Annotated in this window: 44 protein-coding genes and 1 pseudogene (1 of these 45 running past the window's edge); 21 read left to right on the forward strand and 24 right to left on the reverse strand. The window is 67.2% G+C overall.

Going from position 1 to position 57,671, the window contains the following annotated elements; translation table 11 throughout:
* Positions 1-767: 767 nt before the first annotated feature.
* The 6 genes from F3I16_RS20360 to fdhF all read right to left on the reverse strand — a co-directional run bounded on the left by F3I16_RS20360 (position 768) and on the right by fdhF (position 8,870).
* Positions 768-3,449 (reverse strand): cation-transporting P-type ATPase, encoded by a 2,682-nt coding sequence (locus F3I16_RS20360; protein WP_218573349.1) that lies wholly within the window; start codon positions 3,447-3,449, stop codon positions 768-770.
* A gap of 104 nt (positions 3,450-3,553) precedes the next feature.
* Positions 3,554-4,084, reverse strand: coding sequence for a DUF6691 family protein (locus tag F3I16_RS20365; protein WP_160495354.1), 531 nt, complete (start codon positions 4,082-4,084; stop codon positions 3,554-3,556).
* A 2-nt stretch (positions 4,085-4,086) separates the two neighbouring features.
* Positions 4,087-4,623: a YeeE/YedE thiosulfate transporter family protein gene (locus F3I16_RS20370; protein WP_160495396.1), complete on the reverse strand. Its 537-nt coding sequence runs from the start codon at positions 4,621-4,623 to the stop codon at positions 4,087-4,089.
* A 305-nt stretch (positions 4,624-4,928) separates the two neighbouring features.
* A complete protein-coding gene (locus F3I16_RS20375; RefSeq protein ID WP_160495355.1) occupies positions 4,929-5,783 on the reverse strand; it encodes an FAD/NAD(P)-binding protein in 855 nt (284 codons plus the stop codon).
* Positions 5,780-6,799 carry a 4Fe-4S dicluster domain-containing protein gene (locus tag F3I16_RS20380; RefSeq protein WP_160495356.1) on the reverse strand — a complete coding sequence of 340 codons (1,020 nt, stop codon included), beginning with the start codon at positions 6,797-6,799 and terminating at the stop codon, positions 5,780-5,782. Before F3I16_RS20380 ends, F3I16_RS20375 begins: the two co-directional genes overlap by 4 nt.
* Entirely contained in the window at positions 6,786-8,870 is a 2,085-nt protein-coding gene (fdhF, locus tag F3I16_RS20385) for a formate dehydrogenase subunit alpha (protein WP_160495357.1), read from the reverse strand. The genes F3I16_RS20380 and fdhF overlap by 14 nt, the downstream gene beginning before the upstream one ends.
* A gap of 198 nt (positions 8,871-9,068) precedes the next feature.
* On the opposite strand from fdhF, the gene F3I16_RS20390 reads away from it, so the two are divergent.
* Positions 9,069-9,611: an Hsp20/alpha crystallin family protein gene (locus tag F3I16_RS20390; RefSeq protein ID WP_160495358.1), complete on the forward strand. Its 543-nt coding sequence runs from the start codon at positions 9,069-9,071 to the stop codon at positions 9,609-9,611.
* Between the two features lie 49 nt (positions 9,612-9,660).
* On the opposite strand, the gene F3I16_RS20395 is transcribed toward F3I16_RS20390, so the two are convergent.
* Positions 9,661-10,557 (reverse strand): universal stress protein, encoded by an 897-nt coding sequence (locus F3I16_RS20395; RefSeq protein WP_160495359.1) that lies wholly within the window; start codon positions 10,555-10,557, stop codon positions 9,661-9,663.
* A gap of 325 nt (positions 10,558-10,882) precedes the next feature.
* Between F3I16_RS20395 and F3I16_RS20400 the strand changes: the two genes are divergently transcribed.
* From F3I16_RS20400 to F3I16_RS20410, 3 genes are all read left to right on the forward strand, one after another.
* Positions 10,883-11,917, forward strand: coding sequence for a phosphotransferase (locus F3I16_RS20400; protein ID WP_160495397.1), 1,035 nt, complete (start codon positions 10,883-10,885; stop codon positions 11,915-11,917).
* Positions 11,918-12,200: 283 nt separating this feature from the next.
* Entirely contained in the window at positions 12,201-12,941 is a 741-nt protein-coding gene (gene fnr / locus F3I16_RS20405; protein ID WP_160495360.1) for a fumarate/nitrate reduction transcriptional regulator Fnr, read from the forward strand.
* A 63-nt stretch (positions 12,942-13,004) separates the two neighbouring features.
* The gene (locus F3I16_RS20410) at positions 13,005-13,571 is read left to right on the forward strand and encodes a phosphoribosyltransferase family protein (protein WP_160495361.1); all 567 of its coding nucleotides are present in this window, start codon (positions 13,005-13,007) and stop codon (positions 13,569-13,571) included.
* Positions 13,572-13,848: 277 nt separating this feature from the next.
* On the opposite strand, the gene F3I16_RS21120 is transcribed toward F3I16_RS20410, so the two are convergent.
* The 3 genes from F3I16_RS21120 to F3I16_RS20420 form a co-directional block, all read right to left on the reverse strand.
* Entirely contained in the window at positions 13,849-14,505 is a 657-nt protein-coding gene (locus tag F3I16_RS21120; RefSeq protein ID WP_218573351.1) for a dienelactone hydrolase family protein, read from the reverse strand.
* Positions 14,505-15,203: a phosphoribosyltransferase gene (locus F3I16_RS21125; RefSeq protein ID WP_218573352.1), complete on the reverse strand. Its 699-nt coding sequence runs from the start codon at positions 15,201-15,203 to the stop codon at positions 14,505-14,507. Before F3I16_RS21125 ends, F3I16_RS21120 begins: the two co-directional genes overlap by 1 nt.
* Before the next feature lie 123 nt (positions 15,204-15,326).
* On the reverse strand, positions 15,327-16,340 hold the full coding sequence (locus tag F3I16_RS20420; protein ID WP_160495362.1) for a zinc-dependent alcohol dehydrogenase family protein: 1,014 nt from the start codon (positions 16,338-16,340) through the stop codon (positions 15,327-15,329).
* 212 nt (positions 16,341-16,552) lie between these two features.
* On the opposite strand from F3I16_RS20420, the gene F3I16_RS20425 reads away from it, so the two are divergent.
* The 5 genes from F3I16_RS20425 to F3I16_RS20445 all read left to right on the forward strand — a co-directional run bounded on the left by F3I16_RS20425 (position 16,553) and on the right by F3I16_RS20445 (position 25,159).
* A complete protein-coding gene (locus F3I16_RS20425; protein ID WP_160495363.1) occupies positions 16,553-17,470 on the forward strand; it encodes a LysR family transcriptional regulator in 918 nt (305 codons plus the stop codon).
* A gap of 171 nt (positions 17,471-17,641) precedes the next feature.
* A complete protein-coding gene (gene mexE, locus F3I16_RS20430) occupies positions 17,642-18,883 on the forward strand; it encodes a multidrug efflux RND transporter periplasmic adaptor subunit MexE (RefSeq protein ID WP_160495364.1) in 1,242 nt (413 codons plus the stop codon).
* 13 nt (positions 18,884-18,896) lie between these two features.
* On the forward strand, positions 18,897-22,076 hold the full coding sequence (locus F3I16_RS20435) for an efflux RND transporter permease subunit (RefSeq protein WP_160495365.1): 3,180 nt from the start codon (positions 18,897-18,899) through the stop codon (positions 22,074-22,076).
* Positions 22,073-23,473: an efflux transporter outer membrane subunit gene (locus F3I16_RS20440; RefSeq protein WP_160495366.1), complete on the forward strand. Its 1,401-nt coding sequence runs from the start codon at positions 22,073-22,075 to the stop codon at positions 23,471-23,473. The genes F3I16_RS20435 and F3I16_RS20440 overlap by 4 nt, the downstream gene beginning before the upstream one ends.
* 396 nt (positions 23,474-23,869) lie before the next feature.
* Positions 23,870-25,159, forward strand: a complete 1,290-nt coding sequence (locus F3I16_RS20445; protein ID WP_160495367.1) for a glycosyltransferase family 4 protein — start codon at positions 23,870-23,872, stop codon at positions 25,157-25,159.
* A 3-nt stretch (positions 25,160-25,162) separates the two neighbouring features.
* On the opposite strand, the gene F3I16_RS20450 is transcribed toward F3I16_RS20445, so the two are convergent.
* The 4 genes from F3I16_RS20450 to F3I16_RS20465 all read right to left on the reverse strand — a co-directional run bounded on the left by F3I16_RS20450 (position 25,163) and on the right by F3I16_RS20465 (position 29,803).
* Complete coding sequence (locus F3I16_RS20450) at positions 25,163-25,624, reverse strand: copper chaperone PCu(A)C (RefSeq protein ID WP_160495368.1); 462 nt, start codon at positions 25,622-25,624, stop codon at positions 25,163-25,165.
* On the reverse strand, positions 25,615-27,147 hold the full coding sequence (locus tag F3I16_RS20455; protein WP_160495398.1) for a PepSY domain-containing protein: 1,533 nt from the start codon (positions 27,145-27,147) through the stop codon (positions 25,615-25,617). Before F3I16_RS20455 ends, F3I16_RS20450 begins: the two co-directional genes overlap by 10 nt.
* Before the next feature lie 19 nt (positions 27,148-27,166).
* On the reverse strand, positions 27,167-29,332 hold the full coding sequence (locus F3I16_RS20460; protein ID WP_160495369.1) for a TonB-dependent siderophore receptor: 2,166 nt from the start codon (positions 29,330-29,332) through the stop codon (positions 27,167-27,169).
* 81 nt (positions 29,333-29,413) lie between these two features.
* The gene (locus tag F3I16_RS20465; RefSeq protein ID WP_160495370.1) at positions 29,414-29,803 is read right to left on the reverse strand and encodes a DUF2946 domain-containing protein; all 390 of its coding nucleotides are present in this window, start codon (positions 29,801-29,803) and stop codon (positions 29,414-29,416) included.
* A 211-nt stretch (positions 29,804-30,014) separates the two neighbouring features.
* On the opposite strand from F3I16_RS20465, the gene F3I16_RS20470 reads away from it, so the two are divergent.
* Together F3I16_RS20470 and F3I16_RS21285 are read left to right on the forward strand one after the other, a co-directional pair.
* Positions 30,015-30,674 carry a glutathione S-transferase family protein gene (locus F3I16_RS20470; RefSeq protein WP_160495371.1) on the forward strand — a complete coding sequence of 220 codons (660 nt, stop codon included), beginning with the start codon at positions 30,015-30,017 and terminating at the stop codon, positions 30,672-30,674.
* Positions 30,675-30,728: 54 nt separating this feature from the next.
* Positions 30,729-30,827, forward strand: a pseudogene (locus F3I16_RS21285) (glutathione S-transferase family protein); the annotation flags it as partial.
* A 1-nt stretch (position 30,828) separates the two neighbouring features.
* Here the strand turns inward: F3I16_RS21285 and F3I16_RS20480 are convergent.
* The 7 genes from F3I16_RS20480 to F3I16_RS20510 all read right to left on the reverse strand — a co-directional run bounded on the left by F3I16_RS20480 (position 30,829) and on the right by F3I16_RS20510 (position 42,824).
* Positions 30,829-32,298 carry an efflux transporter outer membrane subunit gene (locus F3I16_RS20480; protein ID WP_160495372.1) on the reverse strand — a complete coding sequence of 490 codons (1,470 nt, stop codon included), beginning with the start codon at positions 32,296-32,298 and terminating at the stop codon, positions 30,829-30,831.
* On the reverse strand, positions 32,295-35,402 hold the full coding sequence (locus F3I16_RS20485; protein WP_160495373.1) for an efflux RND transporter permease subunit: 3,108 nt from the start codon (positions 35,400-35,402) through the stop codon (positions 32,295-32,297). Before F3I16_RS20485 ends, F3I16_RS20480 begins: the two co-directional genes overlap by 4 nt.
* Entirely contained in the window at positions 35,399-38,497 is a 3,099-nt protein-coding gene (locus F3I16_RS20490; protein ID WP_160495374.1) for an MdtB/MuxB family multidrug efflux RND transporter permease subunit, read from the reverse strand. The genes F3I16_RS20485 and F3I16_RS20490 overlap by 4 nt, the downstream gene beginning before the upstream one ends.
* Entirely contained in the window at positions 38,494-39,702 is a 1,209-nt protein-coding gene (locus F3I16_RS20495; RefSeq protein ID WP_160495375.1) for an MdtA/MuxA family multidrug efflux RND transporter periplasmic adaptor subunit, read from the reverse strand. Before F3I16_RS20495 ends, F3I16_RS20490 begins: the two co-directional genes overlap by 4 nt.
* Before the next feature lie 346 nt (positions 39,703-40,048).
* Entirely contained in the window at positions 40,049-40,549 is a 501-nt protein-coding gene (tpx, locus tag F3I16_RS20500) for a thiol peroxidase (protein ID WP_160495376.1), read from the reverse strand.
* A gap of 61 nt (positions 40,550-40,610) precedes the next feature.
* Positions 40,611-41,954: a sodium:alanine symporter family protein gene (locus F3I16_RS20505; protein WP_160495377.1), complete on the reverse strand. Its 1,344-nt coding sequence runs from the start codon at positions 41,952-41,954 to the stop codon at positions 40,611-40,613.
* 225 nt (positions 41,955-42,179) lie between these two features.
* Positions 42,180-42,824, reverse strand: coding sequence for a GNAT family N-acetyltransferase (locus tag F3I16_RS20510; RefSeq protein WP_160495378.1), 645 nt, complete (start codon positions 42,822-42,824; stop codon positions 42,180-42,182).
* A gap of 133 nt (positions 42,825-42,957) precedes the next feature.
* Here F3I16_RS20510 and xthA point away from each other — a divergent pair, with 133 nt between their 5' ends.
* From xthA to F3I16_RS20530, 4 genes are all read left to right on the forward strand, one after another.
* On the forward strand, positions 42,958-43,770 hold the full coding sequence (gene xthA / locus F3I16_RS20515) for an exodeoxyribonuclease III (RefSeq protein WP_160495379.1): 813 nt from the start codon (positions 42,958-42,960) through the stop codon (positions 43,768-43,770).
* 343 nt (positions 43,771-44,113) lie between these two features.
* Positions 44,114-45,490: a substrate-binding domain-containing protein gene (locus F3I16_RS20520; RefSeq protein WP_160495380.1), complete on the forward strand. Its 1,377-nt coding sequence runs from the start codon at positions 44,114-44,116 to the stop codon at positions 45,488-45,490.
* Positions 45,491-45,742: 252 nt separating this feature from the next.
* Complete coding sequence (locus tag F3I16_RS20525; protein WP_160495381.1) at positions 45,743-46,741, forward strand: TerC family protein; 999 nt, start codon at positions 45,743-45,745, stop codon at positions 46,739-46,741.
* Complete coding sequence (locus tag F3I16_RS20530) at positions 46,741-46,929, forward strand: hypothetical protein (protein WP_160495382.1); 189 nt, start codon at positions 46,741-46,743, stop codon at positions 46,927-46,929. Before F3I16_RS20525 ends, F3I16_RS20530 begins: the two co-directional genes overlap by 1 nt.
* A gap of 21 nt (positions 46,930-46,950) precedes the next feature.
* Here F3I16_RS20530 and F3I16_RS20535 read toward each other — a convergent pair whose 3' ends face one another.
* Positions 46,951-50,157 (reverse strand): DUF1631 family protein, encoded by a 3,207-nt coding sequence (locus F3I16_RS20535; RefSeq protein WP_306110105.1) that lies wholly within the window; start codon positions 50,155-50,157, stop codon positions 46,951-46,953.
* Positions 50,158-50,311: 154 nt separating this feature from the next.
* The gene (locus F3I16_RS20540; protein WP_160495384.1) at positions 50,312-51,541 is read right to left on the reverse strand and encodes an acyl-CoA dehydrogenase; all 1,230 of its coding nucleotides are present in this window, start codon (positions 51,539-51,541) and stop codon (positions 50,312-50,314) included.
* Between the two features lie 160 nt (positions 51,542-51,701).
* Between F3I16_RS20540 and F3I16_RS20545 the strand changes: the two genes are divergently transcribed.
* The gene (locus F3I16_RS20545) at positions 51,702-52,625 is read left to right on the forward strand and encodes a LysR family transcriptional regulator (protein WP_160495385.1); all 924 of its coding nucleotides are present in this window, start codon (positions 51,702-51,704) and stop codon (positions 52,623-52,625) included.
* 105 nt (positions 52,626-52,730) lie between these two features.
* Here F3I16_RS20545 and F3I16_RS20550 read toward each other — a convergent pair whose 3' ends face one another.
* Complete coding sequence (locus F3I16_RS20550) at positions 52,731-53,087, reverse strand: hypothetical protein (RefSeq protein WP_160495386.1); 357 nt, start codon at positions 53,085-53,087, stop codon at positions 52,731-52,733.
* A 160-nt stretch (positions 53,088-53,247) separates the two neighbouring features.
* Here F3I16_RS20550 and F3I16_RS20555 point away from each other — a divergent pair, with 160 nt between their 5' ends.
* The 5 genes from F3I16_RS20555 to F3I16_RS20575 form a co-directional block, all read left to right on the forward strand.
* Positions 53,248-53,646, forward strand: a complete 399-nt coding sequence (locus tag F3I16_RS20555; protein WP_160495387.1) for a MerR family DNA-binding transcriptional regulator — start codon at positions 53,248-53,250, stop codon at positions 53,644-53,646.
* A gap of 28 nt (positions 53,647-53,674) precedes the next feature.
* Positions 53,675-54,838 carry an isovaleryl-CoA dehydrogenase gene (locus tag F3I16_RS20560; RefSeq protein WP_160495388.1) on the forward strand — a complete coding sequence of 388 codons (1,164 nt, stop codon included), beginning with the start codon at positions 53,675-53,677 and terminating at the stop codon, positions 54,836-54,838.
* Between the two features lie 52 nt (positions 54,839-54,890).
* A complete protein-coding gene (locus F3I16_RS20565; RefSeq protein ID WP_160495389.1) occupies positions 54,891-56,498 on the forward strand; it encodes a carboxyl transferase domain-containing protein in 1,608 nt (535 codons plus the stop codon).
* Between the two features lie 91 nt (positions 56,499-56,589).
* Positions 56,590-57,390, forward strand: coding sequence for a gamma-carboxygeranoyl-CoA hydratase (locus F3I16_RS20570; RefSeq protein WP_160495390.1), 801 nt, complete (start codon positions 56,590-56,592; stop codon positions 57,388-57,390).
* On the forward strand, positions 57,387-57,671 hold the 5' portion of the coding sequence (locus F3I16_RS20575) for an acetyl/propionyl/methylcrotonyl-CoA carboxylase subunit alpha (RefSeq protein ID WP_160495391.1). 1,653 nt of this gene lie beyond the right edge of the window; 285 of the gene's 1,938 nt are visible here — the first part of the coding sequence; its start codon is at positions 57,387-57,389; its stop codon lies off the right edge, out of view. Before F3I16_RS20570 ends, F3I16_RS20575 begins: the two co-directional genes overlap by 4 nt.

The following is a 57,671-nucleotide window of genomic DNA, read 5'->3' on the forward strand; positions in this document are numbered from 1 at the left end:
GGTGCTCCAGAACCATGCGCACGGCACGTTCACGGACTTCAGGGGAGTAGGTAGTAGTCTTTCTCATGGCCTCATCTTCTCAAGAGTTGAGGCCTCCACGAAACCCGGGGCGATTCACGTAAGCTTCCGTTATTCCTGAGGCTGGCGAGAAAGCCACTCAGTGCGGATTCGAGCATGGACATATCTAGCTCAGAGAGTATTCGATCCAGAGCGCCTGATCCGAACTGCCGGTCAGTCGCCTGGTAGAACCTCTCTACGGCATAAAGATGATGCCCTCGGGTTGTGAGCCCCATGTTGGCCTTAAGGACATCGGCCCACACAGTCGCCCAAAACCTAGGGAGGCTCAGATCATCGACCAGAAGCCAACCCTTGGTCGATTTGGGAATAGATGGGTTACGAAGTTTTATGCATGCCATAGGGCAGCGATGCTAGAGACGAAGCACCAACGCTAGCAAGCCTGGAGCCATGAGCCAAAGGGTTTCGTTGAGCTATGGAGGGGCACAATTGCAACACTTCTGAAACGGCATTCGTTTAACATAATATACATTATGCGAACTGTGGTAGTCGTGGATTCGCCCACAGCCCAGGTTCTGCCCGGTATCAATCACCACGCTTCATCTGCGCTCGACGTCTGGCCTGCTGCCGATCTACCAGGCTTTCTGCCGATCATCACCCATTGCCGCGGGCTTGTGCATTCGCATGCGCCGCGGGTGCCAACACCAAACACCGATGCGCCCGCATCCGTGTTGCCCACTGATCGTCCGTGACTAACTGCCACGCAGCATCACACGCTTGCGCAGTCCTTCCAGCAGCACCATGGCCAGCGCGAACGGCAGCATGAACAGCCAGGCATCGAGGGCCAAGGGCGCCGTGCCGAATAGCCAGTTGCCGAGGCTGGTGTAATTGATCAAGGCGATCAGCAGTAGCTCGAAGGCCACTCCGGCCCAGATCAGGCGGTTGGCCGGCCCGGTGCCGAACAAGGCGCCGCGCTCGTTGCGGCACAGGAACACATTGACCACCTGCATCAACACGATGGCGCTGAGACAGGCCGTGGTCGCCTCGCGGTACAGCGGCGCATCCTGGGCCAGGGTTTCGCCGAACTGCCAGCCGCCGCCGAGCAGGATGTAGAAAAACGCCGCCAGGGCCGCCGCGGCCTCGATCGGCCCGAGAAACAGATAGGCCCGGGCCAGCAGATGGCGGTCCAGCAGGCGCTCGTGTCGGGTCGGCGGTGGCCGGCGCATCAGCTCGGCACTTGGCCGTTCGGCACCGAGGCCCAGGGCCGGCACGATATCGGTGCCCAGGTCCACGGCGAGGATCTGCACCACAGTCAGCGGCAAGGGAATGCGCAGCAGGACGAAGGCCAGGTAAGGCACGACCTCGGGGATGTTCGAGGTGAGGATATAGGTCATGAAGCGGCGGATGTTCTGGAACACCGCTCTGCCCTCCTCTACGGCGGCCACGATGCTGGCGAAGTTGTCGTCCAGCAGCACCATGTCCGAGGCTTCGCGCGCGGCATCGGTACCGGACAGGCCCATGGCGATGCCGATATCGCCCTGACGCAGGGCCGGCGCGTCATTGACCCCGTCGCCGGTGACCGCCACGGTCTCGCCTTGCTCCTGAAGCATCTTGACGATCAGCAGCTTCTGTTCGGGGCTGACCCGGGCGAAGATCAGCTCGTCGGCCTCCAGGGCCAGGCGCAGCTGGCTATGGGACATGGCGGCCAGGGCGCTGCCGCTCACCACGCTCGGCTGGCCCGTGCTCAGACCGATCTCCCGGGCCACGGCCACGGCGGTGCGCGGATGGTCGCCGGTGACCATGACCACGCGGATGCCGGCCTCCCGGCAGCGGGTCACCGCCGCCGGGACTTGCGCCCGCGGCGGGTCTTCGAGCCCGACCAGGCCGAGCAGAACCAGCTCGCGCTCCAGGCCGTCGCGCTGGTAGTCCGGCGCGACCGGCCGGTAGGCGAAGGCCAGCACCCGCAGCCCGCGGTCGCCCAGGCGCTGCTCGGCGGCGCGCAAGCGTTCCCGATAGTCGTCATCCAGCGGCCGGGCTTCGCCGCCGAGTTCCACCGCGCTGGCCAACGGCAGCAGCGCCTCCAGGGCGCCCTTGCTGTAGAGGATCAGCCCCGCTGCGCCTTGGTGCAGGGTGGACAGCATGCGCCGCTCGGCACTGAACGGCAGCTGGTCCACCCGCGGCAGCTCGTCCCCGGCCCCGGCCTCCTCCGCCATCTGCCGTAGGGCCTGTTCGAGTGGGTCGCCGAGCAGGGTCGGCCGGCCATCGACTTCCCCGGGCTGCAGCGTGTGGCACAACGCGGCAGCTGCGCGCAAGGACGGCGGCAGGTCAGCCCCGGCGGCCGGCAGCTCGACCTCGCCATCGGCCCAGATCGCCACCCGGGCGCGCATGCGGTTCTCGGTCAGGGTGCCGGTCTTGTCGGTGCAGATCACCGTGGCGGAGCCGAGGGTCTCGACACTGGGCAGGTTGCGGATCAGCACGTTCTTCGCAGCCATGCGCTGGGCGCCCAGGGCCAGGGCCAGGGTGACGGTCGGCAGCAGGCCCTCCGGCACGTTGGCCACGATGATGCCGATGCCGAACAGGAAGCTGTCGCGAAAGCCCAGGCCGATCCACTGGCCCAGGACGAAGAACAGCACACCCAGCAGTACGGCCAGCCCGGCGATCAGCCGGCTCAGGCGATTGATCTGCTTCTGCAGCGGGCTCTGCACCTCGCCGCCGCTGTGGGTCAGGTGGGCGATGCGGCCGAACTCGGTGCGCATGCCGGTGGCGAAGACCAGGGCCTGCGCCTCGCCGCTCATCAGCACGCAGCCGGCCAGGAGGATGTTGCGGCAATGCAGCAGGTCGTCGCCGCTGGCCGGCTGGCTGTCGCGATCCACCGGGTAGGACTCGCCCGTCAGCGACGCGGTATTGACCCGCACGTCGAAGGCCTTGATCAGGCGACAGTCGGCCGGCACCTCGTCGCCGGCCGACAGCAGGATGATGTCGCCGGGAACCAGCAACGTGCGCTTGAGCTTGCCCAGGCGGCCCTCACGCAGCACCCGCACGGAGTCCGGCAGGAGCTGCTCCAGCGCCTGGATCGAGCGCTCGGCGCGGTGCTCCTGGGCGAACGAGAACAGTGCATTGATCACGATCACGCTGACGATGGCCACGCCCAGCGCGCCCAGGCCCGAGTCCGGGTCGCTGGCCTGGGCGAAGAAGGCCAGCAAGGCCGCCAGCCACAGGACAATTGCCAGGAAGTGGGTGAAGCCGGCGAGCAGCTGACGCCACCACGGCGCCCGCGCCACCCGCAGGATCTGGTTGGCCTGGAACTCCTGCAGCCGGCGGGCCGCTTCGGCCTCGCTGAGGCCGGCAGCCCGGGAACGCAGGCTGGCCAGCGCCTGCTGCGCATCCAGGGCCTGGATCTTCACCCGCGTGGCTCCCGCTGCGGGTCGCGACACGCCCCGTTCGGCCAGCCGCGCGGCATTGCTATTCTGGCCTTCACCTGGCGCTGTCCTCCGAACTACCGAGCAATGCCTGGGCGCTCCAATCGAGGCCGGTCCGCCTACAGCCCTTTGCGTTCGAACCAGCGGAACAGCTGCAGAATGCCGACGGCAAACAGCAGGATCAGCAACCAAGTCGGGATGCCCAGGGTTTGCGCCCAGCCGATCTTGCCGAAGTCCTGCCAGGCCAGCACGCTGGTCAACAGCAGCGGATAGAGTTCGGCGTACAGCGCCGCACCCAGCAGCATGCCGAGGATGGCGAACAGCGCATGCCAGCGCCCCTCGCCCAGCGCACCGACCGCGGTGCCGGGGCAGTAGCCCATCAGTGCCCAGCCGCCGCCGAACAGTGTGCCGCCCAGCAGGATGGCGCCGAGGTTCATCGGCTTGTGGCTCAGGGCCACGCCGCCGAACTCCGCCAGCAGGTTGATACCCAGCATGCCCACCAGGATGGCCGAGAGCATGAACTTGAATATCGTCATGTCCTTGAGCAGCAGCGCGCCGAGTTGTTTCTCGAAGCGCAGTACCCGGCCCTTCTGCAGCAGCAGGCCAAACAGCACGCCGGTGGCCAGACCCAACCAGAGCTCAGTGTTCATGCTCACCTCCTGCCGTAGAGCAGCGCGGCGACCAGCACGCCGACGGCAAAGAACAACGCCAGGGCCACCAGGGAGCTGACCGACAGCTGCATCATGCCGCTCAGGCCATGGCCACTGGGGCAGCCATCGGCCAGGCGCGCGCCGAACATCGCCAGCACCCCGCCAAACAACGCGGCGGCGGCCCGCCGCCCGAGCGATGGGCCAAAGCGCTCCTTCCAGATCGGTGGCACGGCCTCAAGCTTGAAGCTCTTGTCGCTCAGGGAACCGAGCAGCGCGCCGAGGAATATTCCGCCGACCAGCATCATCTGCCAGTCGACGCGGACCTTCTCCTTGCTGAAATAGACGTTGGCCGCGACATGCTCGGGCGCAACCTGCTGCTCGACCAGCCCGGCGACTCGGACGAAGGTCGTCGAGGCGCCCAAGTAGCTGGTCTTGCCCAGCAGCTCGGTGGTGGCATACACGGAAAGGATGGCCAGCAACCCCAACAAGGCTCCAGCCAGATAGGGGCTCCAGCCACCATCCACAGTGCGCAATTTCATCGCAAGCACCTCCTGCACGCTGCAGCCGCGAGCTACAGCCTTGCCGATCTGCCGCGTCCGCAGGCCTGCCGGACTGAACCGCGGACAGGCTGACGCAGCACCACAGCGACCCTGCGTTCGACCGCTCACGCCGATCGTCGAGTGTTCAGCCTGCGCCCCGCCCAGGCCCACCGCTTTGATTTGCATCAAATAGGCCTGCGGGGCACGCCTCACGCACAGGTAGTCGTCCATGACATTCCTGGTCTGCCCTGGCGCTGGTATGCGGGCTCCGAGCGCCTGTATGGTCCAGGGCGCAGGCTCGTGGCTCAGCTGCAGGAGCGTGGCGGCAGTACGGCGCTGCCCTGCCCGCCCTGCCCGCCCTGCTGGGCCAGCAGGTGCAGGTAGCGGTCGTAGCGGTAGGTCGGGCCGTCGCGGCAGGCGTAGCTGGCGCCGACATAGCAGTGCCCGCACAGCCCGTCGGCGCAGTGCATGCGCCGCTCGACGGACAGCCAGATGCGGCTGGGCGCCACGCCACGCCGCACGCATTCCTCGGCGCTAGCCCGCATCAGCGCTTCCGGCCCGCAGCACAGCAGCGCATCGGGCGGCTGGGCGGGGAACAGCTCGTCGAGATGGGCACTAGGCACGCCCTGGCGCTGGCCGGGCGCCGCCGTGTCGAGAGTTTCGATGAAGGGCAAGGTCTGCCGCCAGCGCTGGCGCTCGCGGCCCAGCACCTGGGTCGCGGCATGCCGGGCACCGTAGATCACGCGCAGCCGCGCCGGCAGGCGGTGCTCGCTGGCCTCGTCGAGCAGCCCGGCCAGCGGTGCCAGGCCGCAACCACCGGCTACCACCAGCACCTGCTGGCGCTGCAAGAACAGCGGCCAGCCCTTGCCGAACGGGCCGCGATAGCCGAGCACGCTGCCGTTCGCCCGCTCGAACAGCGCCGCGGTCAGGGCGCCGCAGCGGCGGATCAGGGCGCTGAACTGGCCGGCCGCATTGGGCAGGCTGACGTAGGTGAACGGTGCCTCGCCGCAACCCGGCACGGCGAGCACGAAGAACTGCCCGGGCATGGCGGCCAGGTCGGCCGCGCTCGGCGCGTCGATGCGGAAGCTGAAGTGGCGCGAGTCCTCGCCGTCCTCGTAGCTATCCTCCAGCAGCAGCCGGCGCGGGGTCAGGTTGATCATGGCCCGGCCACCTTGCGCATCACCCCGTGCACGCCGATGCCGCCGGGGCAGACCTGGTCGCAGCGGCCGCAGCCGACGCAGCCGTAGTGCTCGAAGCGCTCCTTGAAGGCCTCGCCGAACTTATGGAACCAGAAGCGCTGCACCCGCTGCCCGGCGCTGGCGCTGGGGTTGTGGCCGCTGGCCTCCTGCTGGAAGCCCTGGTACAGGCAGGAGTCCCAGACCCGCTCGCGCAGCATCTGCGTCTGGTCCGGCTGGCGCTCCAGCGGGGCGAAGCAGGAGCAGGTCGGGCACACCGAGGTGCAGCCCGAGCAGCCCAGGCAGCGCAGGCCCAGTTCCTCCCAGGTCGTGGCGGTGATGCTGCCCTGGTTGAGCGCGGCGATGCCGGCAATGATCTCCGGCTGCTCACCCTGTTCGTGGCTCACGCACTGGCTGTTGGCCGCCCGCTCGGCCTGCCAGCCAGCCTCGGCCAGAGGCAGCCGGAGGCCGCTCACGGCCGCCTGGCCGGCCTCCGAGGCCACCAGCAGCAGCCAGGCGGCGGCCGGGTCCTGGCGCGGCACCAGGATCAGGTCGGCGGTCTGCGCCTGCACCAGCGGGCCGCTGCCGAGGATGCTGCAGAAGCCGCCCGCGCAGCTGTGCAGGCAGTCGAGGCCGACCAGCAGGGTGGCGCGGCGGCGCACCTGGTAGTGCGGGTCCTCGGCGAAGAAGCGGTCCTGATAGGCCACCGCCTGCAGGTCGCAGGCATGCAGGCCGAACAGCACCTGCGGCACCACCTCCGGCAGGGCCGAGTAGAACTGCCCGCCGTCGAAGCGGAACAGCAGCTCGCGCTCGGCGAAGAAGAAGCTCTTGGCGGAAAACGGTGGCGGCTCGGCCGGCGGCGCGAAGGCGCTCGGGTCGCCGCTGCTAACCACCTGCCAGTGCTGGCCACCCTGCCCGTCCGCCCGCACTTCGTAGAGCCGGTGGCTCAGCGCCAGGTGGGCGCGCAGGCGCTCGGGCTGGTCGAGGCTATAGGCGCGCATGGCTGTCGCCCTCCGGCAACCGTGGCTGGGTGCCCGCCGGCAGGGCCTCGACCGCCACCGCGCAGGCCTTCAGCTCGGGCATCTTGCTCTGCGGGTCCTGGGCGCCGTTGGTCAGCTGATTGCAGGGCGCTTCGCGAAAATGATACGGCATGGCCAGCAGCCCCCGAGGCACGTCATCGGTGAGCCTGACCCGGGTCTCCAGGCGCCCTCGCCGCGAGCGCACGCACACCGCCTGCTGGTCGCGCAGGCCCAGCGCGGCGCCGTCGTCCGGGTGCATGAACAGCAGCGCGGCCGGCGTCTCGCGTTCGAGCAGCGGCGACTTGCGCGTCATCGAGCCACCGCCGTAGTGGAAATGCAGGCGATGGGTGGTGAAGGCGAAGGGGTACTCGGCGTCCGGGCACTCGTCCGGCTCCACCTGGCTTACCGGCAGCAGGCGCCCGCGCCCGCGCGGGAAGCCGTCGGCGTGCAGCAGCGGCGAACCTTGCGGATGTTCGCCGTCGCAGGGCCATTGCAGGCCGTGCCCGTGCTCCAGCGCCGGGTAGCTCATGGCCGAGCAGATCGGCGTCAGTGCGGCCATCTCGGCGAACACCGCCTCGGCATCGCTCCAAGCCATGCCGGCATAGCCCATGCGCGTGGCCAGCTCGGCGAGGATCTGCCAGTCGCCGCGCGCCGCGCCCGGCGCCTCGATGGCCTGGCGGATGCGCTGCACGCGGCGTTCGCAGTTGGTAAAGGTGCCGTGCTTCTCGGCGAAGGACGCGGCCGGCAGCACCACGTCGGCCAGCTTGGCGGTCTCGGTCAGGGTCAGCTCGACCACCACGAGAAAGTCCAGGGCCGCCAGGGCGCGGGCCACGTGGTTCTGGTCCGGGTCGGTGAGCACCGGCTCCTCGCCCATGATCATCAGCGCGCGCAGCTCGCCGGCCAGCGCCGCTTGGGTCATGCCCAGCGAGGTCAGCCCCGGCTGGGCGGGCGGCGGCACGCCCCAGGCCGCGGCGAACTTGGCCTGCACCGCCGGGTCGGCGGCGGCCTGGTAGCCGGGGTAGACGTTGGGCAGGCAGCCCATGTCGCAGGCGCCCTGCACGTTGTTCTGCCCGCGCAGCGGGTTGATCCCGCTGCCGGGGAGGCCGACCTGGCCACAGGCCAGCGCCAGGTTGGACACCGCGATGACGTTGTTGGTCCCGCTCTGGAACTGGGTGATGCCCATGCCGTAGGCGGTGAAGGCGCTGCGCGCATGGCTGTAGAGGTAGGCCACCCGCTCCAGCTCGGCCACGCCGATGCCGGTCTGCGCGCTGCACTGGGCCAGGCTCAGCTCGGCCAGGTGCCGGCGCAACGGCTCGATGCCCTCGCAGCGCGCGGAGATGAACTCGCGATTCTCCCAGCCGTTGGCCAGGATGATCTGCAGCAGGCCGTTGAGCAGCGCGATATTGCTGCCCAGGCGCAGCTGCAGGTGGATGTCGGCCAGGCGCGCCAGGCGCGTGCGACGCGGGTCGACGACGATCAGCGTGGCGCCGCGGGCCTGGGCGCGCAGCATGCGCGCGCCGATCATCGCGTGGTTCTCGGTGACGTCGGCGCCGATCACCAGGATCAGCTCGGCCTGGTCGATGTCGGCGATGCTGTTGGTCATCGCCCCGGAGCCGAGGGTGCGCGCCAGGCCGGCTACCGACGGGCTGTGGCAGATGCGCGCGCAGTGGTCGATGTTGTGGCTGCCGAGCACGGCGCGGGCGAACTTCTGCGCGGCGTAGTTATCCTCGTTGCTGGCGCGGGCGCAGCTGATCACCCCCACCCCGCTCGGCCCCAGCTCTTCCAGCACCGCGCCAAATTCGTCGGCGACCCGCTCAAGCGCCTCGTCCCAGCTGGCCGGGCGGAACTGGCCGTGCTCCTTGATCAGTGGCTGGGTCAGGCGGTTGGCGGTGTCGATGGCGAAGCTGCTGGCCCAGCCCTTGGCGCACAGCTGGCCCTGGCTCACCGGGTGACCGGGCTGGGGCTCCACGCCGACCACGCGGCCGCCCTCCACGCGCAAACCGATGCCGCAGCCGACGCCACAGAAGGTGCATATGCTCGGAACGACGCGCATCGAACCACCCCGCCGCTGGATTTGCTTCAGGCTAGGCCCTGCTCCGCGCGCCCGGTTTGATCCGGATCAAAAACTCGGGACGCCGGCCCGATCGGTGGAACTGGTCGCTTTTTGATCAGGATCAAAACCAGGCTGGGGCTGCCGCGCAGAATGGAGTGCGTCCACTTGCGGACCAACTGTGATAAGGAGGGAGCGAACATGTCTAGCACCGAGAGAAAGCTGCCGATAAGCACCGATGAGCCTCGCGCCAAAGGCGTCACTCAGACGGAGCCTCGGCATTTTTTGGATAATCTGCGCCGGCAGATCGATAACCTGTTCGAGGATTTCGGCCATAGCCCCTTGCATCTGCCGTTCGGCCGCAGCGCCTTCGAAGTCGAGCCGTTCTGGCCGCGCGCCCTGCTCGGCCAAGGCATGCCCGCCGTGGATATCGCCGAGAAGGAGCGCAGCTTCGAGATCACCGCCGAACTGCCCGGCCTGGATGAAAAAAACATCGAACTCAAGCTGAGTAACGGCAACATGATCATCCGTGGCGAGAAGAAACAGGAGACTGAGGAGAAGACCAAGGACTATCACCTCTCCGAACGTCATTACGGCTCCTTCGAGCGCATTTTTAGCCTGCCCAAGGGCATCGACACCGACAAGATCGAGGCCAGTTTCGCCAAGGGCGTGCTGACCATCTCGATGCCGAAGAAACCCGAGGCCATCAAGCCGGAGAAAGTCATCCCGGTAAAAGCGGGTTGAACGGCTAATACACGCCCCGGCCGCTGGCGACCGGGGCATCCTTGGCACTTTAGACCTTGACCACCAGAATGCTGCACGGCGCGCGGTACAGCAGGTGTTCGGTGGTGCTGCCGACCAGCTTGTCCAGGCCCGTGTGGTGCAGGGTGCCCAGCACTATCACGTCGACCCCGTTGCGCGCCGCGTAATCGGCCAGCGCCCGGGTTGGCGTGCCGCGGATGAAATGCCGGCGCTCGGCCGGCACTCTGTACTGCTCGGCCAGGGCGAAGAAGGCCTTCTCCAGCGAGTGGCGCAACTGCTCGGCCAGGTCGGCCAGCACCAGGCCGCCGCCGCCGGCATCGGACAGGTAGACCGACGACACGTCGTAGGTGTGCACCAGGTGCAGTTCGGCATCGCACTGCAGGGCCAGGGCGTTGGCGGCCTGGATGATCCGCTCGTTGAGCCCGCTGATCGATGTTTCCGGGCGCGAGGGGTCGACCGCCGCCATGATCTTGCGTGGCAACGCCTGGCCGGCGGCGCCGACCAGGTGCACCGGCACCGGGCACTCGCGCAGCAGATGCCAGTCCAGTGGGGTGAAGAAGGCGCGCTTGAACGCCGACTCGTGGCGCACGTCCTTGATCAGCAGGTCCGGCTGCATTTCCGCCACGTGCTGGAGGATTTCCTCCAGCACCGCAGCGGTCCAGACCACTTCCGTGGTGGCCCTGATGCCCTGGCTGCGCAACGTGGCGGCCTGCTCGTCGAGGCGCTTGCGCTGTTCCTGCAGGTAAGTGTCGCGGACCTGGTCCTGCGTCGCCTGGTCCAGCCAGGGCGAGTTGCTGAACGGCTCGACGAAGGCGCAGATGTGCAGCGCCGCGCCACAGGCCTGGGCCAGGGCGGTGGCACGCTGCAGGGCGGCGGAATTCTGCTGCTCGGGATCGATGATCAGCAGCAGTTGTTGATACTGGCTCATGGCAAACCTCCGGGGCGTTGGGGGGGGCGGTGCCAGCAGGCGGACGTGGCGTTGCGCGGCCAGCACAGCAGCACCGGGCTGAATCACTGATACCCGTTCAGCCTCCCCCCGCACGGCGGCGCCCGCTTTGATTTGCATCAAGTGACGGCGCCAAGCCGTTGATCGGTATCCGCACCGCGCCGGGCGAGCCCGCGCATGCTGGGGAGGTCTAGCCGCGAAGGAGCCTGTGTCATGAGTCATCCGTACCGGCCCTGCCGGGGCACGGTTGATGCGCCCTAGCCAAGCGCCCGGGCAGGCCGGCGCCTTGCCCTCCCCCGGCAGCGCCATGCACGGCCAGGACGAGGTCATCGCCTTTCTCTCCCGCGCGCAGAGCTACGGCGCGCCCGGTGGCCGTGTCGAGTGCATCGCCACCCACGGCTCGCTGGTCTTCCTGCAGGGCGATCAGGCCTACAAGCTCAAGCGGGCCGTGGCCTATGCCGCCCTGGATTTCCGTAGCCTGGACAGCCGCCAGCAGGCCTGCCACGCCGAACTGCGGCTGAACCGCCGCACCGCGCCGCAGCTGTACCTAGAAGTACGCTCGATCAACCGGGCGGCGAGCGGCCAGCTGGCTTTCGACGGCCCCGGCCCCGCGCTGGACTGGGTGGTGGTGATGCGGCGCTTCCCGCAAAGCGCGCTGTTCGAGCGCATGGCGCTGGCCGGGCAGCTGGACGCCGCGCTGATGGACGAACTCGGCGTGGCCATCGCCCGCTTCCACGGCACCGCCGAAATCACCCCGGCCTTCGGCGGCGCCAGCGGCATCGCCCAGGCCATCGAGGACAACCACCAGGAACTGCGCCACTACCTGCAACTGCTCGACGCCCGCGCCGTGCAGGTGCTCTACGACAGCTCACGCAGCGCACTCGACGGCCTCGGCGCCGAACTCGAGCGGCGCCGCCACCAGGGCCGGGTCCGGCGTTGCCACGGCGATCTGCGCCTGGCCAATATCTGCCTGTTCGAAGGTCGCCCGACCCTGTTCGACGGCATCGAGTTCAGCGAGCCGATTGCCTGCATCGACGTGCTCTACGACCTGGCCTTCGTGCTGATGGACCTGCAGCACCACGGCTACCCGGAACTGGCCCTGCGCCTGCTCGGCAGCTACCGGGCACACGGCTGCGCGGGCGAGGATTGCCGCGTGCTGCCGCTGTTCCTCGCCGTACGCGCCGCCACCCGCAGTTACACCCTGGCCTGCAGCGCCACGCGCCAGGACGATCCGCTCGTAAGCCAGGACAAGGCCCGCCAGGCCCGCGCCCTGCTGCAGCAAGCCCAGGCCCACCTGGCCAAGGCGAGCCCACTGCTGCGTCTGCTCGGCTCGGGCGGTTAGCCCCAACTGCTCACCTCCAGTGGCCATTTACTGTACCGGGCCTACGCAGGGCAGACCCCGGTGCAGTGGTGCGCAGGGAAATCCGTGCACGCTCGGCCGCAAGGACTGCACTTACGCCAGCCCTGCCCGGCCGCCCCGTACGCGCCAGCCGCGGGCCCAAGCTCGCCGGGCCCGGGGTCTTTCCGACCAAGGGCGAAGGAGCGTACGGCAAACCGCTACCTGCCCGGAGGAAAGCGACTAGCCTTACCGGGGTCAGGTTCTAGCGCCGTGGAGGTGGAAACCCTTGCCAGCCGACAAGCGTCCTGCGGCGACTCGCCTCGCCGTTGAATCGCCCGTTAATTGTCACAGTTGCAGCATCAGTCGCCTCTGCCTGCCATTCAGCCTGCGGGATACGGAAGTTGACCAACTGGAGGGCATCGTCAGGCGTAACCCGCCGCTGCACAAGGGCGACTACCTGTTTCGCGCCGGCGAGCCCATGCGTCAGGTATTCGCCGTGCGTTGCGGCTCGTTGAAGACCTTTCTGCTCAATCAGGAAGGCAGCGAACAGATCACCGGCTTCCACCTGCCGGGCGAGTTGCTCGGCCTGGATGCGCTGGGCACCGAGCACTACCTCAGCTATGCCGTGGCCCTGGAGACTTCACTGGTCTGCAGCATTCCCTTTGCCCAGCTGGAAGAGCTGGCCGGCAGCATTCCCCAGTTGCGCAAGCAGTTGTTGAGTACCCTGAGCCGGGAAATCCATGCCGAGCAGGAACACCTCGGCCATAGTCGGGAGCGCGCAGAGCAGCGCCTGGCTGCCTTCCTCGTCCAGCTGTCACTGCGCCATAGCCAGCGTGGCTTGTCGGCGCAGGTATTCAACCTGCCGATGAGCCGGGGCGAGATCGGCAATTACCTCGGGCTGACCACCGAGACAGTCAGCCGCCTGTTCACCCGCTACCGCAACAGCGGCCTGATTCGCCTCAATGGCCGGGAAATCCAGCTGACCGACTTGCCCGCCCTGCACCAGCTGGGCACCGCCTGCGCCTAGCCGGCGTCCCGCCCGAGGTGCAGCGCCAACGCCAACCAACCGCCAGGCGCAGGAAACCCGCCGATGCAGTCCACTCCCTCAGTCAAGCGTTTGTGCCTGTACGAGGCCGATGAAGTCGATGCCATCCTCGCCGCGATGGCGCAGCGCGCCGCCGCCCTGCTGCCCGCCGGGCCGTGCGCGCTGGTCGGCATCCTGCGCCGCGGCGAGCCGCTGGCGCGCCTGCTGCAGCAGCACCTGGCGCGCCTGCGCGGGCAAGCCGAGCTGCCGCTGTATGCGCTGAAGGTCAAGCGCTACGCCGACGATCTCGGCCTGCTGCATGCGCAGACGGCGCTGACCGACAACCCGCAGCTGGCCGCGCTGGACCTGGCCAACACCGCCCTGCTGGTGGTCGATGACGTGCTCTACGAAGGTCACTCGCTGTTGCGCACCTGTGCCTACCTGACCCGCCTCGGCGCGCGCGAGGTGCGCACCGCAGTGCTGGTCGACCGGCATGTCTGCCGACTGCCGATCCACGCCGATATCGTCGGCGTGCACCTGCAGGTGGTACCCGGCGACATCGTCGAATGCCACGTGCCGCCCTACGAGGCGCAGCTGCGCATCGAACTGATCCGTCACGGCGCCGCGAGCTAGCAAATGTTTCCTACTCGTTGCCTCCATCATCGAGCTTTAGTGGGAGCGGATTTATCCGCGATACGCAGGCCACTCAGAGCAGGCCCTGATCGCGAATGAATTCGCTCCCACGAACGGCCAGAGCAGCCACCGCAAGCACCTGCCCCGCACGAACCCTGTGGGCGGAGCTATCCGTGATCGAGCGACGATACGGGCGCATCTTCCGCGGCTAAAACCGTACCCATACAACCGCGCTGCGCAGCAACACTGAATGGGGGCAGAGCCTTTGCAACACCTGCTAGGCCGTCGCGGCGCCCAGGTGGCGCACGAACCAGTCGCCGGCCAGGCGGGCCACCTCCTCCATGGCGCCCGGTTCCTCGAACAGATGGGTGGCGCCGGGAATGACCTGCAACTGCTGTTCGCCGGGCAACTGGCGGCTGGCCTCGCGGTTCAGCCGCCACACGCCGGGGTCGGCGCTGCCGACGATCTGCAGGGTCGGCGCCAGCACCCGGGTCAGCGCGGCGCCGGCCAGGTCACTGCGGCCACCCCGGGACACCACTGCGCAGACCCGCTGCGGCCGTTCGGCCGCGGCCCGCAATGCCGCCGCGGCGCCGGTGCTCGCGCCGAACAGGCCCAGGCGCAGGGGCGCCAGTTCGGCGTCGTGGCCGAGCCAGTCGATCACCCCGAGGATGCGCCGCTCCAGCAGCGCAATGTCGAAGCGCAGCTCGCAGGTGACCCGGTCGATGCGCTGCTCGGCCTCGCTGAGCAAGTCAAACAGCAGGGTGGCCAGGCCGCGCGCGGCGAACTCCCGGGCCACCTGGCGATTGCGTGGGCTGAAGCGGCTGCTGCCGCTGCCGTGGACGAACACCACCAGGCCCTGGGCGCCCTCCGGCAGCAGCAGGTCGGCAACCAGCCGCACACCGGACAGTTGCAGATGCAGGGTGCGTTGCAACATCAGTCCGCCTCGCCCGTCGGGCCCTGTTCGCAGGGGCGCTGCCAGGCCAGGCCCAGCAGGCTGCGCACTTCGCCGTCCGAGACCTGGGGAAAGGCGGCATACCAGTAGCCGATGGCGGCCAGCATGTCCGGCACCAGCGGGCAGACGATCTCGTCGACCTCCGCCTGCAGCTGCGCCACGCTGTCTGCCGCGGCCACCGGCACGGCCAGTACGATGCGCGCCGGCTCCTGCTGCCGGGCCGCCTTGATCGCCGCGCGCATGCTGGCACCGGTGGCCACGCCGTCGTCGACCAGGATCAGCTGCTGGCCGCGCAGCGCCGGCAAGGGCCGCTCGCCGCGATAGGCATGGGTGCGCCGCAGCAGTTCGCGGGTTTCCTGGGCGACGACCGCGGCGATGGCCGCCCGGCTGACATGGCAGGAGGCGATCACATCCTCGTTGAGCACCTGCACGCTGTTGCTGGCGATGGCGCCCATGGCCAGTTCCGCCTGCCAGGGCACGCCGAGTTTGCGCACCAGCAGCAGGTCCAGGCGCACATCGAGGGCCATGGCGATTTCATAGGCGATCGGCACGCCGCCACGGGGCAGCGCCAGCACCAGCACGTCGCGACGTTGGCGATAGGCGGACAGCAGGCGCGCCAGCGCTTTGCCGGCGGTGGCACGGTCAGGAATGGGAGCTTCAAGGGCTGCGTGCGGGCACATCCGAATCCCCTCGATGGGGTGATACGGGCACCATGCGCCCTATCGCTCGATCATTTTTTGATCACGATCAAATTGCCGCGCGATGCGCGCGGTTCCGGTCCTGCGGGCCGGAACCGCGGTGGATCAGACCTGCAGAACCACGCGCCCACGGCGTGGGCAGGTTTCCATGAGGCGGTGGGCGGCCACTACCTGATCGAAGGCGAAGACCCGCTCGATCTGGGTGCGCAGCAGGCCGTCGCTGGTCAGCTGGTTGACGCCTTGCAGGGCCTTGGCCACGGCATCGGTGTCCTGCGGGATACCGAGCTCTTCCTTGCCGGTGAAGTTGCCGAGGCAATGGACGAAGAATTGGATGTTCTTCTGGAACGCGGCACAGGCCGGGAACGGCGTTTCGTTGCCGCCCTGCAGGCCGAACAGGATCAAGCGCCCGCGAGGCGCCAGGACGTCGCCGAGCAGGCACATCTGCGGGCCGCCCAAGGCGTCCATGACGATATCGACGCCGCGCCCGTCGGTCAGTTTGGCAACGCGGCTGACCAGGTCCTGTTCCTCGGTGAGGATCACCGCGTCGGCGCCCAGCTCGCGCAGGTAGTCGGCGTCCTCGGCAAATTCGGTGGCGGCGATCACCTTGGCGCCCAGGGCCTTGCCCAGCTGCACGATATACGGCCCCCAGCACTGGCTGGCGGCGGTGACCAGCACGCTTTCGCCGGGCTTGAGCTTGGCCAGATCGATGAAGCCGAACCAGCCGACCAGCGATGGCAGGTAGTGCACGCTGGCCTGCTGCGCAGTCAGAGTATCCGGGTAGCGGGTCAGCGAGGTACGCGGCAATACAACGTCCTCGGCGTAGCTCGGGTAACGGTTGAGGCTGTGGCCGGGGAAGCTGGCCACCTTGTCGCCTACCGCCAGGTCATCCACGCCTTCGCCCACGGCCAGCACCACGCCGGCCATCTCATGGCCGAGACTGGCCGGCAGCTGGGCCGGAGTGGGCGCCAGGTTCTGCCGCCAGAGCACGTCGTACCAGCTGACGCCGATCGCCTCGACGCGAATCAGCACTTCGCCGGCGCCCGGAGCCGGGCACTGGCGCTCTTCGATCTTGAGGACGTCGGCCTCGCCGAACTGGTGGAAACGAATGATGCGGGACATCGCGAACCTCGCCGGTTAACCCCTATGGCCACGGACTTTATCCGGGCTTAGCCGACAACGCCACCAGCCGGGGCTAATAGTGACCATGCTTGTCGATGATGATGAGCTGTCGCTGCATCATCCACTTCGTATAGTGTATTGCCTGTCGACCACCAACCGCATTAGCCTGCATGGTGCAGCCAATTGCGCAGTCACACCAGAATGGACACCGGATGAACCGCAACGATCTCCGCCGCGTCGACCTCAACCTGTTGATCGTGTTCGAGACGCTGATGCATGAGCGCAGCGTGACGCGCGCCGCGGAAAAGCTGTTCCTCGGCCAGCCGGCGATCAGCGCCGCCCTCGCCCGCCTGCGTACCCTGTTCGACGATCCGCTGTTCGTGCGTACCGGGCGCAGCATGGAGCCCTCGGCGCGGGCGGTGGAAATCTTCGCCCTGCTCTCTCCCGCCCTGGATTCGATTTCCACCGCAGTCAGCCGCGCCGCCGAATTCAACCCGGCCACCAGCAACGCGGTGTTTCGCATCGGCCTGTCCGACGATGTCGAGTTCGGCCTGCTGCCGCCGCTGATCAAGCGCCTGCGCGCCGAGGCACCGGGCGTGGTGCTGGTGATTCGGCGCACCAACTACCTGCTGATGTCGGGCCTGCTGGCCTCCGGGGAAATCTCCGTGGGCGTCGGTTACACCGAGGAACTGCCCGCCAATGCCAAGCGCAAGGTGCTGCGGCGCAGCAAGCCCAAGCTGCTGCGCGCCGACACCGCCCCGGGGCGGCTCGGCCTGGATGAGTTCTGCGCCCGCCCGCACGCGCTGGTGTCCTTTGCCGGCGACCTTGGCGGTTTCATCGACGAGGAACTGCACAAGCTCGGCCGCCAGCGCCGGGTGGTGCTGGCCGTGCCGCAGTTCAACGGCCTCGGCACATTGCTCAGCGGCACCGACATCCTCGCCACCGTGCCCGACTACACCGCGGCGGCGCTGACCGCCGCCGGTGGCGTGCGCGCCGAGGACCTGCCGCTGGACTGCCCCAGCTTCGAGCTGCACATGGCCTGGCGCGGCGCCCAGGACAACGACCCGGCCGAACGCTGGCTGCGTTCGCGCATCCAGATGTTCTGTGGCGACCCGGACAGCCTCGCCTGAGGCCAGGCAAGCGCTCAGCTCCGGCCCCTCTGCTCACATGGCGGCTTATCGATACAAGCCTGCCAATCATCATTCCCGCTGATATTCATTTTCGAATCGTTCGATTCGTTCGCTGCAACACCGCGCCGCAGACTCCGCCCATTCGTAAATCCAATCTGGCGGAGTTCTCACATGGACCGGTTTTCTACCCCCCTCTTGCGCTATCCCCTGGCCCTCGCCGCGATCCTGGTGCTCGGCGCCTGCGGCAAGGCGCCGGAAAGCGCCGCCCAGCATCCGGCCGCCAAGGTCAGCGTGGCCGAAGTGATCCAGCAGCCGATCAACGAATGGGACGAGTTCACCGGGCGCCTGGAAGCTCCGGAGTCGGTGGACGTGCGTCCGCGCGTGTCCGGCTACATCGACCGCGTGGCCTTCCGCGAAGGCAGCCTGGTGAAGAAAGGCGACCTGTTGTTCCAGATCGACCCGCGCCCGTTCGAGGCCGAGGTTAAGCGCCTGCAGGCGCAAGTGCAGCAGGCCCGCGCCAGCCACACCCGGGCCGCCAATGAAGCCCGCCGTGGCGAGCGCCTGCGCCAGAGCAACGCGATTTCCGCCGAACTGGCCGATGCCCGCGCCAGCGCCGCCGCCGAGGCCCAGGCCGCCGTCGCCGCCGCCCAGGCTGAACTGGACAACGCCACGCTCAACCTCAGTTTCACCCGCATCACCGCACCCATCGACGGGCGCGTCAGCCGCGCCGAGATCACCGAAGGCAACCTGGTGGGCGCCGGTCAGTCGCTGCTGACCACCCTGGTCTCCACCGACAAGGTCTACGCCTACTTCGACGCCGACGAGCGCGTGTTCCTCAAGTACGTCGAGCTGGCCCGCCAGTCCGGCGGCCAGACCCGCGATGCCAGCCCGGTGTACCTCGGCCTGTCCAGCGAGGACGGCAACCCGCACCTGGGGCAGCTGGATTTCCTCGACAACCAGGTCAACCCGCAGACCGGCACCATCCGTGGTCGCGCCGTGTTCGACAACCGTGACGGCCGCTTCACCCCCGGCCTGTATGCCCGGCTGAAACTGGTCGGCAGCAGCCGCTACGACGCCACGCTGATCCAGGACGCCGCGGTCGGTACCGACCTGGGCAAGAAGTTCGTCCTGGTGCTGGACAAGGACAACGCCGTGCAATACCGCGCCATCGAGCTGGGACCGAAGCTGGAAGGCCTGCGCATCGTGCGCAGCGGCCTGGCCAAGGGCGAGAAGATCGTGGTCAACGGCCTGCAGCGCGCCTTCCCCGGCTCGACGGTCGATCCGCAGGCCGTGCCGATGGCCGACGAGCAGACCCTCGCCGCCCTGGCCAGCCAACGCCAGGCCGTGGACGCCAGCGCCGCCCCGCGCGTGGCCGAGAAAACCGCCAAGCCCGCCACTGCGCCGCGCGGCTAACAGGTAGAAGACGATGAATTTCTCGCAATTCTTTATCCAGCGGCCGATCTTCGCCGCCGTGCTGTCGCTGCTGATCCTGATCGGCGGGGCCATCTCGCTGTTCCAGCTGCCGATCAGCGAATACCCGGAAGTGGTGCCGCCGACCGTGGTGGTGCGCGCCAACTTCCCCGGCGCCAACCCCAAGGTGATCGGCGAAACCGTCGCCTCGCCGCTGGAACAGGCGATCACCGGGGTCGAGGGCATGCTCTATATGTCGTCCCAGGGCACCGCCGACGGCAAGCTGACCCTGACCATCACCTTCGCCCTCGGCACCGACCTGGACAACGCCCAGGTACAGGTGCAGAACCGCGTGACCCGGACCATGCCGACCCTGCCCACTGAAGTGCAGCGTCTCGGCGTGACCGTCGACAAGGCCTCGCCCGACCTGACCATGGTCGTGCACCTGACCTCGCCGGACGACCGCTACGACATGCTCTACCTGTCCAACTACGCTGCGCTCAACGTCAAGGACGAGCTGGCGCGCCTGGATGGCGTGGGTGACGTGCAGCTGTTCGGCCTGGGCAACTACTCGCTACGCGTGTGGCTCGATCCGAACAAGGTGGCTTCGCGCAACCTGACCGCTTCGGATGTGGTCAACGCCATCCGCGAACAGAACCGCCAGGTGGCCGCCGGCTCCCTCGGTGCTCCGCCTTCGGATGCGGGCAACAGCTTTCAGTTGTCGATCAACACCCAGGGCCGTCTGGTCAGCGAGGAAGAGTTCGAGAACATCATCATCCGCGCCGGTGAAGATGGCGAAATCACTCGCCTGAAGGACATCGCCCGGATCGAGCTGGGTTCCAGCCAGTACGCCCTGCGCTCCTTGCTGAACAACAAGCCGGCGGTGGCCATCCCGGTATTCCAGCGCCCCGGTTCCAACGCCATCGAGATTTCCGATGCGGTGCGTGCCCGCATGGCCGAACTGAAGCAGAGCTTCCCTCAGGGCGTGGACTACGAAATCGTCTACGACCCAACCATCTTCGTACGTGGCTCCATCGAGGCGGTGGTGCATACCCTGCTCGAAGCCATCATCCTGGTGGTGCTGGTGGTGATTCTGTTCCTGCAGACCTGGCGCGCCTCGATCATCCCGCTGGCCGCCGTGCCGGTGTCGTTGATCGGCACCTTCGCCGTGATGCACATGTTCGGCTTCTCGCTCAACGCGCTGTCCTTGTTCGGCCTGGTGCTGGCCATCGGCATCGTGGTGGACGACGCCATCGTGGTGGTGGAGAACGTCGAGAGGAACATCGGCCTGGGCAAGTCACCGGTGGAAGCCACCCGCCAGGCCATGAAGGAAGTGACCGGTCCGATCGTCGCCACCGCCCTGGTGCTGTGCGCCGTGTTCGTGCCGACCGCCTTCATCTCCGGCCTCACCGGGCAGTTCTACCAGCAGTTCGCCCTGACCATCGCCATCTCCACGGTGATCTCGGCGTTCAACTCGCTGACCCTGTCGCCGGCCCTGGCCGCCGTGTTGCTCAAGGATCACCACGCGCCCAAGGACCGTTTCTCCAAGGTGTTGGACAAGCTGTTCGGCGGCTGGCTGTTCAACCCGTTCAACCGTTTCTTCGACCGCGCCAGCCACGGCTACGTCGGCACCGTGAAGCGCGTGCTGCGCGGCAGCTCGATTGCCCTGCTGGTCTATGGCGGCCTGCTGGTGCTCGGCTACCTGGGCTTCTCCAGCACCCCGACCGGCTTCGTGCCGCAGCAGGACAAGCAGTACCTGGTCGCCTTCGCCCAGCTGCCGGACGCCGCCACCCTCGACCGCACCGAGGCGGTGATCAAGCGCATGTCGGAGATCGCCGGCAAGCACCCGGGTGTGGAGAACACCGTGGCCTTCCCGGGCCTGTCGATCAACGGTTTCACCAACAGCCCGAACAGCGGCATCGTGTTCACCCCGCTCAAACCGTTCGACGAGCGCAGTGATCCGTCGATGTCCGCCGGCGCCATCGCCGCCGAGCTGAATGCCCAGTTCGCCGAGATCCAGGACGCCTACATTGCCATCTTCCCGCCGCCCCCCGTGCAGGGACTCGGCACCATCGGTGGCTTCCGCCTGCAGGTGGAAGACCGTGGCAGCCTGGGTTACGAGGAACTGTACCAACAGACCCAGAACATCATCGCCAAGGCGCGCCAGCTGCCGGAACTGGATCCGATGTCGGTGTTCACCAGCTACCAGGTCAACGTGCCGCAGATCGATGCCAACATCGACCGCGAGAAGGCCAAGACCCACGGCGTGGCCATCAGCGACATCTTCGACACCATGCAGGTGTACCTGGGCTCGCTGTACGCCAACGACTTCAACCGTTTCGGCCGCACCTACCAGGTCAACGTCCAGGCCGACCAGCAGTTTCGTCTGGAGCCCGAGCAGATCGGCCAACTCAAGGTGCGCAACAACCGTGGCGAGATGATCCCGCTGTCCACCTTCGTCAAGGTCGACAGTGCCTCGGGCCCGGACCGGGTGATGCACTACAACGGCTTCCTCACCGCCGAGATCAACGGCGCGGCGGCGCCCGGCTACAGCTCCGGCCAGGCCGAGGCAGCCATCGCCAAACTGCTCGACGAGGAGTTGCCCAACGGCATGACCTACGAATGGACCGAGCTGACCTACCAGCAGATCCTCGCCGGCAATACCGCGATCTTCATCTTCCCGCTCTGCGTGCTGCTGGCCTTCCTGGTGCTGGCCGCCCAGTACGAAAGCTGGAGCCTGCCGCTGGCGGTGATCCTGATCGTGCCGACCGTGCTGTTCTCCGCCATCGTCGGGGTGATCCTGGCCGGCGGCGACAACAACGTGTTCACCCAGATCGGCCTGATCGTGCTGGTGGGTCTGGCATGCAAGAACGCCATCCTCATCGTCGAGTTCGCCAAGGAGAAACAGGAAGAAGGCCTGGATCGTATGACTGCGGTGCTGGAAGCCTGCCGCCTGCGTCTGCGCCCGATCCTGATGACCTCCATCGCCTTCATCATGGGCGTGGTGCCCCTGGTGCTGTCGTCCGGCGCCGGCGCCGAGATGCGCCATGCCATGGGCGTCGCGGTGTTCAGCGGGATGATTGGCGTGACCTTCTTCGGCCTGCTGCTAACTCCGGTGTTCTACGTACTGATCCGTGGTTTCGTGGAGAAACGCGAGGCGAAGAAAGCCGCTCGTCTGCAGGAGGTGCACGCATGAGGCCGCTACTTCCCGCCCTGCTCGCCCTGGCCCCCGCTTTTATGTTGGCTGCCTGCGCCGTCGGTCCGGACTACCAGGCGCCGGAAACCCAACCAGCGCAGATCACTGCGCTGGAGGCCGGCGACTACGACCGCACCGACTTCGAATCGGCCTGGTGGCAGCAGTTCGACGACCCCACCCTGAGCCAGCTGGTACAGCAGTCGCTCGAGGAAAACCGCGAGCTGCGCGTGGCCTTCGCCCGCCTGCGCGCCGCCCGCGCCATCCGCGACGATGTCGGCAACGACCAGCTGCCGGTGATCACCAGTCGCGCCAGCGGCGAATTCGGCAAGGCCCAGCAACCGCCGACCAGCGAGCAGCGCATCCGCCAGGAACGCTACGACCTGGGCCTGGACATGGCCTGGGAACTCGATCTGTTCGGCCGCATCCAGCGCAGCATCGAGGCCAGCGAGGCGCAGAGCGAGGCCGCCGAGGCCGAGCTGTACCAGCTGCAGGTCAGCCTGATCGCCGAGCTGGTGGACGCCTACGGCAACCTGCGCGGCGCCCAGCTGCGCGAGCGCATCGCCCGCGACAACCTGAAGAACCAGAGCCAGTCGCGCGCCCTCACCGAGCAACTGCGCGACGCCGGCATCGGCAGCGAGCTGGACGTGCTGCGTGCCGATGCCCGCCTGGCCGCCACCGAGGCCAGCCTGCCGCAGCTGCAGGCCGAGGAAGCCCGTGCCCGCCACCGCATCGCCACCCTGCTCGGCCAGCGCCCGGAACAACTGAGCGTGGACCTGTCGGCCAGGCCGCTGCCGGTGATCGCCAAGGCCCTGCCGATCGGCGACCCCGCCGAGCTGCTGCGCCGCCGTCCAGACGTACGCGTGGCCGAGCGCCAGCTGGCCGCCGCCACCGCCAATGTCGGCGTGGCCACGGCCGACCTGTTCCCCAGGGTCAGCCTCTCGGGCTTCCTCGGCTTCACCGCCGGGCGCGGCTCGCAACTGGGCGCGGCGGCGGCCAACGCCTGGGGCGTGGCGCCGACCATCAGCTGGGCCGCCTTCGATCTGGGCAGCGTGCGTGCCCGCCTGCGCGGCACCGAGGCCGAGGCCGATGGTGCGCTGGCCAGCTACGAGCAGCAGGTGCTGCTGGCCCTGGAGGAATCGGAAAACGCCTTCAGCGACTACGCCAAGCGCCAGCAGCGCCTGGTTTCGCTGGTGCGCCAGGTCGAAGCCAGCCGCGCGGCGGCCGAACAGGCGGCGATTCGCTACCGCGAAGGCACCGAGGACTTTCTGGTGCTGCTCGACGCCGAGCGCGAGCGCCTGGCCGCCGAGGATGCCCAGGCCCTGGCCGAAGTCGAGCTGTACCGCGGCATAGTCGCGATCTACAAGGCCCTCGGCGGAGGTTGGCAGCCGCAGGTCTGAATGAACTGAAGTTCCTCCTGGGTCGATATCCTCCTTGTCGACCACCCTACTCCCCGCGGCTGCGCTCCTGGCCGTGGGGATTTTTTTGTCTCGGCAAAACCAGCCGGCTCCCTGTGCCTCAATTCGCGGCTGAAGCCGCGCCTACAGGAGCCTGTTGCGCCGCACAGGGCTTGATCAACCACGGCTTGGCGTAGGAGCGGCTTTAGCCGCGATACACAGGCAGCTCGGCGTAGGCCCTGATCGCGAATGAATTCGCTCCCACAAACAGCCAGAGCAGCCACCGTGAACACTTGCCCCAAACAACAGCTACGCGTAACAGGTACATAACCGCTGGTTAACCCGCCCCACCGGTCGGCCTGGCTATAATCGCGCCCTCAACGCACAGGGGAACTCGTCATGCAGGTACTGATCATCGGCTATGTCTGGCCGGAACCGCGCTCGTCCGCGGCGGGCAGCCGGATGATCGAGCTGATCGAGTTGCTGCGCGCTCAGGGCTGGCCGGTGACTTTCGCCAGCGCCGCTGCGCTGTCCGAGCATCGCGCCGAGCTGGCCGCGCTCGACGTGCCGGAAGTGCCGATCACCCTCAACTGCGACAGCTTCGACGCCTTCGTCGGCGAGCTGCAGCCGGATCTGGTGCTGTTCGACCGTTTCTTCAGCGAGGAACAGTTCGGCTGGCGCATCGAGCGTGCCTGTCCGAACGCCCTGCGCATCCTCGATACCTGCGACCTGCACAGCCTGCGCGATGCCCGCCAGCGCCTGCTGAAAGCCGCGCAGCAGGCCTGCGCCAGCGAGGCGGAGAAACAGCAGCAAGGCGCCGTCAACGCCACGCCCGGCGAGCTGTTCACCGCCATGGCCACGGACGACCTGGCCCAGCGCGAGGTCGCCGCCATCTACCGCAGCGACCTGACCCTGCTGATCTCCGACTTCGAGCAGGCGCTGCTGCAAGAGCGGTTCGGCGTGCCGCCCGCCCTGCTCCACCATTGCCCGCTGATGCTGATCCCCACGGCCACCGCGCAGCCGCCCTTCGCGCAGCGCGCGAACTTCCTCAGTATCGGCAACTTCCGCCACGCGCCCAACTGGGACGCCGTGCTGTGGCTCAAGCAGCAGCTCTGGCCGCTGATCCGCCAGCGCCTGCCGCAGGCGCAGCTGCATGTCTACGGTTCCTACACGCCGCCGAAGGCCACGGCCCTGCACAACCCCAAGCAGGGTTTCCATGTGCTCGGCTGGGCCGACGACGCCCATGCGGTGATGGTCCAGGCCCGCGTGTGCCTGGCGCCGCTGCGTTTCGGCGCCGGGATCAAGGGCAAGCTGGCCGATGCCATGGCCTGCGGCACGCCCAGCGTGACCACGCCGATCGGCAGCGAAGGCATGGCCGGCGAGCTGCCCTGGGGCGGCGCGGTGGTCGCCGACGCCCAGGCCTTTGCCGATGCCGCGGTGGCCCTGCATGAGGACCCGGCGCTGTGGCTACAGGCGCAGGGCAACGGCGAGCGCATCCTCGGCGCACGCTTCGACCGCCGGCAGGCCGGCCAGGCGCTGATCGAGCGCCTGCTGGCCCTGCGTGCCAACCTGGCGGCCGAGCGCCGCGCCAACTTCGTCGGCGGCATGCTGCGCCACCACACGCTCAAGAGCACCCAGTACATGGCGCAGTGGATCGCCGCGAAGAACCGCCCCGCGTCAGGCGCCTGAGGCTCAGTGGTGCTCGGCGGCGGGTGCCTCCTTCTGCACGGCGACCTCGACCTGCACGTCGCCGGCGCGCTCGAAGTGCAGGGTCAGCGGGAAGCGTTCGCCGTCCTTGAACTGGCGCTGCAGGCCGAACAGCATCACGTGGTAGCCCATCGGCGCGAATTTGGCCTGGCCCTTGCCCGGCACCTCGACCACCTGGACCTGCTGCATCTTCATCAGCCCGTTCTGGTGGACATGCTCGTGCAGCTCGGCCTTGGCCGCCACCGGGGTGTCGGCGCCGAGCAGGCGGTCGGCCTGTTCGCCCTGGTTGTGCACGATGAAATAGGCCGCGGCGGTCGGCGCCACCGGCGGCATTTCCCGCGACCAGGGATGCTCGATGTGCAGCTCGCCGGCCGCGTAGTCATGGGCCGTGGCCAGCAGCGGGCAGAACAGCGCGGCGGCGAGCGCGAGGGCGTGTTTCATGGACATGGTGGTTCTCCTTGGGGAATGTACGAAGGTGTGGTGGTCCGACGTGGCCGTTTAGCCGGCCGCCGCAGGCGTGACAGGCGCCGCCAGCCCAGCAGTATGCCGCTGAGGCTGATGGCCAGCCCACCCAGGCTGAACAGAATGATCAGCGCCTCGCGCAGGCGCGGGCGTTCCAGCAGCGGTTGCCAGTCCCAGCTGTGCAGCAGGTTGAACAGCCAGCGGCTGGCGCGGGCGCGGCTGTCGAGCTGGGCCAGCAGCGCGCCGCTGTGCGGGTCGAGATACAGCCAGGTGGCCGCCGCGTCGTCGAAGCGCACGCGCAGCACCGGCAGGCGCCGGGGGTAATGGCCGTACATGCTCTGCTCGGCCCGGGCGTAGTAGTAGGCGTCATAGCGCTGCAGCCGCTCGGCCTCGACCCGCGCCGCCGGCTGCATGGCCCGGGCCGCGGCCAGCAGGGTCGCGTCGGGCAGCAAGCGCTGCGCCTCGGCAGTCGCCTGCTGGCCCATGACCCGGCTGTTGCCGGCCGCATCGACGGCGCTCAGGTAGGCCCGCCCGCCGAGCATGCGCCACTCCAGCTCATGGGCGTTGAGGCCGGCCTGGCGCAGGCGCGCCAGGCTCTCGTCGAGGGGCAAGGCCAGCTGCTCGGCCGTCAGCGCACCGCCACGGTAGTCGGCGGCCGCCAGCTTCGACTGGCTGTCGAACAGCTGCCAGGGCCGCATCGACAGCAGCCCGCTGAAGATCCAGGCGAGCAGCACGCCGCCGAACAGCAGCCCGGCCAGGTGATGCCAGCGCGCCGCGCCGGCATAGGGCGAGCGCGAGCCGCTGCGGTAGGGCTTGCCGAAGCGCCAGCGCAGCAGCCCGACCACCTGGCCGAGCAGCGCCATCAGGCTGGCGGCCAGGGCCAGGTAGATGACCAGTTCCGCCCACCAGGGCAGGTCGCGCGCGGCATACAGCCAGTGCAGCCAGGCGCCCAGCCAGTTCCAGGCGCGCTCCCGGGCGCTGGCATCGCGCACCACCGCTCCCGTACGGCTGGAGATGTATAGCAGGCTCTGCGCCGCATCGGCCAGTTGTACCCGGTGCAGCGGGCGGTCCGCATCCAGGGCGCGGGAGCGGCTCCAGGCGTCTTCCATGACCAGCCCCCGGTACTGCGCCGGCGCCCCCGCGCCGAACTGGCGGGCGCTGGCCAGGGCCTGCTCGGCATCCACCGCGGGAAGCAGCCGGCCGCTGCGGGCATCGAAGGCCTGGCTGCTGCCGTCGGCATAGGCGAGCAGATAGCGCGGCCGGCCGCCGATGCTGGTCAGGCGCAGGCCCACTGCCGGTTTTTCTGCGGCACTGGCGGCCAGCAGTGCGCCCGGTTCGATACAGCAGCCTGCGGCCGGCAAGGCCGGCAGGCGCGCCAGGTGTTCGGCCGGGGTCAGCTTGGGGTAGCCGACATACAGCATGACCACCCCGGACACCAGCCACAGCGCCATGAACAGGCACAGGCCGATGCCCAGCCAGCGGTGCCACAGGTACAGATGGCGTTTCAGCTTTTTCATGGAGCCCCCATCAGAAGCGCGTATCGAGCGCCAGCTCGAAACTGCGTGGCGCGCCCATGTAGTAGAGGCTGCCGTAGGCCTGCCTGGCGTAGACCTCGTCGGTCAGGTTGCGCACACGCGCGGTCAGCGTGCTGTGCCGGTCCACCCGGTAGCGGGCGAAGGCGCCGTACAGGCTGTAGGACGGCGCCTTGAGGCTGTTGGCGTTGTCGGCGAAGACCGAGGCGACGTAGCGGGCATCCACCCCGGCCTGCCAGGCCGGGGCAATGTCGTAGCTCAGCCAGGCGTTGGCGACGTGGTCCGGCACGTTGCTCGGGCTGTTGCCCTTGCGCGATACCGACTGGCCGCCGACGGACTCGTTGAACTGGTCGTACTGGGCATCGACATAGGCGTAGTTGGCCTCGGCCAGCAGCTTCGCCGTGACTTGCAGCTTGCCGGCCAGTTCGATGCCGCGCGAGGTCTGCTGGCCGGCCTGCACGGTCAGGTTGGGGTTGCTGGAATCCTTCACCGTGAAGTCGCGCCGGACGATTTCATACAGCGCCAGGGTGGCCGAGCCGCGGCCGTCGAGGAAGTCGAACTTGCTGCCCGCTTCCCACTGCTCGCCGGTGGTCAGGTCGTACAGGCCGACCTGCGAGTAGGTGGCCGAGGCCAGCGAGCCGGCCGGTGGATCGGCGGCGGTGCTGTACTGCACATAGACGTTGGCCGCCGGGGTCAGCGCGTAGACCAGGCCGGCGCGGCCGGTGACTGGCTCCCAGGTGCGCTCGAAGAACGCCGGGCTGGTCGGCGTCACCGCGCCGTAGTTGCTCACCTCCATGTGCAGGTGGTCGTAGCGCAGGCCGGTGAGCAACGCCAGGCGCGGGCTCAGCTCCAGGCGGTTCTCCAGGAAGCCGGCCAGGGTGGTGACTTCGTGCTGGCGTTGCTTGTGCAGGCCGCCATTGACCCCGGGGATGTCGGAGAAGCTGCCCGGGTCGAAGTACTCGGCATCCACCGTGTCGTACGGGGCGCTGGAAAACGCCGAGTTGGGGTGCAGGCGCTGGCGGTTGAGCGAGTAGTCCAGGCCCGCCGACCACTGGCTGAACAGGCCGAACAGCTGGCGGTCGTGGCGCAGCTCGAAGCGATTGCCGTCGACCCGCTGGTCATGCCGCTGCAGCAGCGCCGAATAGCGCCGGACCAGGCTGTTGTCGGCGTTGTAGCGGTAGTTCTCCAGGTTGCGGTAATCGCGCTGGGCGTCGTAGTGGTACAGGGTGTTCTGCAGGCTGGTGCTGTCGTCGATCCGGTAGTCGATGATCGAGCGCAGCCAGCGCACGCGCTGCTCGTAGCGGCCGTCGGCGACGTTGTAGTTCTCGAAGCGGCGGTCCTCGTCGATCTTCATCGTGCCGCCCACCGGGTTGCGCAGCGGCGAGCCCCAGTAGGGGCTGTCTTCGCGGTCTTCCTGGTATTCCAGGGCCAGGGTATGGCTGAGGTCGGGCGTCAGGTCGCTGAGGATGGAGAACGCCGTGCTGGTCGACTCGCGTTCGTTGCGGTCCATATAGCCGTCGCCGGCCGTGCGGCTGACGTCCAGGCGGGCGAAGTGCCGGGGTTCGGGACCGCTGCTCAGGGCCTGGTTGATCCCGAGCGACAGCTCCGAGCTGTCGTAGCTGCCGTAGCGCACCCGGCCTTGCAGCGCCTGTTCCTCGCGGCTGGCCAGCTTGGTGATGTAGTTGATCGAGCCGCCGACGGCGCCGGCACCGTAGAGGAAGGTCGAGGGCCCGCCGAGCAGTTCGACGCGGTCGTAGATCCAGGCGTCCACCGGGCGGTTGGCGCTGCTGTAGCTCATGCCGATGCCGTTGTAGAGCTGGGTGATCTGCCCGGCGGTGAAGCCGCGGTAGGAGACGAAACCGCCATAGCCGGGGTTGGCCGAGGCGTTGACCCCGGTCATGCCGTTGATCACGTCCTGGGTGTCCTTGGCGCCGCGCGCCTCGATCAGGCTGCGGTCGGCGACGCTGACCGAGGCCGGGGTTTCGCGGGCGCTCAGGCCCAGGCGCGAGCCGGTCTTGATCGGCTGGTCGAGGCTCACGCCGCTGGGTGGCTCGACGCTGGCGCTGATGGTGCTGGTGGGCAGATCGAGTGGCGTGCCGGCGGCCCACGCCAGCGGGCCGCTGCCGAGCAGCAGCACCAGGCCGGTAGTTCTGATGGTCATGCGAGACTTCCGTGCAGGAATAATCAACCGGGCCTACGGCCGCCCTGCGCGCAGGCGCAGGCAGGCACGTGGCCGAATGTTTCAGGCAGGGAAGTCGGTGGGCGAAGCGCGCGGGTTGAGCGAGGGCCACAAATGTCGCGGCGGCGGTTGCGCCCAGTGCTGCGGCTGGCTGGGCGCGCCGCCGATGGCCGGCGGGAAGTCCGCGGCCCAGGCGTGGCTGTGCAGGGCCACGGCCGCGCCGTATGACGAGCACAGCGGGCAGGAAAACGCATCGGCCTGGTGCTGGGACGAACCCTCGCCCAGGTCCACCGCCGCGAGATTGCTGCCCTCGGCGCAGAAACCGCCCTGCAGGCCACTGAGACGCAGGCCGCTGGCCTGGCCGTGATGCAAACCGCAGGCGAACAGGCTGAGCAGGAGGCTGGTGTACAGCGCCCAGGCGATCAGCGTGCGGTGGTCACGGGTCAGAGTCATGGGCGCGACTCTACCACCGCCGCGCCCGGGGATAGAAGCCGGCCGCCCCCGGCCATTTGCCGCACCCGCGGGCGCTGCCCTGCCCCTCTTCGCCTGCGGCTGTGGAGCATTGCATCAGGGCGATGTCGAAATCCCCGAGGCTGCAACGACTAGTGCAGGAAGCGCTCGGCACTATGCTCAGCGCATGCCCGACCAACCCAGGGAGCCGACCATGGCCATCCAGCTCTATGCCCATCCCTTCTCGTCCTACTGCCAGAAGGTATTGATCGCCCTCTATGAGAACGCCATCCCCTTCGAGTGGCGCCTGCTCGCCCCGGAAAACCCGCAGGCCATGGCCGAACTGGCGGCGCGCTGGCCGTTCCGGCGCTTCCCGCTGCTGCTCGACGGCGAGCGTGCAGTGAGCGAGTCGAGCATCATCATCGAATACCTGCAGCAGCATTACCCCGGAGCGACCCGCCTGCTGCCCGAGGATGCCGACGACGCGCTGGAGGTGCGCTTCATGGACCGCTGCTTCGACCTGTATGTCTCCACGCCGATGACCGCCTGCGTGTTCGACCAGTTGCGCCCCGAGGCGCAGCGCGATGCCTGGGGCGTGGCGCAGGCGCGGCAGCTGCTGCAAACCGCCTACCGCTGGTTCGACGAGAAAATGGCCGGGCGCGAATGGGCCACCGGCGCCGGCTTCAGCCTGGCCGACTGCGCCGCCGCGCCGGCGCTGTTCTATGCCGACTGGGTAGAGCCGATAGCCCCGGAGTTCAGTACCCTGCGCGCCTACCGCCAGCGCCTGCTGGCTCGCCCCTCCTTCGCCCGCGCGGTGGACGAGGCGCGGCCATATCGGCACCTGTTCCCGCTGGGTGCGCCGGACCGCGACTGATCACTCGGCGGCTGCGGTCACGCCATCCCGGCACCACCCAGCGCGGCGATCAATCGCCAGCGCCTGCTGGCGCGGCCCTCCTTCGCCCGTGCGGTGAACGAGGCGCGGCCGTACCGGCACCTGTTCCCGCTGGGTGCGCCAGAGCGCGATTGAACTATTCGGTCGGCTCGGTCACGCCATCCCAGCCACCGCCGAGGGCGGCGATGAGCTGCACGCTGGCGGTCAGGCGGTTGCCCTGCAGGGTCAGGCGCGTACGTTCGCTGGACAGGGCGCTGGTCTGCACGCTGACCACGTCGGTGAACTCCACGGTGCCGGCCTTGTACTGGTTGAGAATCAGCCGCAGCGACTCGCGTGCGGCCTCCAGCCCCTGCTGCTGCACCAAGGCCTCGCGCTCCAGCACGGCCAGCTGCACCAGGTAGTCCTCCACTTCGCGGAAGCCCTCCAGCACGGTCAGGCGGTAGTCGGCCACGGTCTGGTCGTAGCTGGCCTCGGCCTGCTCGACCTGGGAGCGGATCAGGCCGCCGTCGAACAGGTTGAGGGCGAACTGCGGGCCGATCGACCAGAAGCGATTGGGCAGGCTGATCCATTCGTCGAGGCTGCCGCTGCGGTAGCCGCCACTGGCACTCAGGGTCAGGTCCGGGTAATAGGCGGCCTTGGCCACGCCGATCTGGGCGTTGGCGGCGATCACCCGGCGCTCGGCGGCGGCGATATCCGGGCGGCGCTCCAGCAACGCAGAAGGCAGACTTAGCGGCACCGCCGGCAGCTGCGGCACCTGCTCGCGCGCGGCCAGCTCGAACTGCGCCGGCGCCACCCCGACCAGCACGGCCAGGGCGTGTTCCAGCTGGGCGCGCTGGTATTCAAGGTCGACCGCATCGGCCTCGGTGCTCTTCAGCTGGGTCAGCGCCTGGGTCACGTCGGATTTCGGCACTATGCCGGCCTGGTACTGGTTCTCGGCGATGCGAAACGCCTGCTGATAGGCCGCCACGGTCTCGTCGAGCAGGCGCTTCTGCTCATCCAGCACGCGCAGCTGCAGGTAGCTCTGCACCAGCTCGGCCTGCTGGCTGAGGTGCACCGCGGCCAGGTCGGCGCCGCTGGCCTGCATGCTGGCGCTGTCGGCCTCCAGCTGGCGGCGCAGCTTGCCCCAGATATCCACCTCCCAGCTCACGCCCAGGCTGGCGTCATAGGTCTTGGAGACTTGCGCGGCATTCGAGCCGCTGACGCTGACCCCGCCGGTGGTGCCGATGGTGCTGTCGCCACCACCCTGGCCGGCGCGGGTGACGCCGGTATCCAGGCCGATGCTGGGGAAGAACGCCGCCCGTGCACCGCGAGCCAGGGCCCTGGCCTGGCGGTACTGCGCCTCGGCGCTGGCCAGGCTCTGGTTGTTGGCGTTGAGCCGCTCGATCAGCCCATTGAGTTCGGCATCGCCGTACAGTTCCCACCAGTTGCCGCGCAGCACGGTGTCGGCCGGTGCCGCGGCTTTCCAGCCGCTGGCCTGCTTGAACTGCACCGACTCGGCGGAAGCCGGGCGCTGGTAGTCGGGGCCGATGGCACAGGCACTCAGCATTAAAGCCGGGGCCAGGGCGGCGATGGCGAGGCCCAGCGGGCGAAGGGACGAAGGCTTCATACGGGGGTATCCAGGGCAGCATCGCTACGCACGCCGCGCCAGCGATTGACGCGGTGGCGCAGGCGGTCGAGGTAGAGGTAGACCACGGGGGTGGTGTAGAGGGTCAAGAGCTGGCTGAGGATCAGCCCGCCGACTATGGTCAGGCCCAGCGGCTGGCGCATTTCCGCGCCTTCGCTCATGCCCAGCAGCAGCGGCAAGGCACCGAGCATGGCGGCCAATGTGGTCATCATGATTGGGCGGAAACGCAGCAGGCAGGCGCGGCGGATCGACTCCTGCGGACTCAGTTTGTCGTGGCGTTCCAGTTCCAGGGCCAGATCGATCATCAGGATGGCGTTCTTCTTCACCACGCCGATCAGCAGGAACAGGCCGAGCAGCGAGATCAGGCTGAATTCGCCGCCGCTGAGGATGATCGCCAGCAGCGCGCCGACCCCGGCCGAGGGCAAGGTCGAGAGGATGGTCAGCGGGTGGATATAGCTCTCGTAGAGGATGCCGAGGACGATGTAGACCACCAGCAGCGCGCTGAAGATCATCAGCGGCTGGCCCTTGGCCGCGGCCTGGAATGCCCCGCCGGTGCCGCCGACCAGACCCTGCACCTCGGTGGGCAGGTTGACCTGGGCCACCGCCTGGGCGATCGCCTGGTTGGCCTGCTCCTGGGTGACGTCCTTGGCCAGCGAGTAGCCGATGCTTTCCGCGGCGAACTGGCCCTGGTGGTTGACCCGATCCTCCTCCAGGCTGCGCTCCCAGTGGGCGAAGCTGGACAGCGGAACCCGCGCCCCAGAGGCGCTGATCACCTGGATCTGGTCCAGTGCCTCGGGGTATTCGGCGAACGTCGGATCGATCTCCATCACCACGCTGTACTGGTTGAGGCTGTCGTAGATGGTGGAAATCTGCCGCTGGCTGAAGGCGTTGTTCAGCACCGCGGTGACCATGGCCATGTCCACGCCCAGGCGCTGGGCGGTGGCGCGGTCGATCTGCAGGCTGATCTGCTGGGCGCCCTCGCCTTCGTTGGCATCGATATCGGTCAGCTCCGGCAGTTTGGCCAGGGCGTCGCGCACCTTGGGCAGCCACTCGCGCAGGTCATCCAGGCTGCTGGCCAGCAGCACGTATTCGTTTTCCGAGCTGCGCCCCTGGCGGCCGCCGAACTGCAGGTCCTGGTCGGGCATCAGCATCAGCCGTCCGCCCGGCACCTTGGGCACGCTGTCGCGCAGGCGGTCGATCACCTGCTGGGCCGACACGCCACGCTCGCCAATGGGCTTCAGGCGCACCACCAGGAAGGCGTTGTTGATCCCGCCGCTGCCGCCGATGAAGCCGGCCACGCTGTGCACCGCCGGATCGGCCAGCAGCGCGCGGCGGTAGATCTCCATCTTCGGCTGCATGACCTGGAACGACAGGCCGTCATCGCCACGGACGAAGCCGATCAACTGGCCGGTGTCCTGCTGCGGCATGAAGGTCTTCGGCACTTCGATGAACAGGAACACGTTGAACGCGATGGTCGCCAGCAGGCTGCACAGGGTCAGCCGCGAGTGACGCAGGGCCCAGTCCAGGCTGCGCGCGTAGCCGTCCAGCACGCGTTCTTGCAGGCGCGCGCCGAAGCGCTGCAGGCGGCCGGGCTGGCGTTCGGCTTCCTCGGCCTTGAGCCAGCGCGCGCAGAGCATCGGCGTGAGGGTCAGCGAGACCAGCATGGAGATCAGGATCGCCACGGTCAGGGTGATGGAGAACTCGCGGAACAGGCTGCCGACTATGCCGCCCATGAACAGGATGGAGAGGAACACCGCGACCAGCGACAGGTTCATCGACAGCAGGGTGAAGCCGACTTCCTGGGCGCCCTTGAACGCCGCGGCCATGGGTTTCTCGCCCGCCTCGATATGCCGCGAGATGTTCTCCAACACCACGATGGCGTCATCCACCACCAGGCCGGTGGCGATGATCAGCGCCATCAGCGACAAGTTATTCAGTGAGAAATCCAGCAGGTACATCACCGCGAAGGTGCCGACCAGCGACACTGGCACCGCCAGCGCCGGGATCAGCGCGGCGCGCCAGCGGCCGAGGAAGGCGAACACCACCAGGATCACCAGGGCCACGGCGATCAGCAGGGTGCGCTCGGCCTCGTGCAGGGTGGCGCGGATCACCGGCGAGCGGTCCATCGCCACCTCCAGCTGCACGCTGGCCGGGATCACCGCCTGCAGCGCCGGCAGCTCGGCGCGGATGTCCTCGATGGTCTCGATGATATTGGCGCCGGGCTGGCGGTTGATCACCAGCAGCACCGAGTCGTCGTCGTTGTAGAAACCGCTGTTGTAGCGGTTCTCCACCGAGTCGCGGACCGTCGCCACATCGCTCAGGCGTACCGGTGCGTTGTTCTGGTAGCGGATGATCAGCGGCTGGTAGTCGGAGGCCTTTTCCAGCTGGTCGTTGGCCTGGATCTGCCAGTGACGGCTGGCGTCTTCCACGGCGCCCTTGGGCCGGTCGACGTTGGCCGTGGCGATGGCGTTGCGCACCTCGTCCAGGGCGATGCCGTACTGGTCGAGCAGGCGCGGCTGCAGCTCCACCCGCACCGCCGGCAGCGAACTGCCGCCGATCTGGATCTGCCCGACGCCCTGCACCTGGGCCAGTTTCTGCGCCAGCACGGTGGAGGCCACGTCGTACAGCTGGCTCTTGTCCAGCACCGGCGAGCTCAGCGCCAGCACCATGACCGGCGCCTGCGAGGGGTTGAACTTCTTGTAGGTCGGCATGCTGCGCATGCCGCTGGGCAGCAGGTTGCGCGCGGCGTTGATGGCCGCCTGCACCTCGCGGGCGGCGGCGTCGATATTCCGTTCGAGGTCGAAGAGGATGACGATCTGCGTGCTGCCCTGGCTGCTACGGCTGGTCATCTCGCTGATCCCGGCGATGCTGCCAAGCGAGCGCTCCAGTGGCGTGGCCACGCTGGAGGCCATTACCTGCGGGCTGGCGCCCGGCAGCGAGGCGTTGACCACGATGGCCGGGAAATCCATCTTCGGCAGCGGCGCCACCGACAGCAGGCCGAAGCTGACCCAGCCGAGCAACAGGATCGCCAGACTCAGCAGCAGCGTGGCCACCGGCCGCCGGATAAAGGGCGCGGAGATGTTCATGGGCTGACCAGTACGCCGGAAGCGCTGCAGCCGAAATAGCGGCGCGACAGGCGATCGAACCACAGGTAGATCACCGGCGTGGTGAACAGCGTCAGCACCTGGCTGAGCAGCAGACCGCCGACCATCACCAGGCCCAGCGGCTGGCGCAGCTCGGCGCCGGAGCCCGAGGCCAGCATCAGCGGGATGGCGCCGAACAGCGCGGCCAGGGTGGTCATCAGGATCGGCCGGAAACGCAGCAGCGCCGCCTGGTAGATCGCCGCCTCAGGCGCCATGCCCTGCTGCCGTTCGGCCTCCAGGGCGAAGTCGATCATCATGATCGCGTTCTTCTTGACGATGCCGATCAGCAGGATGATGCCGATGATGGCGATCAGGCCCAGGTCGTTGCCGGTCAGCAGCAGCGCCAGCAAGGCGCCGACCCCGGCCGAGGGCAAGGTCGAGAGAATGGTGATCGGGTGGATGTAACTCTCGTAGAGCACGCCGAGCACGATGTACATGGTGACGATGGCCGCCAGAATCAGCAGCAAGGTGCTCGACAGCGAGGCGCGGAAGGCCTCGGCGGCGCCCTGGAACTGGCTCTGGATACCAGGCGGCAGGCCGATGTCCTGCTGCACCTGCTCGATCACCGCCACCGCCTCGCCCAGCGATACGCCACTGGCCAGGTTGAACGACAGGGTCACCGCCGGGAACTGGCCGATATGGTTGACCAGCAGGCTGGCCGCCCGCTCGTCGATGCGCGCCAGGGAGGCCAGTGGCACCTGGCCGCCGCTGGCGGTAGCCACATGCACCTGCTGCAGCGCGGCCGGGCCGAGTTCGCCGGCGCCGGCACTCTCCAGCACCACGCGGTACTGGCTGGCCTGGGTGAAGATGGTGGAGATCTGCCGCTGACCGAAGGCGTCGTACAGCGCATCGTCAATAGCACTGATACTGACACCAAGCCGCGAGGCGGCGTCGCGGTCGATCTGCAGATACACCTGCAGGCCACGGTTCTGCAGGTCGCTGGCTACGTCACGCAGCTCGGCTTGCTCGCTCAGGGCCTCGACCAGTTTGGGTGTCCACTCCTCCAGCAGCGCGGCATCCGGCGATTCCAGGCTGAACTGGAACTGGGTACGGCTGACCCGGTCCTCGATGGTCAGGTCCTGCACCGGCTGCAGGTACAGCGCGATGCCGGGAATCGCCGCCAGCTCGGGGCGCAGGCGCTCGATCACCTGGCTGGCGCTGGCGTCGCGCTCACCGTGCGGCTTGAGGTTGATCAGCAACCGGCCGCTGTTGAGCGTGGCGTTGTCGCCGTCCACGCCGATATAGGACGACAGGCTGGCGACCGCCTCGTCCTGCAGGATCACCGCGGCCAGACGCTGCTGGCGCTCGCTCATGGCGGCGAAGGAAATGCTCTGCGGCGCCTCGGAAATGCCCTGGATCACCCCGGTGTCCTGCACCGGGAAGAAGCCCTTGGGCACCGCCAGGTACAGCACCACGGTCAGCGCCAGGGTGGCCAGCGCCACCAGCAGGGTCAGCGGCTGGTGCCTGAGCACCCATTGCAGGGCGACGCCGTAACGCGCGATCAGGCCGTCGATAAAGGCGCCGCTGGCGCGGTAGAAACGTCCCTGCTCTTGCTCCTTCTCGGCCTTGAGCAGGCGCGCGCACATCATCGGCGTCAGGGTCAGCGACACCACCAGGGAAATCAGGATGGCCACCGCCAGGGTGATGGCGAACTCGCGGAACAGGCGCCCCACTACATCGGCCATGAACAGCAGCGGAATCAGCACCGCGATCAGCGAGAAGGTCAGCGAGATCAGGGTGAAGCCGATCTGCCGGGCGCCCTTGAGCGCGGCGTTCAGCGGCGTCTCGCCCTCCTCCAGATGGCGGGCGATGTTTTCCAGCATGACGATGGCGTCGTCGACCACGAAGCCGGTGGCGATGGTCAGGGCCATCAGGGTCAGGTTGTTGACCGAGAAGCCGGCCAGGTACATCACGGCGAAGGTGCCGATCAGCGACAGCGGCACCACGATCGACGGAATCACGGTGGCGGACAGCTTGCGCAGGAACAGGAAGGTCACCAGCACCACCAGGCCGATGGCCAGGATCATCTCGAAGCGCACATCGCTGATCGCCGCGCGGATGGTCTGGGTGCGGTCGGTGAGCAGCTTGACCTCGATGCTGGCCGGCAGGCTGGCGGTGATCTGCGGCAGCAGTTTCTGGATGCGCTCGACCACCTCGATGACGTTGGCCCCCGGCTGGCGCTGGATGCTCAGCAGCACGGTCTGGTTGCGGTCGGCCCAGGCGGCCAGGCGCTCGTTCTCGGCGCCGTCGATAACGGTCGAGACGTCCTTGAGGCGCAGCGGCGCGCCGTTCTCGTACTTGAGGATCAGGTCCAGGTAGGCCTCGGCCGATTCCAGCTGGTCGTTGGCATCCAGCTGCGAGACGCGGGTCGGGCCGTCGAAGTTGCCCTTGGGCTGGTTGACGTTGCTGGCGGTGATCAACGTGCGCACGTCGGACAGATTGAGGCCATGGCTGGCCAGGGCCTCGGGGTTGACCTTGATCCGCACCGCCTTGCGCTGACCGCCGGCCAGGCTGACCAGGCCGACGCCGCTGATCTGCGCGATCTTCTGCGCCATGCGGGTATCGATCAGGTCGTGCACTTCGGTCAGCGGCATGCTCGCCGAGCTGATCGCCAGGGTCAGCACCGGGGTGTCGGCCGGGTTGACCTTGTTGTACACCGGCGGTGCCGGCAGGTCGCTGGGCAGCAGGTTGCTCGCCGCGTTGATCGCCGCCTGCACCTCCTGTTCGGCCACGTCCAGGTTCACTTCCAGGGTGAAGCGCAGGGTGATCACCGAGGCGCCGCCGGAACTGGTCGAGGACATCTGCTTGAGGCCCGGCATCTGGCCGAACTGGCGCTCCAGCGGCGCGGTCACCGAACTGGTCATCACCTCCGGGCTGGCGCCGGGATACAGGGTGAGCACGCGGATGGTCGGGTAATCCACCTCCGGCAGCGCCGACACTGGCAACAGGCGGTAGGCGATCAGGCCGGTGAGGAAGATCGCCACCATCAGCAGCGTGGTGGCGACCGGGCGCAGGATGAACAGGCGCGAAACGTTCATGCGCCGTGCTTCTGCTCGGTCTTGGCGGCCGGCTGGGCCAGGGCGCCGGGTTCGCCGACCACCTGCACCGCGCTGCCTTCCTTGAGCTTGTCGGTGCCTTCCAGCACCAGCCGTTCGCCGACCTTCAGGCCATTGCTGACCAGGGTCAGCGCGCCGTCGCTGGCGCCCACCTCGACCTTGCGCAGCTGCACCTTGTCGTCTTTATCGAGGAGGAACACAAAGGTGCCACGGGCGCCATACTGCAGGGCCGCGGACGAAATCAGGGTAGCCCCTTGGCGGGTTTCCACGCGCAGGCGCACGTTGACGAACTGGTTGGGAAACAGGCTCTCGCCGGCATTGTCGAAACGCGCCTTGAGCTTGACGGTGCCGGTGGCGACGTCGATCTGGTTGTCCAGGCTGTGCAGCACGCCTTCGGCCAGCAGCTGCTTCTCGCCGCGATCCCAGGCCTGCACCAGCAGTTTCTCGTTGTTGCGCACCCGCGCCAGCACCGGCGGCAGGTCGTTCTCGGCCAGGGTGAAGTTGACCGAGATCGGCTTGACCTGGGTGATGGTCACCAGCGCCGTGGTGTCGCCGCTGCTGACCAGGTTGCCGACGTCGATCTGGCGCAGGCCGAGGCGGCCGTCGATGGGCGCGCGGATGCGGGTGAACTCGAGGTTGAGGCGGGCCTCGGCGACGGCCGCCTGGTCGCTCTTCACCGTGCCGCGATACTGGCCGACCAGGGCGGCCTGGGTGTCGAGGGTCTGCTTGGCGATGGAGTCCTCGGCGTACAGGCCCTGGTAGCGGGCCAGGTCGATCTCGGCGTTCTTCAGCTGCGCCTGGTTCTGCGCCAGGGTGCCTTCGGCCTGCTGCAGGGCCACCTGGTAGGCCCGCGGATCGATCTGCGCCAGCAGGTCGCCGGCCTTGACCAGTTGGCCTTCCTCGAACAGCACCTTGACCAGCTCGCCATCCACCCGGCTACGCACGTTCACCGTATTCAGCGCGGTCACCGTGCCCAGGGCCTTGAGCTCGATATTGAAGTCGCCCTGGCTGACCTGGGTCACCCGTACCGGCACCGGCCCGCTGTCGCGCCCCCAGGGTCCGCCGCGACCGCCCTTCTCCACCGGTTTCGCCGGCCACAGCCACCACAGCAGCAGGACGACGGCGAGCAGCGCCAGGGCGATCAGCCAGGGGCGGTAAGAGCGCGATGCAGAGCGAATATCAGGCATGGTCCGGGTCACTTTCCTTGGGAGCGTGAACGATAAGCACTCTCTGCCGCCAAGCAAAGGGTCTTTACCGCCCATTTACCCTTGATTGACGTAACCAAGTGTTTGAGGCGCAAAAGAAAAGACCCTGCCCGGCATGGGCTGCGGGCATGCCTGGCCTTGTAGTTCGCGGCGATAGACGCGGGTAGGTTGGTGTTGAGCGCAGCGAAGCCCAACAACCGGGGCTGGGCCGTTGGGCTTCGTCGCTCTGCTCCTTAACCCAACCTACGACTTCTCTGATGCAACCACGTGCTTGAGGCGCAAAAGAAAACGGCCTGCAAGGCAGGCCGTTTCAAGGTATTGCAAAGGCTTATTTCAGAGCAGCGATGGCGGCGGCGTAATCGGGCTCATCGGCGATTTCGCCAACCAGCTCGCTGTGCAGCACCTTGTCGTTCTCATCCAGCACCACCACGGCGCGGGCGGCGACGCCGACCAGCGGGCCGTTGCCGATGGCCACGCCGTAGTTCTTGAGGAACTCGGCACCGCGCATGGTCGACAGGTTGATCACGTTGTCCAGGCCTTCGCTGCCGCAGAAACGCGACTGGGCGAACGGCAGGTCGGCGGAGATGCACAGCACCAGGGTGTTGGCCAGCTTGCTCGCCTCGGCGTTGAACTTGCGCACCGAGGTGGCGCAGGTCGGGGTGTCGACGCTGGGGAAGATGTTCAGCACCTTGCGCTTGCCGGCCAGGCTGGCCAGGGTCACATCGGAGAGGTCCTTGCCTACCAGGCTGAACGCCGGCGCCTGCTGGCCGGCTTGCGGCAGCTGACCGTCGACCTGGATCGGATTGCCCTTGAGGGTTACTTGAGCCATTTCAGTGTCCTTATCGTTGCAGTTGGGAAACCGGGCCAAAAACTGCCCGGCGGGTAAAGCATCATTTCTGGGCGAAGTACTCGCGGGTCAGCTTGACCACCACCGGGCTGAGCAGCAGCAATGCCATCAGGTTGGGCAGGGCCATCAGACCGTTGAGGGTGTCGGCCAGCAGCCAGGCGAAATCCAGATGGGCAATGGCGCCGAACGGCACCGCCAGCACCCAGACGATGCGAAACGGCAGGATCGCCCGGGTACCCACCAGATACTCCCAGCATTTTTCGCCGTAGTAGCTCCAGCCCAGAATAGTGGTGAAGGCGAACACTGCCAGGGCAATGGTCAGAATATAGCCCCCGACACCGGGCATGGCCGACTCGAAGGCCGCCCCGGAGAGCACCGCGCCACTGGCGCCACTGCTCCAGACGCCGGAGCAGATGATCGCCAGGCCGGTCATGCTGCAGATGATGATGGTGTCGATAAAGGTACCGATCATGCCGATCATGCCCGAACGCACCGGGCTGTCGGTGGTGCCGGCGGCCTGGGCGATACCGGCGGTGCCCAGGCCCGCTTCGTTGGAGAAGATGCCGCGGGCCACGCCGAAGCGGATCGCCGCCATCACCGCCGCGCCGGCAAAGCCGCCGGTGGCGGCAACCGGGTTGAAGGCCGACTCGAAAATCAGGGCGAAGGCGCCGGGAATGGCCTCGGCATTGACCACCAGCACCACGACAGCGGCGATGATGTAGGCCACGCACATGACCGGCACCAGGGTGGCGGCGACCTTGCCGATACGCTGGATGCCACCGAGGATCACCAGGCCGACGATGGCCATGGTCACCACGCCGGTGATCCAGTCTGGGATGCCGAACGAACCATGCAGGGCGTCGGCCATGCTGTTGACCTGGACCATGTTGCCGATGCCGAAGCCGGCGAAGCCGCCGAACACGGCAAACGCGCCGCCGAGCCAGGCCCACTTCTTGCCCAGGCCGTTCTTGATCGCATACATCGGCCCGCCGACGTGTTCGCCGCGGTCATCCATTTCGCGGTAATGCACGGCCAGCACCACTTCGCAGTACTTGGTGGCCATGCCCACCAGCGCCGTACACCACATCCAGAACAGCGCGCCGGGGCCGCCGAGGAAGATCGCGGTGGCCACGCCGGCGATGTTGCCGGTACCGACGGTGGCTGCCAGGCAGGTCATCAGTGCCTGGAACGGGCTGATTTCGCCGCTGCTGGCGTCGCCCTTCTTGCGTCCCTGCCACATCAGGGCAAAGCCGCTACCGATACGCAGCAGGGGCATGAATTTGAGCATCAGCATCAGGATCAGGCCGGTGCCGAGAATCAGCACCAGCATCGGCGGGCCCCAGACCAGGCCGTTGATCTGATTGACTAGCGAGTTGAGGGTCTCCATCGGTCACGCTCCTTTTTCTTGTAAGGCACGCGGGTAACGCGCCTGGACTGGATGCACCTGCCGGTAAGGCGGCGATCCGCGATCAGCCGTCGTCAGACGATGGTTGGCATCGAGACGAAGTGGCTAGAAACAGCTGTACGACATGCTACAAGGCCCGCGGCAGACGCTCGCAACGCCGCCGCGGATTCTTGCACGAACCAGGAGACTTGTGTGCGGCCGGCCTGCTCAGGCCGTAGCCCGTTGCGGCGCCGGATGGGGGTTGGGATGGAAGAACACGTGCTCGCGGATCGGCCCGACCGCCACTTCGCCGATCTCCTGATAGCCCTGGCGCTTGTAGAACTCCAGGTAGTGCGGGTTGCCGGTATCCAGCACCACGCCCTGGGAGCCGGCATCCTCGGCGCACCAGTTGTGCAACGCCGTGAGCAGCTGCTCGCCAAGGCTCTGGCCCTGGAATTCCGGGTGCACGCCGAGCAGCGGCAGCACGTGGTAGGGCCCGGGCGGCAGGCAGGCGAGCACCGCATCGTGGTATTCCAGGTAGCGCCTGGTGCAGCGAAAACCGGTGGTCAGCAGCATGCGCAGGCGCCAGCCCCAGCTCTCGGTGATGTCCAGGCGGCGTACCGGCGGGGCGATCAGGGCGATGCCGACCAGGCGTTCCTCGATCAGCAGGCCGATGGCCGGCAGCTCCTCGTTGAAATGCTGCTGGACCAGCTCGCGCACGGTGGCGCGCACGCGCTGGTCGAAGCCGGGGCGCTCGCACTCGAACAGGTAGGCAAAGGTCGGGTCGTGACGGTAGGCGTGGTACAGCAGCGAACGGGCCTCGCGGCTGTAGCCATGGTCGAGCATGCGGACTTCGGCGGTGCGATGGGGCATCGGGCTGACCTCATTTGTTATAGATTTTGCGGGTCGCAAGCCAAGGTAGCACCGCCTCTACCGCCCCGCCAGACGCTGGCCGTCACCCGATGACTGGGCTAGCATCGCGTTTTAATTTTGCCGGTAGCTGCCCATGAAGATCGTTTCCTTCAATATCAACGGCCTGCGCGCCCGCCCCCACCAGCTGCAGGCCCTGATCGAGAAGCACCAGCCGGATGTGATCGGCCTGCAGGAAACCAAGGTCGCCGACGAGCAGTTCCCCGAGGCGGAGATCCGCCAGCTCGGCTACCACGTGCACTACCACGGGCAGAAGGGCCACTACGGCGTCGCCCTGCTCTCGCGCCAGGAGCCGCTGGAGCTGCACAAGGGCTTTCCCGGTGACGCCGAAGACGCCCAGCGGCGCTTCATCTACGGCACCTTCGCCGATGCCCAGGGCAATCCGGTGACGGTGATGAACGGCTACTTCCCCCAGGGCGAAAGCCGCGACCACGCCACCAAGTTCCCGGCCAAGCAGCGTTTCTACGCCGACCTGCAGCGCCTGCTGAACGACTCGTTCAAGCCCGAGCAGGCACTGGTGGTGATGGGTGACATCAATATCTCCCCGGAAGACATCGACATCGGCATCGGCGAGCCGAACCGTCTGCGCTGGCTGAAGACCGGCAAGTGCAGCTTCCTGCCGGAAGAACGCGAGTGGCTGGCCACCCTCAAGGGCTGGGGCCTGGTCGACAGCTTCCGCCAGCTCAACCCGGCGGTGAACGACCGCTTCAGCTGGTTCGACTACCGCAGCCGCGGTTTCGAGGACGAGCCCAAGCGCGGCCTGCGCATCGACGTGATCCTCGCCACCCAGGCGCTGCAGGCGCGCTTCAAGGATGCCGGCATCGACTACGAACTGCGCGGCATGGAAAAACCCTCGGACCATGCGCCGATCTGGCTGGAACTGGAGTGAACCAAGGCCACCTGCGGGTGGCCTTGTTTTGGGCGATGTATCAATACTCGTAGGTTGGGTTGAGGAGCAGCGCGACGAAGCCCAACGATCCTGCCACGGCTGTTGGGCTTCGCTGCGCTCAACGCCAACCTACCCATGCGCGCCGCGAAATACCGGGCAATCCACGCTCGCCAGGCCATACAGCACATACGTAGGGCATAGCTTGTTTGTCCCCCAGCGGCCGCTGGGCTCCCCGGCAGGCTGGCTGAAATGCCTGATCTAGAGAGCCTGCTGTAACCGGACTGCAATCTAACCGTCTTATTCTGCGCGGCACTTTCCCTCCCTCGAAGAAGGTCCCTGCTGCATGTCGCGCGCCCTGTCCGTTAGTGATCGGCAATCCTGGAGCCATGCCTACGCCTGGCTGCTACTCGGTTTCATCTGCTACGCCCTGCCCTGGTCGGTGTTCGCCGCCACGCCGGAAAATGCCAGCACCGTGCTGCGCATCCAGGGTTCCAACACCATCGGCGCCAAGCTCGGTCCGGCCCTGGTGCAGGGCCTGTTCGAGGAACAGGGGCTGCGCGAGATCCGCCTCGAGCCCTCGGCGGTGGAAAACGAGCAGCAGGTGCTGGCCATCGACGGCAGCGGCCGGCAGATCGGCATCACGGTTGCCGCCCATGGTTCCGGCACCGGCTTCGTCGCCCTGCAGGACGGCAGCGCCGACCTGGCCGCCTCTTCGCGGCCGATCAAGGACGCCGAAGCGGCCAGCCTGACCAGGCTGGGCGACATGCGCAGCCTGGCGGCCGAACAGGTGATCGCCATCGACGGCCTGGCCATCATCCTGCACCCGAGCAACCCGCTGGACGCCCTGAGCACCGCCCAGCTCGCCGCCATCTTCGCCGGCGAAATCAAGACCTGGGAGCAGCTCGGTGGCCGCGGCGGCGCCATCACCCTGTATGCCCGCGACGACAAGTCCGGCACCTTCGACACCTTCAAGGAGCTGGTCCTGGCGGCCAACGGCAAGACCCTGGCCGCCGGCGCCAAGCGCTTCGAGTCAAGCAACCAGCTGTCCGACGGCGTCAGCCAGGACCCCAGCGGCATCGGTTTCATCGGCCTGCCCTATATTCGCCAGAGCAAGGCGGTGGCCATCGCCGCCGGGGAGTCGCAACCCATGCTGCCCAGCGCCACGCTGATCGCCACCGAGGACTACCCGCTGTCGCGCCGCCTGTTCCTCTATGCCGCCCCACAGGCCGGCAACCCCTGGGCCAAGGCGCTGATCGAGTTCGCCCACAGCCCGCGCGGCCAGGCGATAGTCGAGCACAGCGGGTTCATCGCGCAGACGGTGCAGGCGGTCAAGGTCCAGGGCAGCCCGGCCATGCCGGAGGCTTACCGCAACCTGGCCGAGCAGGCGCAGCGCCTGTCGGTGAACTTCCGTTTCCAGGAGAACAGCGCCACCCTCGACAACAAGGCGCAACGCGATATCCAGCGTGTGCTGGATTTCCTCAAGGGCCAGGACAAGCTGCAGCACAAGGTGGCGCTGGTCGGTTTCGGCGACCCGAAGAACGACCCGGCGCGTGCCGCCCTGCTGTCCAAGCTGCGCGCCATGGAAGTCCGCCGCGGCCTGGCCCGTGGCGGCGTGATCGTGCGCGACATCATCGGCCTCGGCGAGCAACTGCCGGTCGCGGCCAACTCCGCCGACGAAGGGCGGATCAAGAACCGTCGGGTCGAGGTGTGGGTGTACTGAGGCTCACCCCGATCGGTTCTGGTAAGAAACTGTAACGCCCGGGCATTTGCCGCGGGCCCGCTTGCGCCCTTGCAGGCGGTTGAAAAGCTACCTGCGTTGCCATCGCAGCGTTTTTTTGCCTTGCGCTGGCTGCCTCGCCTACGTTTTTCAACCGCCTGCTAGCCTTTAGAGAGTGACGCCGGGCCCCTCTGGCGGTGAGTCTTCACCGTGATGTCGGAGTCACTGTCTTGCAGGCAGCGACGGGAGGGCCCCATGAACGACCTGCTGGCTTTTCTTGGCACCCCGCTACTGGGCACCGCCACCTGGCTGTGGCTGAGCTTCTTCGTCATCGTCTTCAGCCTGCTGGTCCTCGACCTCGGCGTGCTGCACCGCAACGAGCATGAGATCGAGATGCGCGAGAGCCTGCTGCTGTACAGCGGCTACTTCAGCGTCGGCCTGCTGTTCGGCGTGTGGGTCTGGCACCAGCTGGGTGCGCAGAGTGCGCTGGAGTTCTACACCGGCTTGCTGGTCGAGCAGTCGCTGTCGATGGACAACGTGTTCGTCATGGCGATGATCTTCGGCTTCTTCGGCGTGCCGCGGCGTTACCAGCACCGGGTGCTGTTCTGGGGCATCCTCGGCGTGGTGGTGCTGCGGGCGCTGATGATCGGCCTGGGCACCGCGCTGGTGCAGCAGTTCGACTGGGTGCTCTACCTGTTCGGCGCCTTCCTGCTGTTCACCGGAATAAAGATGCTGTTCGCCCATCAGGAACATCACCCGGATCTGGCGCAGAACCCCTTGCTGCGCTTCCTGCGCCGGCATGTGCGGGTGACCGAGGAACTGCACGAGGGCCACTTCTTCGTGCGCAAGCGGCCGGAGGGTGCCAGCCATCACCTGCTCTACGCCACGCCGCTGTTTCTCGCCCTGCTGCTGATCGAGCTGGCCGACCTGGTGTTCGCCGTGGACAGCGTGCCGGCGGTATTCGCCATCACCCAGGACCCGTTCATCGTCTATACCTCGAACATCTTCGCCATCCTCGGCCTGCGTTCGCTGTATTTCGCCCTGGCGGCGCTGATGCACCGTTTTATCTACCTGAAATACGCCCTGGCCCTGGTGCTGATCTTCATCGGCGGGAAGATTTTCCTGCATGGCCTGATCGGCAAGATTCCCGCCCTGCTCTCCCTTGGCGTAACCTTTGGCCTGCTGGCGGGCGGCGTGCTGCTGTCTTTGCTGAAAACCCGCGACCGACCAGAGGATCAGGAGACTAAACGCTGATGGCGGATGTACGCATCGAAACCCTGGAACACCAGGGCCGCCGGCTGTGGCGGGTACAGGTCGGGCGCCGCGCTCTGACCTTCCACGAGGAATTGGCGGCGCGTACCTTCGCCGCCCAGCTGCACCAGCGCCTGCGCTGGCTGAGCCAGCTCGCCGCCGGCGACGGCCAGGATGGCGGCTCGCGCTAGCCAGCGGGCCGCTCGGGCCAGCTAGCAACCGGCGAGGAAGGCGTCCAGCGGCAGCGGCATCTGCACGCCGTAGCCCTGCACATAGTCGATGCCCAGCGCCACCAGGCGTTCGCGGATGCTCTGGGTCTCGACATACTCGGCAATGGTCTTGCGCCCCAGCACATGGGCGATCTCGTTGATCGACTTGACCATGGCCAGATCGCTGGGCGAGCGCTCGATCTCCTTGACGAAACTGCCGTCGATCTTCACGTAATCCACCGGCAGGCGCTTGAGGTACTCGTAGGAGGAGAAACCCGTGCCGAAATCGTCGATGGAGAAGGTGCAGCCGAAGCGCTGCAGGTAGCGCACCAGGTCGGCGGTCTTGGTCAGGTTGGCCACGGCGGCGGTTTCGGTCAGCTCGAAGCAGATCTTGTGCGCCGGCACCGAGTAGTCCTCGAACAGGGCCTCGATGAACTCGAGCATCTTGTCGTCATTCAGGCTGCTGCCGGACAGGTTGACCGATACCCCGCTGCAGCGCTCCCAGATCCCCGGATGCTGCGCCAGCTCGGTGAATACGCGCTTGAGTACCCAGCGATCGACCTTGGTCATGCGGTTGTAGCGCTCGGCGGCGCTGATGAAGTCCAGCAGCTTGAGTTCGTTCTCCATCACCAGCAGCACTTCATAATGCGGCAGTTGCGTATCGCTGACGGCGGCCGGGGCGATCTGCTGCACGCGCAGGCTGAGTTCGCCGCGCTCGACTATGTCGTCTACCCGGCCGGCGATGGCCATCAGCCCCGTGCGGGCGCCATCGATCTCGTCGGTGTAGATGTGCGTGCGGTTGCGGCCGAACTCCTTGGCGGTATTGCAGGCGATCTGCAGGTCACGGAACAGGTTGATGACATCGTGGCATTCGCTGGTCAGCACGATGCCCAGGCTCATGGTCACCCCGTGCGAATGGCCCTGCCACTCCAGCGGGTTGGCCTCGATGCTGGCGCGCAGCTGCTCGGCCAGCTGCCTGGCGCGCAGCAGGTCGGCCTGCGGCACGACCACGGCGAAATCCACCCCGCCGACGCGGGCCAGGGTTGCCGCCGCGGGCAGCTGCTCGGCCAGCAGGCTGGCTGCCTGTTTAAGGTAGGTGTCGCCGGCCATGGGGCCGAAGCTGGAATTGAGCACGCTGAACTGGTCGATATGACCGTAGATGAAGGCGCAGGGCTCATTGCTGGCCAAGGCCTTCGCCGCCGTCGCCTCGAAGCTGCGCCGATTGAACAGGCCGGTCAGCTCATCGTGGCTGCGGGCATAGGCGATATCGCGGTACAGCTTGCCGACGATGTTCTCCAGATGATCCTGGATCAACCCCTGGCCATCGGGCGCGGAACTGCCGATCCAGCCGGCGGCCAGCTGCTTGGTCAGCTCGTGGGCGGTGAAGCTGCCGGCTTCGCGCCCTTGCCGGTCGACCAGCACATAGTGATCGCTGGCGGCATTGGCCCAGACCAGCTGCAGGTGCTGCCCACGCTGGGTCACCAGCCAGTCGCCTTCGCCGAGCTGCTGCAGCCGCTCGCGCCAGCGCTGCAAGGCCGGGTCCGGGCTGTGCAGCGGTGCTTCGGGCGCCGGCTCGGCCTGGCCAACCAGCTCGACCGCCTGCTCGCCCGCCAGTTGCCGCTGCAGCTGTTTGAGCACTGGCGTATGCCGGTACTGGCCCGGCTGGAAGCTCTCCATGCGCTGGCGCAGCTGCTCCAGCAGCGGGGCCGCTTCGCCGCTCCCGGCAGGCGCGCGCAGGCGGTCATTGAGCTGACGGATCAGCGCCAGGTCATCCTGCCATTCGCTGCCGTCCTGGCCATGGCGGATCAGCTCATGCACCAGCAGGTCGCGCCAGCCCGCCTCCAGCCAGTCGAGCAGCACCTGGGGCGCCTGCTCGCCGAACAGCCCTGCCAGCTCGCGGCCCACCTGCTCCCGCGCCTGCTGCAAGGCGTCGCGGCCACGGTTGTACTGGCGCACACGCTCGGCGTTGTTGTGGTAGGCGCGCTGCTGCACGGCCAGCAACTGTTCAAGCTCCTCGTGGCTGCGGTTGAACACCGTGCTGTCGCCCTGGTAATCCTGGACGATGCCCTCGATCAGCTGCTGTACGCGCTGCTCCAGGGCGTGATTGGGCGGGTCGGAGAACTCGCAGAGACGGATCAGCTTGTCCAGGGTCGCCCGCACCGGATGGGTGGCATCGGCAAAGGCGGCGGGTTCGAGCATGGCCGCCTGGGCCACGGGCGCCATCAGGCGGCGCAGCGCCGGCTTGATATCCGCGGCGATGCCCTGCTCCTGCTCGATGTGTTGGAACAACTCGGCCACCACCCCGACGTCGTCGCGCTGGCGCGGGGACAGCACGGCCCCGGCGGCGCCCAGCTGGTGCAGAAAGTCCTCGGCCGACCAGCCTTGCGGCGGTGGGCTGAGGCCCTTGACCTGGGCCATCGCCTGTTGCAGCGAGGCGCCATCCAGCGCCGGCACCGCCGCCGCGGCGTTGGCCGCCGGCGATTCGGCGGCACCGGCGCCCACTGCGCGCAACTGCTGAATGGCCTGGTAGGGCGCATCCGGCGCCTTGCTGGGCGCGCGCGCGCGCCGGCGCTCCTCGGCCGGGTGCACGGCCGGATCGATCCACGGCTCGATCTGGAATTCGCTGAAAACCGTGTCCAGTTGCTTGAGGTAGGCGTGCAGCACGTGCCCCAGTTCCTTCGCCGCCACTGCGTAGAACAGCTCGCGCACGGCGGGCAACTGCTCGCGCAAATGCAGCTGTGCCTGCAGCTCGCGCACCATGAATTCCAGCGACAGCGGGCTCTCGCGGTCCCTGGCCGCCGCTCCGGTCAGCGTGTTCAGCCGGGCGCAGTTGCGCCACTCCATGACGCCCAGGGACTCGCGCAGCTGGCGCACCAGGCGACGCGCCTCGAGCATTTCCTCCACTTCGGCATCATCGACCAGTTGCCACTCGCTTTCGTTGGTCGGCGCCACGCCCTGGGGCGTGATGCCGGCGGGCAGCAGGGCCAGGATGGCTTCGACGGTTTCCAGGATGGCGCGCTCGCGCAGCGCAGCGCACAGGCGCAGAAAATCCTCGCAGCCCTGGGCCTCGAAGTTGCTGCGTGCCGCCAGACGCTGTTCTTTCAACGCTCGAATAGAGGCATCGATCAAGGCCTCCAGGCAGGGTGCCAAATGCGTGTTCACCGCTTGGCACAAAGCACCCATGACTGCAGTGCGCTGTTGCATCAACATACGCCCCCTACATCCTGTAATGACTCTGCTACTGCTCTACCACTATAGCCATCACTCGGGATTACGCAGGTGGCATTCGCCATTGCGCCGACAGCAGAAACACCAAGGCCCGCAGTTGCGGGCCTTGGTGTTTGCGCTCAGGAACCAGTGGCGATCAGCGGCCGGCTTTCATCGCCTCGCGCGGCACGTACTTGCCGATCTCGAACTTGCCGATGGCCATGCGGTGCACTTCGTCCGGGCCGTCGGCCAGGCGCAGGGTGCGCTGCATGGCGTACCAGTAGGCCAGCGGGAAGTCGTTGGAGACGCCGGCACCGCCGTGGATCTGGATGGCGCGGTCGATCACCTTGAGCGCGACGTTCGGCGCCACCACCTTGATCTGGGCGATTTCACTGGCGGCGACCTTGTTGCCCACGGTGTCCATCATGTACGCCGCATTGAGGGTCAGCAGGCGCGCCATGTTGATTTCCATGCGCGAGTCGGCGATGTGGTCGATATTGCCGCCCAGGCGCGCCAGCGGCTTGCCGAAGGCGGTACGGCTGACGGCGCGCTTGCACATCAGTTCCAGGGCGCGCTCGGCCATGCCGATGGAGCGCATGCAGTGGTGGATGCGGCCTGGGCCGAGACGACCCTGGGCGATCTCGAAGCCGCGGCCCTCGCCATAGATCACGTTTTCGTAGGGCACCCGCACGTTGTCGAACAGCACTTCGGCGTGGCCGTGCGGGGCGTCGTCGTAGCCGAATACCGGCAGCGGGCGCAGCATGGTCACCCCCGGCGCATCCATCGGCACCAGGATCATCGAGTGCTGCTGGTGGCGCGGCGCGTCCGGATTGGTCAGGCCCATGAAGATCATCACCTTGCAGCGCGGGTCGCAGGCGCCGGAGGTCCACCACTTGCGGCCGTTGATCACCCACTCGTCACCGTCGCGACGGGCATTGGCTTCCATGTTGGTGGCGTCGCTGGAGGCCACGCCCGGTTCGGTCATGGCGAAGGCGGAGCGGATGCTGCCGTCCAGCAGCGGCTTGAGCCACTGCTCCTTCTGCGCCTCGCTGCCGTAGCGCACCAGCACTTCCATGTTGCCGGTGTCCGGCGCGGCGCAGTTGAACGGCTCCGGGCCGATCAGCGAGCGGCCCATGATCTCGGCCAGCGGCGCGTATTCGGTGTTGGTCAGGCCGGCACCCAGCTCGGAGTCCGGCAGGAACAGGTTCCACAGGCCGGCGGCGCGGGCCTTGGTTTTCAGCTCTTCCATGATCGCGGTGGGCTGCCAGCGATCGCCCTGGCTGACCTGCTGTTCGAACACGGCTTCGGCCGGATAGACATGGGCTTCCATGAACGCGGTAACGCGTTCACGCAGTTCCTGGACTTTGGGGGAGTAGGCGAAATCCATGGGCAGCTACCTTTTGACGGTACGGGGCAAGGGTGTGGTTTCAATCTGCAAATGATGCTAGAACAGGGTCCTGGATTTATCTAACCTATTTTCGTGGCTTATAAACATTCATCACCGATATATGATCCGGCGCCCTGGATCGGCATGACGAGAGCCTGCAATGAATCTGAACAAGGTCGACCTCAACCTGTTTATCGTCTTCGACGCCATCTACACCGAAGCCAACCTGACCCGCGCCGGACAGATCGTCGGCATCACCCAGCCGGCGGTGTCCAACGCCCTCGCCCGCCTGCGCGAAACCTTCAATGACCCGCTGTTCGTGCGCACCGCCCAGGGCATGGTGCCCACGCCCATGGCGCAGAACATCATCGGCCCGGTACGCAACGCCCTGCAGCAGCTGCGCGTGTCGGTGCAGGAAAGCCGCACCTTCACCCCGCAGCAGGCCAACAAGACCTACCGCATCAGCATGACCGACCTCACCGAGGCGGTGATCCTGCCGCCGCTGTTCCAGCGCCTGCGCCGCCTGGCGCCGAACGTGCAGATCGAGAGCTTCCTGTCCAAGCGCCGGGAAACCACCAAGGAGCTGGCCGCCGGCCGCCTCGACTTCGCCGTCGACGCGCCGCTCAACACCGACCCGCAGGTGCGCCACGTCAAGCTGATGGAAGACCGCTACGTCTGCGCCCTGCGCCAGGGCCACCCGCTGGCCAAGGACAAGCTCAGCCTGGACGAATACCTGTCGCTGACCCATATCCAGATATCCAGCCGGCGCAGCGGCCTCGGCTATGTCGACCTGTCGCTGGGCAAGATGGGCCTGCAGCGCAAGGTGGCCCTGCGCTCACAGCACTACATGATGGCCTCCACCGTGCTGCAGAACACCGACATGGCGATGACCGTGCCCGAGCGCTTCGCCCGCCGCCACGGCCTGCACTACGTGCAACTGCCGGTCAACGATGTGCCGTCCCTGGAAACCCACCTGTACTGGCACGAAAGCACCGACCAGGACCCGGCCAACCGCTGGATGCGCGAGCAGATCATCGAGATCGCCCAGCAGATCACCGCGCAGGAGAAGAATGGCGCGGCCTAGGCCGCAATGGCAGCTGCACGACTATCAGCCAAGTCGCTGATAGATAGCGGAGGTGGCGGGAAATGCGCCGAGTGATTCGGCGCATTCCGGATACTGCGGCGGGACTTACAGACCGAACACGTTGACGTAGAAGTTGCCGTCGTCGGTTTTTTCCACGGTGTAGGTGATCGGCGCTTCCTTGGTGCCGGCCGGGCCGGTCACCTGCAGATTGGCGGCACAGTCGAAGGCCCCGGTCTTTTCGTTTTCGTCGGTGGTGCGGATCGCCACCACTTCCCACGTCAGCACCTTGGCCAGTTCGGCGCCCATCTGGTTGGTGAACTCGCGATCGGCAATCTCGACCACCAGGTCCGTCGTCTCGCTGTCACTGCAACCGGGCACTCCGCTGCCGCAGGCCGAAAGCAACGCGCTGCCGATCAGCAAAGCGCATACCGACACACTACGGCCAAAAGATACGAGCTTCATCCAGGTTTCCTTTCAGGTGATGGTGGCCGGATGATATCAGCCCCCAAGCCCTTCGCCACCCGCTTCCTGCCAGCAGCGGCGTCGGGGCAATAACGGCGCAGATTGACGTTAACGTAAATCACGTTTACGTTAACGGAAAGCACGCCAAGCAGCCATCACCATGACCATCAGCTACAGCATTTCCGACCTGGCCCGCGAGCTGGACATCACCACCCGCGCCATCCGCTTCTACGAGGAGCAAGGCATGCTCGCCCCCGAGCGGCGTGGCCAGGAACGCGTCTACAGTGCCAAGGACAAGGTCACCCTCAAGCTGATCCTGCGCGGCAAGCGCATCGGCTTCTCCCTGGCCGAGTGCAAGGAACTGATCGAGCTGTACGACCCGGCCGGCGGCAACCGCAAGCAGCTGGAAACCTTCATGGCCAAGATCACCGCCCGCCGCGAGCAACTGGCCCAGCAGCTACTGGATATCCAGCAGATGCAGCTGGAGCTGGATACCGCCGAGGAGCGCTGCCATCTGGCCATGGCAGAAACCATCAAGAATCAAAGTGTTACTTCCTGAACCTAATCTAACAATTACAGGTGGAACCATGAGCTACCCGACCCTTAACTTCGGCCTCGGCGAGACCATCGACATGCTGCGCGACGCGGTGCACCAGTTCGCCCAGGCCGAGCTGGCGCCGCGCGCGGCGCAGATCGACCGCGACAACGAGTTCCCCATGGACATGTGGCGCAAGTTCGGCGACATGGGCCTGCTCGGCATGACCGTCGCGGAAGAGTACGGCGGTACCAACATGGGCTACCTGGCCCACGTGGTGGCCATGGAAGAGATCAGCCGCGCCAGCGCCTCGGTCGGCCTGTCCTACGGCGCCCACTCCAACCTGTGCCTCAACCAGATCCACAAGAACGGCAGCCACGCGCAGAAGGCCAAGTACCTGCCCAAGCTGTGCTCCGGCGAGCACATCGGCGCCCTGGCCATGAGCGAGCCCAACGCCGGCTCCGACGTGGTGTCGATGAAGCTGCGCGCCGAGAAGCGCGGCGACCGCTACGTGCTCAACGGCAACAAGATGTGGATCACCAACGGCCCGGACGCCCACACCTACGTGATCTACGCCAAGACCGACATCAACGCCGGTTCGCGCGGAATGACTGCGTTCATCGTCGAACGCGACCTCAAGGGCTTCTCCCGCCACCAGAAGCTGGACAAGCTGGGCATGCGCGGCTCCAACACCTGCGAGCTGGTGTTCGAGGACGTGGAAGTGCCGGAAGAAAATATCCTCGGCGGCGAAGGCCGCGGCGTGGCCGTATTGATGAGCGGCCTGGACTACGAACGCACCGTACTCTCCGGCGGCCCCACCGGGATCATGAGCGCCTGCATGGACGTGGTCCTGCCCTACGTGCACGAGCGCCAGCAGTTCAAGCAGTCGATCGGCGAGTTCCAGCTGGTGCAGGGCAAGCTGGCTGATATGTACGCCGGCATGAACGCCTCCAAGTCCTACCTGTACACCGTAGCCAAGGCCTGCGACCGCGGCGAGGAATCGCGCAAGGACGCCGCTGCGGTGATTCTCTACACCGCCGAGATGGCCACCAGGATGGCCCTGGACTGCATCCAGCTGCTCGGCGGCAACGGCTACACCAACGAGTACCCGGCCGGCCGCCTGCTGCGCGACGCCAAGCTCTACGAGATCGGCGCCGGCACCAGTGAGATCCGCCGCATGCTGATCGGCCGCGAGCTGTTCAACGAGACCAAGTGATCACCGGGCGGCACGGGCAACCGGCCCGGCCGCCGTCGACGGAGCGCGCCAGATGGCCATCCTGCATACCCAGATCAACCCCCGCTCGGCGGAATTCGCCGCCAACAGCGCGGCCATGCTCGCCCAGGTCGACGCCCTGCGCACCCTGCTCGCCCAGGTCCACGAAGGCGGCGGCACCAAGGCCCAGCAACGCCACACCTCGCGCGGCAAGCTGTTGCCGCGCGAGCGGATCAACCGCCTGCTGGACATCGGCTCGCCCTTCCTCGAAATCGGCCAGTTGGCCGCCCACGCGGTGTACGGCGAAGACGTACCGGCCGCCGGCGTGGTCGCCGGCATCGGCCGGGTCGAGGGCGTCGAGTGCATGATCGTGGCCAACGACGCCACGGTGAAAGGCGGCAGCTACTACCCGCTGACCGTGAAGAAGCACCTGCGCGCCCAGACCATCGCCCAGCAGAACCGCCTGCCGTGCATCTATCTGGTCGACTCCGGCGGCGCCAACCTGCCGCGCCAGGACGAGGTGTTCCCCGACCGCGAGCACTTCGGGCGGATCTTCTTCAACCAGGCCAATATGAGCGCGCTGGGGATTCCCCAAATTGCAGTCGTGATGGGCTCCTGCACCGCCGGCGGCGCCTATGTGCCGGCGATGAGCGACGAGACCATCATGGTGCGCAACCAGGCCACCATCTTCCTCGCCGGCCCGCCGCTGGTGAAGGCCGCCACCGGCGAAGTGGTGAGCGCCGAGGACCTCGGCGGCGCCGATGTGCACTGCAAGACCAGCGGCGTGGCCGACCATTACGCCGAGGACGACGAACACGCCCTGGCCATCGCCCGGCGCAGCATCGCCAACCTCAACTGGCGCAAGCAAGGTCAGCTCAACAGCCGCGCGCCGATCCAGCCGCTGCACGCGGCCGAGGAGCTGTACGGGGTGATCCCGTTTGATTCCAAGCAGCCCTTCGACGTGCGCGAGGTGATCGGGCGCATCGTCGACGGCAGCGAGTTCGATGAATTCAAGGCGCTGTTCGGCACCACCCTGGTGTGCGGCTTCGCCCACCTGCATGGCTATCCCATCGCCATCCTGGCGAATAACGGCATCCTGTTTGCCGAGGCCGCGCAGAAAGGCGCGCACTTCATCGAGCTGGCCTGCCAGCGCGGCATCCCGCTGCTGTTTTTGCAGAACATCACCGGTTTCATGGTCGGCAAGAAGTACGAAGAAGGCGGCATCGCCAAGCACGGCGCCAAACTGGTCACCGCCGTGGCCTGCGCCAAGGTGCCGAAGTTCACCGTGATCATCGGCGGCAGCTTCGGCGCCGGTAACTACGGCATGTGCGGCCGCGCCTTTGAGCCGCGTTTTCTGTGGATGTGGCCCAACGCGCGGATCGGCGTGATGGGTGCCGAGCAGGCCGCCGGCGTGCTGGTGCAGGTCAAGCGCGAACAGAGCGAGCGTGGCGGCCAGCCGTTCAGCGCCGAGGAGGAGGCACGCATCAAGCAGCCGATCCTCGCCCAGTACGAACAGCAGGGCCACCCCTACTACTCCAGCGCCCGGCTGTGGGACGACGGCGTCATCGACCCGGCGCAGACCCGCGACGTGCTCGGCCTGGCCCTGTCCGCCGCACTCAATGCGCCGATCGAGCCGACCACCTTCGGCGTGTTCCGCATGTGAGCATTTTTTGTAGGAGCCAGCTTGCTGGCGATCCACACCGCGTAGAAGCATCGCCAGCAAGCTGGCTCCTACACCAGACAGGTTCCTGAAAATGAATAGTTTCCAGACCGTAGAACTCATAAAAGACCCGCGCGGCTTCGCCACCCTGTGGCTGAACCGCCCGGAGAAGAACAACGCCTTCAACGCCGCGATGATCCGCGAGCTGATCATCGCCATCGATGCGGTGGGCGCCGACCAGAGCCTGCGTTTCCTGCTGCTGCGCGGACGCGGCCGGCACTTCAGCGCGGGCGCCGACCTGGCCTGGATGCAGGCCTCGGCAAAGCTCGACTACGACGCCAATCTGGCCGATGCCCACGAGCTGGCCGAGCTGATGTACAACCTCAACGCACTGAAGATCCCGACCCTGGCCGTGGTCCAGGGCGCGGCCTTCGGCGGTGCGGTGGGCCTGGTCAGCTGCTGCGACATGGCCATCGGCACCGATGACGCGCTGTTCTCCCTGTCCGAAGTGCGCATCGGCCTGGCTCCGGCGGTGATCAGCCCCTTCGTCGTCCAGGCCATAGGCCCGCGCGCGGCCCGCCGCTATGCGCTCACCGCCGAACGCTTCGACGGCAACCTCGCCCGTGAACTGGGCCTGCTCGCCGAGTGCTTCCCGGCCGCCGAGCTGGACGCCCAGGTGCAAAGCTGGATCAGCAACCTGCTACTGAACAGCCCGCAGGCCATGCAAGCGAGCAAGGAGCTGCTGCGCGAAGTCGCCAGCGGCGTGCTCAGCCCGGCCCTGCGTACTTACACCGAGAACGCCATCGCGCGCATCCGCGTCAGCGCCGAAGGTCAGGAAGGTCTGAATGCCTTTCTGGAGAAACGCACCCCGGCCTGGCAGGAGCCCCAAGCATGAACCACAGACACATCGACACCCTGCTGGTGGCCAACCGCGGCGAAATCGCCTGCCGGGTGATGCGCACCGCCAAGGCCCTGGGCCTGAAGACCGTGGCAGTGCACAGCGCCATCGACGCAGGCGCCCGCCACGTGCGTGAGGCCGACATGGCGGTCGACCTGGGCGGCGCCAAGCCGGCCGACAGCTACCTGCTCATCGACAAGATCATCGCCGCGGCCAAGGCCAGCGGCGCCCAGGCCATCCACCCGGGCTACGGCTTCCTCTCCGAGAACGCCGGTTTC

This window comes from Pseudomonas sp. L-22-4S-12 (genome assembly GCF_009799935.1).
GTDB lineage: Bacteria > Pseudomonadota > Gammaproteobacteria > Pseudomonadales > Pseudomonadaceae > Aquipseudomonas.

Coding starts and splice junctions, on each gene's coding strand:
- F3I16_RS20450 (WP_160495368.1), bottom strand. CDS start 25,624: ATGTCCATGAAACACGCCCTCGCGCTCGCCGCCGCGCTGTTCTGCCCG.
- F3I16_RS20465 (WP_160495370.1), bottom strand. CDS start 29,803: ATGACTCTGACCCGTGACCACCGCACGCTGATCGCCTGGGCGCTGTAC.
- fdhF (WP_160495357.1), bottom strand. CDS start 8,870: ATGCGCGTCGTTCCGAGCATATGCACCTTCTGTGGCGTCGGCTGCGGC.
- F3I16_RS20485 (WP_160495373.1), bottom strand. CDS start 35,402: ATGAACATCTCCGCGCCCTTTATCCGGCGGCCGGTGGCCACGCTGCTG.
- F3I16_RS20570 (WP_160495390.1), top strand. CDS start 56,590: ATGAATAGTTTCCAGACCGTAGAACTCATAAAAGACCCGCGCGGCTTC.
- F3I16_RS20560 (WP_160495388.1), top strand. CDS start 53,675: ATGAGCTACCCGACCCTTAACTTCGGCCTCGGCGAGACCATCGACATG.
- F3I16_RS20505 (WP_160495377.1), bottom strand. CDS start 41,954: ATGGAGACCCTCAACTCGCTAGTCAATCAGATCAACGGCCTGGTCTGG.
- F3I16_RS20495 (WP_160495375.1), bottom strand. CDS start 39,702: ATGCCTGATATTCGCTCTGCATCGCGCTCTTACCGCCCCTGGCTGATC.
- F3I16_RS20490 (WP_160495374.1), bottom strand. CDS start 38,497: ATGAACGTTTCGCGCCTGTTCATCCTGCGCCCGGTCGCCACCACGCTG.
- F3I16_RS20400 (WP_160495397.1), top strand. CDS start 10,883: ATGCACGGCCAGGACGAGGTCATCGCCTTTCTCTCCCGCGCGCAGAGC.
- F3I16_RS20530 (WP_160495382.1), top strand. CDS start 46,741: ATGGCGGATGTACGCATCGAAACCCTGGAACACCAGGGCCGCCGGCTG.
- F3I16_RS20390 (WP_160495358.1), top strand. CDS start 9,069: ATGTCTAGCACCGAGAGAAAGCTGCCGATAAGCACCGATGAGCCTCGC.
- F3I16_RS20470 (WP_160495371.1), top strand. CDS start 30,015: ATGGCCATCCAGCTCTATGCCCATCCCTTCTCGTCCTACTGCCAGAAG.
- F3I16_RS20520 (WP_160495380.1), top strand. CDS start 44,114: ATGTCGCGCGCCCTGTCCGTTAGTGATCGGCAATCCTGGAGCCATGCC.
- F3I16_RS20565 (WP_160495389.1), top strand. CDS start 54,891: ATGGCCATCCTGCATACCCAGATCAACCCCCGCTCGGCGGAATTCGCC.
- F3I16_RS20555 (WP_160495387.1), top strand. CDS start 53,248: ATGACCATCAGCTACAGCATTTCCGACCTGGCCCGCGAGCTGGACATC.
- F3I16_RS20425 (WP_160495363.1), top strand. CDS start 16,553: ATGAACCGCAACGATCTCCGCCGCGTCGACCTCAACCTGTTGATCGTG.
- F3I16_RS20410 (WP_160495361.1), top strand. CDS start 13,005: ATGCAGTCCACTCCCTCAGTCAAGCGTTTGTGCCTGTACGAGGCCGAT.
- F3I16_RS21120 (WP_218573351.1), bottom strand. CDS start 14,505: ATGTTGCAACGCACCCTGCATCTGCAACTGTCCGGTGTGCGGCTGGTT.
- F3I16_RS20535 (WP_306110105.1), bottom strand. CDS start 50,157: ATGTTGATGCAACAGCGCACTGCAGTCATGGGTGCTTTGTGCCAAGCG.
- F3I16_RS20420 (WP_160495362.1), bottom strand. CDS start 16,340: ATGTCCCGCATCATTCGTTTCCACCAGTTCGGCGAGGCCGACGTCCTC.
- mexE (WP_160495364.1), top strand. CDS start 17,642: ATGGACCGGTTTTCTACCCCCCTCTTGCGCTATCCCCTGGCCCTCGCC.
- F3I16_RS20395 (WP_160495359.1), bottom strand. CDS start 10,557: ATGAGCCAGTATCAACAACTGCTGCTGATCATCGATCCCGAGCAGCAG.
- F3I16_RS20510 (WP_160495378.1), bottom strand. CDS start 42,824: ATGCCCCATCGCACCGCCGAAGTCCGCATGCTCGACCATGGCTACAGC.
- F3I16_RS20380 (WP_160495356.1), bottom strand. CDS start 6,799: ATGCGCGCCTATAGCCTCGACCAGCCCGAGCGCCTGCGCGCCCACCTG.
- F3I16_RS20440 (WP_160495366.1), top strand. CDS start 22,073: ATGAGGCCGCTACTTCCCGCCCTGCTCGCCCTGGCCCCCGCTTTTATG.
- F3I16_RS20435 (WP_160495365.1), top strand. CDS start 18,897: ATGAATTTCTCGCAATTCTTTATCCAGCGGCCGATCTTCGCCGCCGTG.
- F3I16_RS20445 (WP_160495367.1), top strand. CDS start 23,870: ATGCAGGTACTGATCATCGGCTATGTCTGGCCGGAACCGCGCTCGTCC.
- F3I16_RS20460 (WP_160495369.1), bottom strand. CDS start 29,332: ATGACCATCAGAACTACCGGCCTGGTGCTGCTGCTCGGCAGCGGCCCG.
- F3I16_RS20550 (WP_160495386.1), bottom strand. CDS start 53,087: ATGAAGCTCGTATCTTTTGGCCGTAGTGTGTCGGTATGCGCTTTGCTG.
- tpx (WP_160495376.1), bottom strand. CDS start 40,549: ATGGCTCAAGTAACCCTCAAGGGCAATCCGATCCAGGTCGACGGTCAG.
- F3I16_RS21125 (WP_218573352.1), bottom strand. CDS start 15,203: ATGTGCCCGCACGCAGCCCTTGAAGCTCCCATTCCTGACCGTGCCACC.
- F3I16_RS20370 (WP_160495396.1), bottom strand. CDS start 4,623: ATGAAATTGCGCACTGTGGATGGTGGCTGGAGCCCCTATCTGGCTGGA.
- F3I16_RS20525 (WP_160495381.1), top strand. CDS start 45,743: ATGAACGACCTGCTGGCTTTTCTTGGCACCCCGCTACTGGGCACCGCC.
- F3I16_RS20480 (WP_160495372.1), bottom strand. CDS start 32,298: ATGAAGCCTTCGTCCCTTCGCCCGCTGGGCCTCGCCATCGCCGCCCTG.
- xthA (WP_160495379.1), top strand. CDS start 42,958: ATGAAGATCGTTTCCTTCAATATCAACGGCCTGCGCGCCCGCCCCCAC.
- F3I16_RS20540 (WP_160495384.1), bottom strand. CDS start 51,541: ATGGATTTCGCCTACTCCCCCAAAGTCCAGGAACTGCGTGAACGCGTT.
- F3I16_RS20545 (WP_160495385.1), top strand. CDS start 51,702: ATGAATCTGAACAAGGTCGACCTCAACCTGTTTATCGTCTTCGACGCC.
- F3I16_RS20375 (WP_160495355.1), bottom strand. CDS start 5,783: ATGATCAACCTGACCCCGCGCCGGCTGCTGCTGGAGGATAGCTACGAG.
- F3I16_RS20365 (WP_160495354.1), bottom strand. CDS start 4,084: ATGAACACTGAGCTCTGGTTGGGTCTGGCCACCGGCGTGCTGTTTGGC.